This is a genomic window from Paractinoplanes toevensis (assembly GCF_018332695.1).
Lineage (GTDB): Bacteria > Actinomycetota > Actinomycetes > Mycobacteriales > Micromonosporaceae > Actinoplanes > Actinoplanes toevensis.
Genome location: NZ_BOQN01000032.1, coordinates 1 through 43,200, shown reverse-complemented (window position 1 = coordinate 43,200; position 43,200 = coordinate 1). Strand labels below are relative to the sequence as shown.

Genomic DNA, 43,200 nt, shown 5'->3' with positions numbered 1-43,200 from the left:
TCAGATGCGCGCTCATCGGCATGAGCGCGCGTCGGGCCTCCCCGGCATGCATCACGCCGCGTGACGGCTTACCGCTGGCCGCCGCGCGTGGTCAGCGGCAGATCCAGATGCCAGGATCCGTGGTGCTGGCATTACTGCCGTAAGCCCTGTGGGCAGCAGCGTCATGGGCCAGCTATGACGGCCAGCGTCAGGACGATCGGGAACTCCTTGTCCATTTGCCCCAGGAGCAGCGCCACCAGCCGGTCGTGGCGTCGCCAGGACGGAAACGGGTCTTCGCCGGTGAACAGGGCCAAGTCGTACTCAAACGGTGAAAGGCTTTCGTGGTCGGCCCAGAACCGTTCGAGCTCCGCCGCGAACGAGTACGGCCGCGGCGGGCCCCAGATCGCCGCAAGCGCGTCGGCGGCCTGCCGGCGCCGAATCTTGAAGTCGGTGTACACCCGCTCGTAGATGTCGCCGATCGTGCCGTCGTCGTCGGCCGGCGTCTCGTACAGACTAGGGCTCGAAGCGATTGGCGCGAAGTGGCCGCCTGGCACAGACTCGGTCTCGCCGACGAGCCACGACCCGCGGCTGGGACCATCATCGGGGAACGGCCGCATGACTAGGTCTCGGGCCGCGGCCACGAGGCTGTCATCGTCCACGCGGCGATGATATCCACCTGCAGCGCCATCACGCGCGGACGACGGGGCCAGCGGATGCACGCACATCGGCAGATGAGTGAGTCGATCATGCTTCCGATCAGTTTCGACATTACGCACCGTAGTCGTAATCGCATCGGTTGATCCAGGCCTAACCCGGGTTAAGGGGCCGACCGCAGCGCGTTTAGGGCTCCCGGTCGGCGGTTTTGCCGTCTTGTTCGGCGACGCCGACCGGATGTTCATATGGTGCCCTCGCTTTGCACGGGTGGCTGATCGCAGCCGGGAGCACACCCCGGTCAGGGAGGATCAGCGCGGCGGACCGCGTCGGTGAACGGGCGCTGGGCGCGACCGAGAACTCGGCCGGAGGCGCCGGGCACAGCTGGAAGGATCTGGGTGTCACCGGCGAACCGGCGCCATTCGGCCGGGCTGATCAGGGAACCGTTGCCCAGGACACCAAGACCGTGGTCATGAGGCACCGGACCGCTGCCCGGGCTGCGTATCCAGCGGTGCACCGGGACCGCAGCGTGCTGAGCGCGAGAATCCTGCCGTTCGAACCGGGACGCCAGGCCGGTCGGCACCGGCTCCGGAAGCATCCCGGTCTCCGGACCGCGCGGGTGTCTAGACTTCCGGCACCATGCCTGAGTTGCCGGAAGTTGAGTCTGCCCGGTCGGTCATCGAGCGGGGCGCCCTCGATCGGGTCATCGCCGATGTCGACGACACCGACTCGTGGGTCTGCCGGCCGCACCGGGCCGGCGACATTCGCGCCGCGCTGGTCGGACGCCGGCTCACGGTGGCTCACCGGCGCGGCAAGAGCATGTGGTGCGACACCTCGGGCGGCGGGCCGGTGCTCGGCATCCACCTCGGCATGTCCGGCAAGATCGTGATCGCCGGAGTGGACGGCGGCGAGATCGACGGGGGCGACTACTGGGAGGGCCGGCGCGTGCCCGGCGACTACCGGTGGGCGCGCTTCACGATCACGTTCGACGATGGTGGGCGGCTGATGCTGGTCGATCCGCGACGGCTGGGGCGCGTACGGCTGGATCCGCCGGTTGAGGCTCTCGGGCCGGATGCGGCCGGCATCGGCCAGGCGGCGTTCGTCCGGGCCGTCACCGGCGGGATCACGCCGGTCAAGGGGCGCCTGCTGGATCAGCATCTGGTGGCCGGCATCGGCAATCTGCTCGCCGATCAGATCCTCTGGCAGGCGAAGATCAACCCCGCGGTACCGGGTGACGAGATCACGTCGGCGGAGGCCCGGCGGCTCTTCCGGGCTACCCGGGACGCCGTGGGGGCCGCGCTGCGCGACGGTGGCGTGCACACTCTGCCGATCATCGCGCACCGGCGGGCGGACGGGCGGTGCCCGCGGGACGGCGCCCCGATGGTGCACGGCACGGTCGGCGGCCGGACCACCTGGTGGTGTTCGCGGGAGCAGGTCACCCGGTCGAGGGACGCCGCCTGACGGAAAGCCGACCGGCACGGTCCGCTACCGCTCGAACACTGTCGATAATCGCGGCATGTCACGACGGACCGTCATCATCACGGGAGCATCGAGCGGGATCGGGGCGGCGGTCGCGCGGCGGCTGGGCGCGATGGGCTTCACGGTGTACGCGGCTGCCCGCCGGGTCGGGGAGGTTCCGCCCGACGACGGGATCGTCGCGGTGAAGGCCGACCTCAGCGACCACGCGTCGCTGGACGATCTGGTGGGCCGGGCCGTCGACGAGACCGGCCGGGTCGACGTGCTGGTCAACAACGCGGGGTACGGCTCGATGGGCTCGGTCGAGGAGGTGCCCACCGAGGAAGCGCGGCGTCAGTTCGAGGTCAACGTGTTCGGGCCGGCCCGGCTCACCCAGCTGGTCGTGCCGCACATGCGCGAGCGTGGCCGCGGCCGGATCGTCAACGTCACCTCGGTCGGCGGCCGGATCTACGAGCCGCTCGGCGGCTGGTACCACGCGTCGAAGTTCGCGGTCGAAGGGCTGAGCGACTGCCTGCGGATGGAGCTCGCGCCGTTCGGCATCGACGTGGTGGTGGTCGAGCCGGGTGCCACCCGCACCGGCTGGGGGCCGGTGGCCGTCGCCGGGCTGACCGCCACGTCCGGTTCGGGGCCGTACGCGGAGCAGGCGAAGGCCCTCGCTGCGTCGCACGAGGCGGCCGCCGACAAACCGCGGATCACCTCGTCCCCGGAGTCCGTCGCGCAGGTGGTGATCCAGGCGATCCGGGCGCGCCGGCCGCTGACCCGTTACGCCGCCGGGACCGGGGCGAAACCGCTGCTGCTGGCCCGCCGGCTGCTGCCGGACCGCGCGTTCGACGCCCTGATGGCCCAGGCGTTCGGGGTGCGGCACAAGCGCGGTGATCACCGGACGGCCTGAGTGGTTACGCTGGCGGTATGACCATCTACGACCTCCCGATCGCCGACCTCCAGGGCAAACCGCTGGATCTCGGCCTGTTCCGGGGCACGGCGACCCTGGTTGTCAACGTCGCCTCCAAGTGCGGCCTCACGCCGCAGTACGCGGTGCTCGAGGAGCTGCACGAGCGCTACGCGGGCCGCGGCTTCAGCGTGGTGGGCGTGCCGTGCAACCAGTTCGGCGGGCAGGAGCCGGGCAGCGCCGAGGAGATCGCCGAGTTCTGCAGCGCCACCTACGGCGTCACCTTCCCGATGACCGAGAAGGTGGAGGTCAACGGGGACGGCCGGCACCCGCTCTACCAGCAGCTGGTCGACGAACCGGACGCCGAGGGCTACACCGGCGACATCCGGTGGAACTTCGAGAAGTTCCTGATCGGGCCGGACGGCACGGTGCGCGCCCGGTTCGGTCCGCGGACCAGCCCGGACGCGCCCGAGGTGATCTCCGCTATCGAGTCGACTCTGCCCTGACGTCGACCAGCACCTTGCCGACCGTGCCGTCCTCGACCGCGCGGTGCGCGTCGGCGGTGCGGTCGAGCGGGAAACGGACCAGCGGCAGGCCGTGCTCCTCCCCCACCGGCAGGGCGCCGTCGCGCACCGCGGCGGCGACATCCTCGGCGGCCGCGGCGAGCGCCCGGTCGCCGACGGTGTAGAGCACCAGGAACTGGAAGCGCGTGTTGAGCGTCATGTTTTGCCGCACGTCCAGCTGGACCGGCTTGCCGCCGTCGTTGGCGTAGGTCGCGATGGTGCCGCGGGTGCGCAGCACGGCCAGGTCGAGCGCGAGGTTCGCGCCGAGCGCCACCTCGGCGACGATGTCGACACCCTCCGGTGCGATCTCGCGGATCGCGGCGACCGGGTCGCCCTCGCGGTAGTTGATCACGTGGTGGGCGCCGGCCGCGGTGGCCAGCGCGGCCTTCGCCGGGCCGCTGATCGTGCTGATCACGGTGGCGCCGGCCCAGCGGGCGAGCTGGATGACCGCGTGCCCGACCGCTCCCGCTCCCCCGGCGGCCAGCACCACTTTGCCGTCGAGCGCGCCCGGGTGCAGGCGGGCCGGGCCGTCCTCGGCGACGGTGAGGGCGCGGTGGGCGGTGAGCGCGGGCACACCGAGCGAGGCGCCCAGGTCGAAGCCGGCCTCGGCGGCCAACGCCACGGCGCGTGCGGCCGGCACGACGGTGTACTCGGCGGCCGTACCGGTCGGCCGCCCGGCGGCGGCCATGAACAGCCAGACCCGCTCGCCGACCCGGCCCTGATCGACCCCCGCGCCGACCGCGGAGATCACGCCGGCGCCGTCCAGGTGCGGGGTGACCTCGGGAAACTGCTTGGGGTTGGTGGCACCGGAGCGCGTCTTCCAGTCGGTCGGGTTGACCCCGGAGACGACGACCCGCACCTGCACCTCGCCCGGACCGGGCGCCGGCAGGTCACGGTCGACCAGCTCGAGAACGTCGGAGTCGCCGTTGTCGCGGTAGATGATCGCCTTCATGCCTTCACCTTCGCAGACCGCCGGGAAACCGCCACCCCCGCCAGGCAGAGCACCCCACCGGCCAGGGTGAACCACCCCGGAACCTCGGAAAGAAAAAGCCAGGACATCAAAACCACCAGGGCCGGTACGACGTACGTCGTAGCGCCCAATTTGCCCGCGGTGGTCCGCGCCAGGGCGTACGCCCAGGTGGTGAACGCGATCGCGGTCGGCCCCACGCCCAGGTAGATCATGTTCAGCGTCGCGGACAGCGGCGCGTCGGCCGCCTCCCGGGCGAGCACGCCGGCGAACGGCAGCAGGGCGACCGCGGCGACCAGCGCGGACCAGAAGGTGATCTGCAGGGCGCTGCCGTGCCGCAGTGCGGGTTTCTGCGCGACCACGCCGATCGCATAAGTGATCGCGGCCAGCAGGCAGAGCACGACGCCGAGCAGCGACGACTTCCCACCACCGGACATCGACAGCCCGACGATCACCGTGCCGGCGAAGGACACCGCGATGCCGAGCCGCAGTGCCGGGGGCACCGCCTCGTGCAGCAGGGCGGCGCTGAGCAACGCGATCAGGATCGGGCCGACGTTGACGATCAGCGCGGCGGTGCCCGCATCGACGAGCCGTTCACCCCAGTTCAGGAAGACCATGTAGCCGCCGAACCAGAGCAGCCCGGAGATCAGGATGCCCGGCCAGGCCGCGCGGGCGGGCCACCCGACCCGGCGGATCAGGGCGAACACGCCCAGCAGCACCGCGGCGGTGGCCAGCCGGCCGAGGGCGAGGGCGCCGGGTGAATAGGCCGAGCCGGCACTGCGGATGGAGACGAACGCCGATGCCCAGAAGAGCACGGTCACGCCCGCGGCGATGACGGCGCCGTGCCGGCTACCAGGGATGATCGACATGCGCGGAAGCTAACACCGACGGCCCGGGCGGCCCAACCGGGATACGGGCACGCGAGCGTGTGGAAGATGGTCGGTGTCACGCCGATGCTCGGGCAGAACGACGACGGCCGGATCTACGACCAGGCCGACGCCCGCCAGCTGGTGACGTTCGCGCAGGGTAGGCACCTCGGCATGCTGAGCTTCTGGGAGCTGGGCCGGGACAAGAACGCCTGCACCGGCGCGTTCTACATGTGCACGAACATCGCCCAGCAGCCGTACGAGTTCAGCAAGATCTTCGCTACCTACTCAGGGTGACCGTCGCCTCGGCCCGGCCGGGGTGAATCGAGAAGGGCTCTCCGCCGGCGGTGTAGTCACCGAAGAAACCGGACACGGTGACCACGCCGTCGGCGGACGTGCGCATCTCGGTCGGCGGCAGCCACCACTCGCCCTTGACCAGACCGGCCAGAGCGTCGTACGACGGTTTGCGGCTGCCGTCGGCCCGCAGCAGCCCGACCGGCGCGCCCAGCCAGGCCCCGTCGTCGGTGATCCCCCAGTAGTTGATCGACTGGACCGCCGGGTGGCCGACCAGCGACCGGTAGTGCCGGACGATCTCCGCCGCCTGCCGCTCCTCGCCCTCGGGCGTGCTCGGCCAGGACGGGATCTGGTAGTCGTTCAGGTCCTGGATCTCCGGCGGCATCAGGTGGCCGGAGAGCAGGGTCGTCTCGGTCATGTGCAGCGGAAGGCCGAAGCGGGCGAACCGGTCGAGCGTGCGCCGCATGTACTCCTCGCCGCGATAACCCTGGTGCATGTGCGTCTGCAGGCCGATCGCATCGATCCGGATGCCGGCTTCCAGAACCCCTTCGATCAGGATTTCGTACGCCGAGCTCAGGTCGAAGTCGTTCAGGACGAGGGTGGCGGCCGGGTTCGCGGCCCGCGCCTCCTCGAACGCCATCCGCACCATCGCGATCCGGCCGCGGTCCCAGGCGAGCGGGGTGATCGCGTTGTCGCCGTTGGCGAAGACCGGCATGATCACGGTCTCGTTGATGGCGTCCCACACGTCGATCAGCCCGGCGTACCCGGTGACCAGCTCGCGGATCCGGGCCCGGACGAGTCTCTCCACCTCGTCCAGGTCGAGGCCGAGCAGCCAGTCCGGCTGCACGGTGTGCCAGAGCAGCGGATGCCCCTTGACCGTCACGCCGCGCTCGGCCAGCCAGCGGGCGGTCTCGGTCAGCCGCCGCACGTCGGTGGAACCGCGCCGGGGTTCGTAGCCGCCCCAGTAGAACGGCAGGGTCGCGGTGTTGAACAGGCCGAGCCAGGCGTCGGCGAGGGTCTCCAGGTCGATGTGCTCGCCGCCGCCGAAGTAGCCGGGCCGGCCGGGGCCACCGACCGGCCGGATGAAGTCGAAGCCGATGTTGCCGAAGGCGAAGTCGTGCCGCTGCTGGGCGACGGTGACGACCCGGTCGGCGAGCGGCCGGCCGTCCGGCCCGAGCACGGTGAGCGTGACCGCGCCGATGCGGTGCTTCATCTGGCGTCTCCGATCGAGAAAAGTTTCGCGCTGGATTGCGAAATTGTCGTAGAGAACGGCAGCATAGGTCAACACTCGCCGTCCAGATAAGGTGATCCGCATGCCTCGAGCGACCTCCCGCGCGACCCTGTTCGAGGTCGCCGCCCAGGCCGACGTCTCGGTGTCGACCGTCTCCAAGGTGCTCAACGGCCGGGCCGGCGTCTCCGACGAGACCCGCGCCCGCATCGAGGCCCTCCTCCAGGACCACCGCTACCAGCAGCGCAGCGGCAAACGCCAGGCCGCGCCGCTGCTCGACGTGCTCTGCTACGAGGTGGACAGCCCGTTCGGCAGCGAGGTCCTGGCCAGCATCGAGCAGTCGGCCCGGCTGCAGCGGATCGGCATGGTGCTCAGCGGCGCGACCGAGCAGGCCACGCCGTACGCCCATTGGGTCGATGATGTTCTCCGGCGCCAGCCGGTCGGGGTCGTGCTGATCGCCTGCAAGCTCTCGGCCGACGACCGGCAACGGCTGCGCTCGCGCAACATCCCGCTGGTCATGGTCGATCCGGCCGGCACCCCGGCGCCCGACGTGCCGTCCATCGGCTCGGCCGACTGGAACGGCGGCTACCAGGCCACCCGGCACCTGATCGACCTCGGGCACACCCGGATCGGCATCATCACCGGCCCGGCCGACATGATGGCGTCGACCGCCCGGCTCTCCGGTTACCGCGCCGCGCTCGACTCGGCCGGCCTGACCGGCGAGCCCGAGCTGGTCCGGCCCGGCCGGTTCCACCACGCCGACGGCCTGGAGCAGGGCCGGGCCCTGCTCTCCCTGCCGGACCCGCCGACCGCGATCTTCGCCTCCTCCGACCTGTACGCGCTGGGCGTCTACGAGGCCGCCCGCACGCTCGGCCTGAGCATCCCGGCCGACCTGTCCGTGGTCGGCTACGACGACCTGAGCATCGCCCGGTGGGCCGGCCCACCGCTGACCACCGTGCACGTGCCGCTGGTCGCGATGGCCGAGCAGGCCGTGCACCTGGTGATGCGGCTGAACGACGAGCCCGAGATGGCCTTCAGCCGGATCGACATCGACACCACCCTGGTTGTCCGCGGAAGCACCGCCGCGCGAAACATTTCCAAATGATCTGGAAACCTTGACGCAAACGTTTCGCGCGTCCTAGCCTCAAGCGCACAACACGAAACACCGCCGTAACGGTTTCCGTCGGCTCCTTCTCATTCCTCCGGCCCACTCCGGGCCTCAGCTCACTGCGCCCAAATTTCCTTCGGCTCCATCGAAGAGTGGAGAGGGTTCCATGCGCCTTCTGCCCGTCCTCGCCGCCGCCACCCTGGCCCTTTCCGGCCTGGCCGCCTGCGGCAGCAACGACAGCACCGAGACCGACGCGTCGACCGCGACCTCCGGCACCGTCAACTGGTGGGGCTGGACGCCGACCGACACGGCGACGGCCAACGCCTACATCGCGGCGTTCAACCAGAAGTTCCCGGACATCAAGGTCAACTACAAGCTGGTCAACATCTCCGACTGGGTGGCCGCGCTGCGCCCCGCGCTCGCCTCCGGCAACGGCCCGGACGTCTTCGACATGCAGCCCGGCGCGTACGTCGCGCAGTTCAAGTCGTTCGCCGAGGACCAGACGAAGCTGGCCGAGGACGCGCTCGGCGCCGGCTGGAAGGACAAGGTCGCCCCGATCGGGATCAGCGGCCTGTCCGCCGACGGCAAGCTCACCGCCATGTCGGTCGGCTCGGTCTACGCCGGCATGCTCTGGCTCAACGGCGACATCTTCAAGAAGTACAACCTGACGGCGCCGACCACCCTGGCCGAGTGGAAGCACGTCTGCTCGGTGCTCAAGCAGAACAAGGTCGGCTGCTTCGTGCAGGGCGCCGCCCAGGAAGGCTTCGACCAGGACACCCTCCAGTCGATCGCCAACTCGGTGCAGCCCGGCCTGTGGAGCAAGGCGTCCACCGGCGACGCCAAGTGGACCGACCCCGGCATCGTCAAGACCCTGGCGATCTGGAAGGACCTGTTCGACAGCGGGATCATGCAGGAGGGCGCGGTCGGCTACCAGCAGTACCCGGACGCCAACAACGACTTCCTGACCGGCAAGTACGGCATGATCATGATGGGTACCTGGTACACCCAGTACGCCACCACCAAGGCGATGACCGCGGCCCTCTCGGCCGCCGGGGTCAGCGGCGCCAAGCCGTTCCCGATCCTCCCGGCCGCCTTCCCCGACGTGGCCGGCGCCGGCAACACCAGTGAGATGTACGGCGACGCCGACTTCGGCCTGGCCATCTCGACCAAGAGCAAGAACAAGGCGGCCGCCGAGACCTTCGTCAAGTGGATGGCCACCTCGTCCGAGGGCCAGCAGGCGATCGCCGACCAGCTCAACGACATCCCCTCGCTCAAGGGCGTCGAGCCCGACTTCAACAAGATCGAACTGGTCGACCCGGCCACCCAGAAGGGCCCGGTCGAGGACCTGATCACCAAGTCCGGTGCGATCACCGAGCCGCGCGAGTCGCTGCTCAGCGCGGACGTGCAGACCGGGATCCTGGCCGCGGCCACCTCGGTGGCGACCGGCAAGTCCAGCCCGGAGGACGCCGCCAAGGCCCTGCAGCAGGCCGCCGAGGCCGCGGGCGTGACCTTCAAATGACCGGGACCTCGACCCCGACCCTGCATCGGGCGGCGAGTGTCCCGGACTCCGCGGACGGCGGTGGCCGTCGCGGTCCCCGCCGTCCGCCGGGTCTCCCCTGGATCCTGCCGGCCCTCGTGCTCAGCGTCGGGCTCATCTACTACGGCATCGGTTACACCGGCTACATCTCGACGCTCGACTGGGACGGCATCAGCCCGGGTCCGGAGCACGTGGGAGCCCACAACTACACGCGGATGCTGCACGACCCGGTGTTCTGGGCGGCCGTACGGCACACGGCTTTGTTCTTCGTCCTAACGTTCGTCGTCCAAACGTTAGTCGGACTAACGTTCGCCGTCCTTATGCACAGCCGGATCCGGCTCGCGGCTATCTACAAGGTCATCGTGTTCGTGCCCGTGGTTCTCGCACCGGCGATCATGGCGCCCGTATTCCGGCACATGTTCGCGCCGGACGGGGAGCTCAACGCCGTACTACGGCACATCGGGCTCGGTGACCTGGCTCAACCCTGGATCGGGCAGACCAGCACCGCCCTGCCGGTGATCATGTTCATCACCATCTGGGAGTGGACCGGTGTCACGTTCGTTCTCTACTACGCGGCGATGACCCAGATCGATCCGTCCGTGCTGGAGGCGGCCCGGATCGACGGCGCGAGCAACCTGCGCACCCTGCACAGCATCATCTGGCCGGAGCTGCGCGGCACCACGGTCGCGCTGGCCATGCTCGGCGCGATCGGGGCACTGAAGACGTTCGACGTGCCCTACCTGGTGACGATCGGCGGCCCGAACTACGCCACCGAGTTCCTCGGCACCTACATCTACCGGCAGACCATCCCGCTCAGTCACGTCGGCTACGGCGCGGCGCTCTCCATCGTGCTGCTGGTGGTGGCCCTGCTGATGGCGCTGGCGCTGCAGTTCGCCGGCCGGGAGCGGGAGGGCCGCTGATGTTCGAGATACGTAGCCGTACCGGAAAGATCTTTCTTCAGGTCTTCGCCACCCTGCTGCTCATCCCGTTCGCGTTCCCGCTGGTCGTGATGGTCAAGGGGGCGTTCGCCGGGGAGGGCGTACGCAACTTCCAGGCCGTACTCGAAGTGCCGGGTTTCGGGCGTTTCTTCGTCAACAGCATCATCATCGCGGCGGTCGTGATCGTGCTGGTCTACGTGGTCACCATGATGGCCGCGTTCGGCTTCGCCAAGCTGCACATCCGGTTCCGCGAGGTCTACTTCTGGATGCTGTTGGCCTGCCTCACCCTGCCCGAGGTGGTGCTGCTGGCGCCGCTGTTCGCCACCGACACCAAGCTCGGGTTGTACGACACGTACTGGGCGGTGATCCTGCCGCTGGCCGCCCTGCAGGTGCCGTTCGCGGTGCTTTTAAGTCGCAACTTCATCGACAGCCTGCCGGACGAACTGTTCGAGGCGGCGCGGGTGGACGGCGCCAACTCGTACCGCGGCTTCATCTATCTCGTCATCCCGCTGACCCGGCCGATCGCCGCCGCCGTACTCATCTTCACCCTGGTGGCGGCCTGGAACGACTACCTGTTCCCGCTGGTCTTCCTGCAGTCGCCGGACCTGCAGACGATCACCCTCGTCCCGCAGTTCTTCGTCGGCGAGTTCAGCAACGACCAGACCAAGATCCTGGCGTCGGCGGTGATCACGGCGATCCCCGAGGTCGTCGCGTACCTCAGCCTCCAGCGCCTCTTCGAGCGCGGCCTCAGCGCCGGCGCTATCAAGTAGAAAGGCCGGCAACCGTGCCGCTCATTCAGATTCACCTTGCCCGGGACACGTTCGACAAGCACCACGAGAAGATCGGCGACGCCATCCACGAGGCGCAGATCGCGGCGCTGGGCATCCCGGCCGACGACCGGTTCCAGATCTTCTCGCCGCACGAGGTGGGCGAGCTCAAGTTCGACCCCGGCTACAACGGCGTCGACCGGCAGAACCTGGTGGTCATCCGGGTCATCGCGGTGCACATGTACGACGTGGCGACCAAGCAGCGGTTCTTCCGGGCGGTGGTCGACCGGCTCGGGCCGCTGGGCATCCGGCCCGAGGACGTGCTGATCAGCCTGACCGAGAACGGCTTCGAAGACTGGTACGCCGGAAAGCTCTGAGAGGAAACTCGATGCTCCACTCCGACTCCGCGCCGCTGCGCGTGCTCTACCTCGGCGGCACCGGAACCATCAGCGCGTCCTGCGTGCGGCTCTCGGTCGAATCCGGCATGCGGGTGGCCGTACTCAATCGGGGCCGCGGCGAAAATCCGGCCGGGACCGAGGCACTCGTCGCCGATGTCACCGACGAGGCGGCCCTGGTCGCCGCGCTCGGCGACCGGACGTTCGACGCAGTGATCAATTTCCTTTCCTACGACGCCGGCGACGTGCGCCGCATGGTCGCTCTGTTCGGCGGCCGCACCCGGCAATACGTGCACATCAGCTCGGGCTCGATCTACACCAAGCCGGTACGGCAGGTGCCGATCTCCGAGTCCACGCCGGTCGGGCCCAACCCGCACCTGGACTACGCGACCGCCAAATGGCAGGCCGAACGGGCGCTGCTCGACGCCCACGTCCAGACGGGTTTTCCGGTCACCGTGGTGCGGCCGTCGCACACCTACGACGACGCCAATCCACCGCTGCCCGGCGGCTGGGCGATGGTCGAGCGGATCGCCCGCGGCGAGGAGATCCCGGTGCACGGCGACGGCACGTCGCTCTGGACGCTCACGCACGCCGAGGACTTCGCCCAGGGCCTGGTCGGGTTGCTCGGCAATCCGCGGGCGATCGGGGAGACGTTCAACATCACCGGCTCCGACGTCTACACCTGGGACCAGATCTACACGATCGTCGCGGAGGCGCTCGGGGTCGAGGCGCGGCTCGTGCACGTGGCCTCGGACATGTTCCCGCTGGTCGCGCCGGAGTGGTTCTGGTCCGGTGAGATGGTCGGCGACCTCGGGCACAGCGCGGTCTTCGACACCACCAAGATCCGCACGTTCGTGCCCGGCTTCGCCCCCCGGCTCACCTTCCACCGCGCCGCCGCCCGGATGATCGCCTGGCGGGCGGCACACCCGCCGGTCGCCGACGGCGACGACGAGACCGACGCGGTGCTCGACCGGATCGTCGCGGCCTACCACCGGGCCCGGGCCGTCTTCGCGGGAGCGCAATGAACATTCTGGGCAGCACCGGTCTACCGGTGTCGGCGCTCTGCGTCGGCACCAGCCCGCTCGCCAGCATGCCCGGCCTCTACGGCTACGCGGTGAGCGAGGAACGGGCGGTCGCGACGGTCACCGCGGTGCTGGCCAACCAAAAGATCAACTTCATCGACACCTCCAACGGGTACGGCGAGGAAGGCTCGGCCGAGAAGCGGATCGGGCTCGCCCTCGACGGGAAAGGCCTGCCGCCCGGGGTCGTGCTGGCCACCAAGGTCGACCCGGACCCACGAACCGGCGACTTCTCCGGCCGCCGGGTGCGGGCCTCGCTCGAGGAGAGCCTGTCCCGCCTCGGGCTCGACCGCGTCCAGCTGCTGCACCTGCACGATCCCGAACGGATCAGCTTCGCGGCCGCCACCGCGCCGGGTGGCCCGGTCGAGGCGCTGGCCGAGCTCAAGCAGGAAGGGCTCGCCGAGCACCTCGGGGTGGCCGGCGGCCCGGTCGGACTCATGCGGCAGTACCTCGACACCGGCGTCTTCGAGGTGGTGCTCACCCACAACCGCTACACCCTGCTCGACCGCTCCGCGGCCGATCTCTTCCGGGACGCGCACGAACGCGGGATCGGGGTGCTCAACGCCGCGCCGTACGGCGGCGGCATGCTGGCAAACGAAAAACAGCAGAGGTACGCCTACGGCGCGCGCGACGACCGGATCGCGGCCGCCGCCCGGGCGATGCGGACGGCGGCCGCGCGGACCGGCGTGCCGCTGGCCGCGGCCGCACTACAGTTCTCCCTGCGTGCACCGTTCATCGACTCGACCGTCGTCGGCGTCTCCTCGCCGGCCCGGGTGGCCGAGACGGTCGCGCTGGCCGAAACGCCGATCCCGGACTCGCTCTGGGCGGAACTGGACTCCCTGGTCCCGCCCTCCTCACTCTGGTTGGACCCGCGATGACCACGACAATCGGACTCCTCGGCGCGGCCGGCATCGCCGGCGCGGCCGTCCTCCTGCCGGTCCGCCGCCGCGACGACGTCGTGGTCGCGGCGGTCGCCTCCCGATCCGATCCCAAGGCGTACGCGGCGGAGCACGGCATCGAACACGCCTACGACTCCTACGAGGAACTCCTCGACGACCCGGACATCGACCTGGTCTACAACGCGCTGCCGCCGTCGATGCACGCCGACTGGACGATCGCCGCGCTGCGGGCCGGCAAGGACGTGCTCTGCGAGAAACCGTTCACGATGAACGCGCGGCAGGCCCGCCGGGTGATCGCGGCGTCCACCGAGACCGGCCGGCGGGTGATCGAGGCCTTCCACGACCACTACCACCCGCTCAGCGCGTACCTCCGGAATGCGGTCGCGGACGGCATTCTCGGCCGCATCGAACGGGTCGAGGCCGTGTTCGACGGCTCCAACCCGTACGCCCCGGGAACCTTGCGGCACGAACCGCAACTGGGCGGCGGCGCCCTGATGGACCTGGGTTGTTATCCCGTGCACTGGGTGCGGTCACTGTTTCCCGGCCCGCCGGTCGTGCACGCCGCCACGGCCACCAAGAATCCGTCCGGGGCGGACATCTCGATGCGGGCCGAGCTGACCTTCCCCGGCGAGGTGGCGGCGACCATCGCCTGCAGCATGGTGGAGGGCGTGACGCTGAGGTCGGCGCTCACCCTGACCGGCGAGCGCGGCACCCTGCTGGTCGACAACATCGTCTTCCCGTCGGCCGGGCACAGCATCCGCCTCGAGGTCGACGGGGTGCCCCGGCTGTCCACGGTCGCCGGCCGCACCACCTACGACCACCAGCTGGAGGCGGTCCTCGACGGGCTGCGCACCGGGACACCGCTGCCGACCGAGGGCGACGACCCGATCGCCAACATGGCCGTCATCGACGCGATCTACGAGGCGGCCGGATTCGACCGGTCCCGCTGGGAGTAATCTCGGCCTCCACTGTGGCGGCACGGCCGAGGGGGCAATCGTGTACGACGTGATCGTGGTGGGGGCACGGTGTGCCGGCTCGCCGCTGGCCATGCTGCTCGCCCGCCAGGGATACCGGACGCTGCTGGTGGACCGGTCGACGTTCCCCAGCGATACGGTGTCGACCCACGTGATCCACCCGCCGGGCGCGGCCGCGCTGCAGCGCTGGGGCCTGCTCGACCAGGTCACGGCGACCGGGTGCCCGCCGGTGGGGCGCTACTCGTTCGACTTCGGGCCGCTCACCCTGGCCGGTGCGCCGGGCACGCCCGAGTCGCCGTACGCGTACGCACCCCGCCGCACCCTGCTCGACAAGATCCTGCTGGACGCCGCGGTGGCGGCCGGCGTCGAGGTGCGCGAGGGGTTCAGCGTCGAGGACCTCCTGTTCACCGACGGCCGGGTCACCGGCATCCGCGGCGGCAACGGCGTGACCGAGCAGGCCCGGGTCGTGGTCGGCGCGGACGGCCGCAACTCGGTGGTCGCCAAGGACGTGCGGGCGGTGGCCTACGAGGACCATCCCCCGCTCACGGTGGGCTACTACTCGTACTGGAGCAACCTGCCGACCGACACATTCGAGGCGTACAGCCGGCCCGGCCGCGGCTGGGCGGTGTGCCCCACCAACGACGGCCTCACCATGGTCGTCGGCGGCTGGCCGCACGCCGAGCTGGCCGAGCACCGCGACGACGTCGAGGCCACCCTGATGGCGACGTTCGCGACGTCGCCCGAGTTCACCGAGCGCATCCGGGACGCCAAGCGGGAGGAGCGGATCGCCGGCGCCTCGGTGCCGAACTATTTCCGCGTCCCGTTCGGCGACGGCTGGGCGCTGGTCGGCGACGCCGGCTACAGCCGCGACTTCATCACCGCGCAGGGCATCACCGACGCGTTCCTCGACGCCGAGGAGCTGGCGCGGTCCTTGGACGAGGCGCTCAGCGGCAAGGCGGAGTTCGGCGAGGCCCTCGGCCGCTACCAGTCCCGCCGGGACACCCGAGCGATGCCGCACTACCAGATGACGCTGGGCATCGCGTCGCTGCAGCCGCCCGACGAGCAGATGATCCAGCTGGTCTCCGCGATCGCCGGCAAGCAGCCGGCCATGGACGCGTTCGCCCGGCTCAACTCGGGCGTGACCTCACCGGCCGAGTTCTTCGCCCCGGAGAACGTGGGCCGGCTGCTCGCCTCCTGACGGGGCCGACGCCTCGCTTCCGCCCACCGCGGCCGACGCCTCGTCAGCGGGCGGATTCGGCGCCTCGCTCGCGGGCGGATTCGGCGCCTCGTTCGCGGGCGGATTCGGCGCCGAGGGGCGGCCCGCCACCAGGTCGGCGATGGTCAGTCCCCAGCGGCCGAAGCGCGCGTCGAGGCCGTCGGCGCGCGCTCTCGCCCGGGCCTCCTCGGCCGCGTCGTAACGGTTCCGGGACCACTTCGATCCGGGGCGGGCCAGCCGGACCGCCCCGATCCAGGCCACCGGCGGGAGGAAGACGCCGAGCACAGCCGTCGAGTACTTACCCTTGCGCACGCAGATCAGCAGCGTCGCCACGTGCACCAGCGCGGAGGCGGCGACCACGACGTGGCCCGCGCCGAACCCGGTCGCCGAGGTCAGCGGGTCGAGGCCGAGCAACACCAGCCCCATGGCACTGCCGGTCAGCGCGACCAGCGACGTTGTTGCGGAACGGCCCGACGCCGGCCCGGATCATCCGGGTGATGGCGCGCGTCGCCACGAACGTGCTCAGGAACGACAGGAAAGCAGCAGGAACGGCACCTGCCCAGCACTCATGCAGCGCACCGTACCCGACGTCGATGAGTCGGCCTTGTAGATCATCTACATGATTATTGAGGAAATTGTTGACAATCGAGAAACGCCCATGAAACCTTGCCTCGAAGCGGTCCATCCGAGGGGAGACCTCCATGCAGCGGTTCCGAAAGCGCTTGGCCACAGCGATATCCCTGGCTCTGGTGGCGGTGACACTGCCGGCGTCCTCAGCGGCGGCTTCACGGCACGGTGGCGATCCCGAGGACGCCGCGCTGGCGTTCGACCCGGCCGGCTACACCACGATCACCGTCACGGTCGACGGTCAACCGACGACGGTGCGGTGGTACCGGGAGATCTGCGATGTCGCGCGGCCGGTCGCGGCGGCCGCCCAGCAACCCGGGCTCGGCGGCGGAACCACCACCATCACCAACACCCGCTGCGGCTACCAGAGCATCAACGTGTTCGTTCCGCAGGCCACCGTCGGTGACCAGCGGGCGCCGATCTACTTCGCGGTCAACAACTCCGGCTGGGCGGCCAGCTACATCCGGGCCAGTGTGACCGCCGGCGCCGCCTACGCCAGCGCCACGTCCAACGTGGGCGCCGCGCTCAAGGCGGGGTACGTCTTCGTCGACGTCGCCGGCCGCAGCCGCAACCTGGTCGGCGCGGACGGCTCGTGGCCGGGCAAGTCGCCGGCCGCGATCGTCGACGCCAAGGCCGCCGTCCGCTACCTGCGGCTCAACGATCACGTCATGCCGGGCAGCGCCGAGCGCATCGTCGTCAACGGCACCAGCGGCGGCGGTGCGCTGGCGTCGATCCTCGGCGCCGCCGGCAACAGCCCCGAGTACTACCGCTACCTGGCCCAGATCGGCGCGGCCGGCATCACGGCCGACGGGCGCAGCACCATCCGCGACGACGTGTTCGCGGTCAACGCCTACTGCCCGATCACCGACCTCGGCAACGCCGACCGGTCGTACGAGTGGCTCTTCAACGTGCTGAACACCCGCACCGACCTCGGCCAGAACCCCGCTCCGGCGGACGCCGCCGCGATTGCCGCGCAGTTCCCGGCGTACGAGAAAAGCCTTGGTCTGGGGTTGAGTGCCTCGACCATGCTGAACACCATCAAGCGCGAGGTGATCCGGTCGGCCGAGACCTACCTGCGGGCCGACCCGGCCAACACCATCCCGGCGCTCGGCGAGTCGTTCGTCATCCAGGCCGGCGGCCCGCCCGGCACTCCCCCGGCGACGAAGTCCTACCTCAACGACTGGATCGACGCCGACAACGCCACGAACCGGGTGCGCTCGGTGGACATGAAGAACTACCTCGACTTCGTCGCCACCCAGGCCACCCTGAAGACGACACCGGCGTTCGACCCGCTCGGGGTCAACGGCAACGTCACCAGCGGTGCCGAGACCAATCTGTTCGGGCCGGCCGACCAGCGCTACCTGAACTACACCGAGTACAGCTGGGACCACAACAACGTCGCCGGGGACGGCAGCGGCCTCGACGACACCGGCCTGACCTGGGCGCAGTACATCCGCAAGCCCGGCACCCAGGTCGACGACCAGGTGCACCTGATCAACCCGATGGACTTCATCGGCACGAAGGCCGACACCGCGCCCTACTGGTACGTCCGCACCGGCACCCGCGACCGCGACACCTCGTTCATCGTCTCGATCAACCTGGACCGGGCACTCGACGCCGACAAGCAGGTCAAGGACGTCAACTACCGGCTCGCCTGGAACCAGCCGCACGCCGGCAACTACGACGTGCCGGAGGCGATGGCCTGGATCGCCGCGGTCGCCCGCCAGGCTCGCCGGTAAATCGGTATCCGGGCCGGGCAGCCGCCGGTAGACAGGACGGATGAGCGAGACGACGCTGCCCGGCGGCCGGACCACCGGTGCCGTATTGATCGACGGGATCGTCCACAAACCGGCCGCGCCGTCCACACCCACGGTGCACGCGCTGCTGCGGCACCTGGAGGCGGCCGGTTTCGACGCCGCTCCCCGCGCGCTCGGCTTCGACGAGCAGGGCCGGCAGATGCTCACCTACCTGCCGGGCGAGATGATCGGCGACCGTTTTCCCTGGCCCGCCTGGGCCACCTCGGACGCGATGCTGGCCCAGGTGGGCCGGTGGCTGCGCCGCCTGCACGACCTGACCGCCGGCTTCGTGCCGCCGGCCGGCGAGCAGTGGTTCATCGGCGGCACGATGGGCCCCGGCCTGGTCGTCGGCCATCAGGACGCCGCGCCCTACAACGCGGTGGTCGACGGCGACCGGCTGGTCGGCTTCTACGACTGGGACACCGCCGGTCCCTCCACCCGGGAGTCCGACCTGGCGTTCTCGGCACTGCCCTGGGTGCCGCTGGCCGCGCCGGACGGCTTCACCGACCCGGCCGGACGCTCCCGCCGCCTGCATCTTCTCCTCGACGCGTACGGCTACGACGGCGACCGCCAGGTCTTCGCCGAGGCCGTCCCGAAGCGGGCCCGGCGCCAGGCCACCGTCATCCGGCAGATGGCCGGCGGCGGCGACCCGGCCGCGACCGCGCTGCTGCCGATCGCGGCCCTCCTGGAGAAGGCCGCGACCGACGTCGAGGGTCTGCCGGGCGACTTCTGGTCACCCCCGGTGGTGTGACTCGGCGAGGCGGTAAACCGGGGTCGGCAGTCCTTCGTAACGTGCCTTGAGCTGCAGGGCCAGATAGAGCGAGTAATGCCGGGACTGGTGCAGGTTGCCGCCGTGGAACCACAGGTTCTCCTGCTGGGTCGGCTTCCACATGTTGCGCTGCTCGCCCTCCCACGGCCCGGGGTCCTTCGCGGTGTCCGAGCCCAGTCCCCAGACCTTGCCGATCCGGTCCGCGGTCGGCTGGTCGACGATGTCGGCGACCCAGCCGTTCATCGAGCCGTACCCCGTGGCGTAGACGACCAGGTCGGCCGGCAGCGTGGTGCCGTCCTCGAGGACCACCGCGTCCGCGGTCAGGTGCGAGACCTGACCCTGGGCGAGCTTGACCCGGCCGTCGGCGACCAGCTCGGCCGCGCCCACGTCGATGTAGTAGCCGGAGCCGCGGCGCAGGTACTTCATGAACAGGCCGGACCCGTCGGCGCCCCAGTCGTGCCGGAAGCCGGCCTTCTCCAGGCGCGCGTAGAAGTCGGCGTCCCGGGACGCCATCTCCTCGTACAGCGGGATCTGGAATTCATGCATGATCCGGTACGGGATGGACGCGAAGATCATGTCGGCCTTGTCGGTGGTCACGCCGGCCGCGACCGCCCGCTCCGAGTAGAGGTCGCCCAGCCCGACGTCCATCAGCGACGACGACTTGACGATGTGCGTCGACGAGCGCTGCACCATGGTGACGTCGGCGTCGTGCTCCCAGAGCGCACCGCAGATGTCGAACGCCGAGTTGTTCGAGCCGATCACCACCACCCGCTTGCCGCGGTAGGCCTCCGGCCCGGGGTGCCGGCTGGAATGGTGCTGCTCACCCCGGAAGACGTCCTGGCCGCGGAAGACCGGATAGTTCGGCTTGCCGGACATGCCGGTCGCGAAGACCAGCTGGGTGGGCCGCAACTCCACGGTGTCGCCGTCCCGATCGACGGTCACCGTCCACTTCCCGGCGGCCGGATCGAAGGTCGCCGACCGTACGGTTGAGGACGACCAGTACGGCACCTCCATGACCCGGGTGTACATCTCCAGCCAGTCGCCGATCTTGTCCTTCGGCGAGAAGACCGGCCAGTTCGCCGGGAACGGCAGATAGGGCAGGTGGTCGTACCAGACCGGGTCGTGCAGGCAGAGACTCTTGTACCGGTTGCGCCACTGGTCGCCGGGCCGCTCGTTCTTGTCGATCACCACGGACGGTACGCCGAGCTGCCGCAGCCGGGCACCGAGCGCGATGCCGCCCTGCCCGCCGCCGATCACCACGACGTACGGCTGGTCGTGCCGCTCCGCCGCGCGCCGCTCCTGCCACGACAGCCGTCCCTTGCTCAGGGTGTGCTCGACACCCTGCGGCCGCCGCTCACCCTGGCTCTCCTCGAAGCCCTTGAGCTCGCGCAACGTCGTCAGCAGCGTCCACGCGCCCTCGGGTTTGAGCCGCAGGTGGCCGGTCCCACGCCCGGTCGACGTCTCGAACCGGATCCACGCCTCGACCACGTCACCGGCCGCGGCCGGTTCCTGGGTAACTTCGAAGCCGCTCGGGTCGGCCTCCTCCAGCGTGGCGGAAAGGAGGTCCGCGACGCCGTCGCGGCCCTCGACGGTGGTGATGTTCCAGGTGAAGGCGACCAGGTCCCGCCAGAAACCGTCCGGGGCGAACAGGCCGGCCGCGGCTTGCACGTCCCGGGCCCGCAACGCGGACTCGAAGGACGCCAGCCAGTCATCGACGCGCTGCTTGGGGGAAGTCATGCCCTCCACGAAACCGGCACGCATACGGGCCGCAACAGGGTTGCAACACATTGCACATCCCGGCCTATGCTCACGCAAAGGCCAGGAGGGGGCCGGCGTGGGCGACTACAGCGCGGTGCGTCCGGGCACCGACCTGTCGCGGCACGCCCGCGACCTGCGCATCGTGCACGACGCGGTGCTGGCCGGCGACCGCCCGCCGCACCGCCCTCGCGCGCTGGTCGAGCGCTCCTGGTCGAGGGTCCTGAGCCTCGGCCTGGATCCCGCCCTCGCCAACGCCCGCGACCCGCTGCCGCCTGCCGAGCTCGAGCAGAGGCGCCGCACGTCCGGCCTCGCTCCCGTCGCCGCCGACCTGCTGCGGATCGCCGAGGACGCCGCGTTCCTGCTGGTCGTCACGAACGCCGACGGCACCATCCTGTGGCGGGCCGGCCCGGTCGCGCTGCGCCGCCGGGCCGACGTGCTCGGCTTCGGCGAGGGCGCACTCTGGACCGAGGCCGCGGTCGGCACCAACGCGATCGGCACCGCGCTGGTCGAGGCCGCACCCGTGCAACTCTTCTCGGCCGAGCACTTCGAACAGGCCCAGCACGCCTGGTACTGCTCGGCCCACCCCGTGCACGACCCGCGCACCGGCGACCTGCTCGGCATCGTCGACGTCAGCGGCCCGGCGCTCACCCTGCACCCCGCGATCGAGGCGCTGGTCGCGACCGGGGTGCGGCTCGCCGAGGCGCAACTCTGGCGGCACCACGCCGACCGGCTCGAACGGCTGCGACGCTCGGCCGCCCACGTGGCCGGCACCGCAAGCGGCCCACTGCTGATCGTCGACGACCACGGCTGGGTGGCGCACGCGAGCGGGGTGGCCGTCCGCGATCGGATCGGCGCCCCGCGCTCCGGCACCGCGCTCGGCGTACCCGGCCTGGGCCTCTGTCTGGCCGAACGCCTGCCGGAAGGCTGGCTGGTGCGGCCCGCCGGGCCGCACACCGCGATCACCGCGACCCTCGATCTGACCGGCACACCCTTCATCGAGTTGCGCGGCGCCGGCGAGCCGTGGCGCACCACGCTGACCCGGCGGCACGCCGACATCCTGACCCTGCTGCACGATTGCGGCCCGGCCGGCCTGACGGCCGGACAGATAAGCCATTTCCTGTACGGCGACGCAGCTCACGTAGTGACCGTCCGCGCCGAGATCAGCCGGCTCCGCCGAGCGATCGGCGCCCTGGTGGCGACCAACCCCTACCGCCTGGAGGCAGGGGTAACCGTCGATGTCCGGCGGGTTGATTCCGGCCGGTAGCGAATCAAACGTCTGGTAAACAGGGTGAATGGCGCTTGATCTCGGATACCGGCAGGCCGGTGACCCGGCCGGCGTGCCGGTGGTGCTGCTGCACGGCAGCGGCAGCAACGCGCGCACCTGGGACCGCTTCACCCCGAGGCTGACCGAGGCCGGCTACCGAACGATCGCCGTAGACCTGCGCGGCCACGGCACCAGCGCCCGCCCCGGCGATTACGCGCTGACCAGCATCCGCGACGACCTGCTCGCCCTGCTGGACACCCTGGACCTGCGCGACACCATCCTGATCGGCCACTCGGTCGGCGCCCACGCCGCGCTGGCCGCCGCGCTGGCGGCTCCCGACCGGATCGCCCGCCTGGTTTTGGAGGATCTGGCCGCACCGCCGCGGCAGCCCGGCCCGGTGTCGCTGCGCGGCTTCAAACCGCTGCAGGTGCTGGCCGCGGTCACCGGCATCCTCCGGGTCAGCCGCGACTACGACCTGCGCGCCGTGGCCTCGATCCTCCGCCAGCTGACCCGCCCCGACCTTCCCTGGTGGGAACGCCTGAGCGAGGTGAGCCACCCCACCCTGATCCTGTCCGGCGGCCCGACCAGCTGCATCCCCCCGAACCGCCTGGCCGACGCGACGGCCGCGATCCCCGGCGCCCGCATGACGACGATCCCGGTCGGCCACCGGGTGCACAGCCTCGCCCCGGACCGCTTCGCCACCGAGGTCCTAGCCTTCCTGACCGAGCTGGCCGTGCACGGTTGATGGGGCCTTGTCATGTCTCCGACGGCCCTGTCGTCTGTTCGGGCATAGCCGAGGAAACTCGGCTACTCGCCGGAGCAGTGCCATCGGCAGACTAGAGTATGCGCATCTGGAAGACTAGTAGACGTGCGATTAGACGGGCAGGAGGCGCGCTTCGGGTAGAGTGGCGTTGTGGTCGAGTACCGGCGGCGTGTCCTGGATGACGCACTGGATGAGCTTCAGCCCCATCTGCGTGCCCTGTCGATCCACGGGCCGAAGGGTGTGGGAAAAACGGCGACGGCGACGCAGCGCGCGGTGTCGGTCGTCGATCTGAGCCTTCCTGCTCAACGAGAGATCCTCGGTGCGGATCCTTCCATCTTGTCTCGTCTGCCAGGGCCGGTGCTGGTGGATGAGTGGCAGCGGTTCCCCGAGGTCTGGGACCAGGTGCGTCGCGCGGTCGATTCCGGCTCTCCGCCTGGGCACTTCATCATCGCCGGCAGTTCGGCACCTCGGGGCGCGGTGATCCACTCGGGCGCCGGACGGATCGTCCCGATGCGGATGCGCCCGCTCAGCGTGGCGGAACGGGATATCGAGACCCCGACCGTCAGCCTGTCCGCGCTGCTGGCCGGCGACCGCGACGTCGATGGGAGCACCAGGCTCCGGCTGATCGACTACGTCGAGGAGATCACCGCGTCCGGGTTCCCCGCCATCCGGGGACTTCCGTCCCGTGTCCGCCGGGCCGAGTTGGACGCGTATCTGGACAACGTCGTCGAGCGGGAGTTTCCTGAGCAGGGCTATCCGGTCCGCCGTCCGGCTGTGCTACGTGCTTGGCTTGCCGCATATGCCGCCGCGACATCGACGACGGCGACCTACTCGAAGATTCTCGACGCGGCCACCGCCGGGTTGGCGAACAAGCCGGCCAAGGAGACCACACTCGCATACCGCGACGCCCTGTCCGCGCTGTGGTTGCTCGACGACCTGCCACCGTGGATTCCCGGCCACAACCATCTTGATCGGCTCGGCCAGTCCGCCAGACATCACCTGGCCGACCCGGCGCTTGCCGCTCGACTGCTGGGGCTCGATACCGCTGCGCTGCTACGAGCCGAACAAGGCAGTACCAACCTGTCCGAAGGCACGATCCTCGGCGCTCTCTTCGAACACCTCGCGGCGCTCAGCATCCACACCTACGCTGAGGCAGCCGAGGGCCGGGTAAGCCACCTACGGACGCGCAACAACATCCACGAAGTGGATCTCATAGTCCAGCACGCCGATGGAAGGGTGCTGGGTATCGAGGTCAAGCTGGCCGACCGCGTCGAGGATGCCGACACCAAACACCTGCATTGGCTGCGTGACCGAATTGGCGAAGACCTGATCGACACCGTCGTCATCTATGCAGGCGAGCACGCGTACCGCCGCCGCGACGACGTAGCCGTCGTCCCTTTGGCATTGCTCGGCCCCTGATGACAGGTTCCTGGCCGGCCAACGTCATCTCTACTCCGGCGTGTCCAAAGGCGTAAGGCCGTAGTCAGGCTTCCGATCTCACGCGGCCCGCGGTTCAGTCCGGCGTCGGCCTCCCCCGGCTCCGGGTCCTCGTCTATCGGTCCGCGCCGTGCCCATCGGTGATCTACGATCCAGGGCGGCCCGCAGAGGGCGTCAACGGGGAGGAATCTATTGCGTAAGGTCCGTTTCATCCTCGCCGCACTGAGCGCCGGCATCATGGCTGCGGCCGTCTCTCCGGTTGCCGCGCAGGCCGCTGAATCGCCGACCGTCGTCTCGGCACACAGTGACTACGACAACGACGCCTACGACACGCTCGTCGTGTCCGCGCGGTCCGGCAGCGACATAACTGCGATCACCGCGCACATCGTCGACTCGACTTCCCATGAGGAGATCGCCAGCATCAGCGCCTTCACGCTGCGGTCCGGGACCGCCACCGACGGCGTCTGGGTCAGCGTGCCGCTCTTGTTGGACAAGCTGGGTCTCTATGCGGTGGATGTCGAGGTGACCGACACCGCTGGGCACCACGTGCGTCAGGACAGCATCGGTTCTCTGAACTACGCCGTAGCGACGTACTTCGACTATGTGGCCGTGAACCGGGCGGCCGCCACCTATGAAAACCGCTCGGTGAAGGTCAAGGGCAAGCTTCTCGGGCGATATCCCGGCACCCGCGAGATCGTTCCCGTTGGCGGCGCCTATCTGGTCGTCTACGGCTTCGCGAACTACGGCGAGGCGACCACCAAGGCCGATGGCACGTTCACGGCCGAGGTCCCGATCGCGTACGAGAGCGAGTCCCTGCAGGCGATTTTCAACTCGGCGAGCGGCGACCTGATCTCCTCGACATCAGGCATGTACCCGGTGACCATCAAGGCCCGACCGGTTCGCGTGGCTGTCGCGGTCGACCGGAAGAGGGTCGACCACGACCAGACCGTGACGGCAGCGGGCCGAGTCACATGGCGGGTCGACGGCGCTTGGGTGCCGATGCCGAACGTCACCGCGTTCGTCCTCCAATGCAGCCAGCCTGACCTAGACCGTTGCGCCTACCTCGCCTCGGTCGTAACCGGCGAGGACGGGCGATTCACTTACAGCTACGCGCCGGGCGAAAGTACCTACATCGGCGTGTCGTATGTCGAATACAGCGCGGACGGCGGCGTCGATCCGTATGTCCAGCCCGGATTCGGAGCGTCCAAGCTTGTCGTCGTCGACCAGGCCGCAGCCTTCTTCGAGTTCACCGCCGGCCGCGACAGCGCAGGGCTGATCTCGGTGCACGGCCGGTTCGACTTCACGAATCACCAGGCACCCGCACATTTCGACATCAAGCTCCAGTGTTCGGCCAACGGCGTCGACGGCTGGCGCACCTATCAGACATTCACCGACCAGCGGGAGTTCGACGTCACCGGCGTGAACTTGCCGCACACCGTCCATTGGCGGGCCGTCTACCCGGGTGAGGTCGGCTGGCAGCGAACGGTCAGCGAAGTCGTCAGCGTTCCCGCCCTCTGAACGGTCAGAGCACAGTGCGGGCCGTGGGGTTGATCCCACGGCCCACGAGCTACGCGATCAGGCTGCGGAGCGTTGTTCGGCAGCCGCCGGGCGGTAGGTGGCTATCTCGTCGGCCGGTAGCGGGCGGGCGTAGTGGTAGCCCTGCGCGAAGCGGTACCCGAGCCGATACAGCTCGGCCGCCTGGTCGGCGGTTTCCACGCCCTCGGCGACCGCCCGCAGATTCATGCCGTCGCAGATGCGGATCAGGGCGGCCGCCACCACCGCCTCGTGGCCGCCGGTGACGATGTCGTCGACGAACGACTTGTCGACCTTCAGGATGTCGGCGGGGCAGGTGCGCAGCAGGCCCAGCGATGAGTGGCCGGTGCCGAAGTCGTCCAGGGCGATTTTCACGCCCAGCGCCGCGATGGCGCGCAGCTCCGCCAGGGCCGTGCCGCCGTCGAAGACGGCCGTCTCGGTGACCTCCACCGTGAGCACGTGCGGGGGCAGGCCGGTGCGTTGCAGCACCGCGTTCACGTCGGCGGCGAAGCCGGCCTCGCGTAGCTGGCGGGCCGACACGTTGACGGTGACCGTGCGCGGGGCCGCGTCGCCGAGTTCGTGCCGCCAGCGCACCGCCTGCCGGCACGCCTCCTCGAGGATCCACGCGCCGAGCGGCACGATCAGGCCGGTGCGCTCGGCCGCGGGGATGAAGACCGCCGGGCCGACCGCGCCGCGTTCCGGGTGGGTCCAGCGCACCAGCGCCTCCACGCCGAACAGCTCGCCGCCCGGCATCGACACGATCGGCTGGTAGAGCAGGTACAGCTGGTCGGTGTCGAGGGCGATGCGCAGGTCGGCGGCGAGCCTGGCCAGCGCGGCGGTGCGCTGGTCCATCGCCGGGTCGTAGCCGACCTGGCGGCCCTTGCCCTGGCCCTTCGCCTCGTACATCGCCACGTCGGCGCGGCGCAGCAACTCCTGCGCGGTGTCACCGGGGTGGGCGGTGGCCAGGCCGGTGCTGGCCTCGACCACCAGCTCGTAGCCGGCCGCGTGGAGCGGGCGGCGTAGTTGCGCGGTCACCTCGGCCAGGGTCGCGGTGGGGTCGCCGCGCAGCAGCAGCGCGTACTCGTCGCCGCCGAGCCGGGCCACGATGCCGTCGGCCGGCACCGTCGCCGCGATCCGGTCGGCGACCGCGGTGAGCAGGGCGTCGCCGACGGCGTGCCCGAGGTCGTCGTTGATCGCCTTGAAGTCGTCCAGGTCGATCAGGGCCACGCCGACGTCGGCGGGCGTGGCAGCCAGCGCGGCGGTGATCTCGCGGACCAGCACGGTCCGGTTCGCCAGGCCGGTGAGCGCGTCGTGGTCGGCCTGGTAGGCCAGTTCCCGCTGGCGGGCGTCGAGGGCGTCGAGCAGCCGCGCGTTGTCCCGCAGCGCGATCAGTTGCCGGGCCGCCACGAGCACGGTGACGATCACCGACCCGGCCGCGATCGCCTCCAGGTCGGTGGCGCCGGTGCGGGCCACGGTCAGCAGCAGGCCGCCGGTGGCGGCCACCGCGGCGTACGGCATGAGGCTCAGCCGGCGCGGCACCGGCCGGGGCATCGGCCGGCCGGCCCGGGTGGCGCGGGTCTGCCGGTCGGCCGCCAGGCTGGTCAGCATGCAGGTGGCCGGCAGGATGACCCACGCCGAGTTCAGGTGTGGCCGGGTGGCGAGCAGGGGTGCGAGCGCCCCGCCGCCCGCGCCGACCGCGCCGGTCAGGGCGAGGATGTGCAGCGCCCGCCGGTCGATCGGCCCGGTGCCGGTGAAGGCCACCTTGACGAACGCGAAGGCGCAGATGAAGCCGGCCGCGAGCACCACGATGAACGAGACCGCGGCGGTCGTGCTGTCGCCCAGCCAGCTGTGCCAGCGCGGGTAGAAAACGTGCCAGGAGAACGTGACCACGGTGACGATCACGGTGGCGATGTCCAGTCCGAACCGGGTCCATTCGATGCGGGTCCGCCGGGCCCCGCGGATGCGCATCAGGCCCAGCAGCATCGCGATCAGCCCGGAGACGTACACGACCGCGGTGAACACGCTGATCGGCTGGGACTGGCCGGCATCGCGGAAGTAGTCGTGGGCGGCGGAGGCGGCGCCCAGCCCGACCAGCACGAGGCCGACCGACATGTACCGCCAGAACGTCCGGCCGTGCCGGCCGGCCCGCCACGAGGTCATCGCGGCCAGGGGCACCGCCACGAGCAGGGTCAGCCAGCCGGGCTCGGGCGGGGTGCGGCGGATCAGGCCGATCCAGAACCAGACCACCGCGATGACGACGAGGCCGATGGAGGTGGCGAGTGTGCGCGTCAGCCGCCATGGCGGCACTGTCGTCGCGGCCTGCACGAAGATCTGATCGGCAGGTCACGCCACCGGGTGAGTCTTAACGGCGTCGAGGGCCGGGCTCAGTGGGGCCAGCGCGGCCCGGATCAACTCCGGCAGGGTGCCGGAGACCATCATCAGGCCGGGTACGCCGGTCGGCTGCAACCATCGCCGCAGGGCGACCCGGGCCGCGGCGGCGACCGCGGCGGCCAGCACCTCGGCCGTCCGGGGGTCGGCGCCCCGGGCGGCGATCGCGGCGGCGACGGGTTCCTCGATGCCGGTGACGGCGTCGGCGTAGCAGGTCCGCAGCGCCGGGTTGGTGGTGATGATCAGCATGGCCTCGCCGGGGTCGGTGTAGAAGCGCACGACCGCGTCGATGATGCCGTCGGCCAGCGGCACACCGGCCGGGATGTCAGGCGCGCGGGCCGCGGTCAGCGCCGCGACGATCGCGTGTTCCCGGCTCGGGAAGTAGTTGTTGTAGGTGCGCGGGGAGACGCCGACGGCCTCGGCGATCTCCTCCACCCGTACGTTCTCCGGGCCCTTGCGCAGGGCCAGGCGCAAGGCGGCCTCCTGGAGGGCCACCCGGGTGGCCTGCTTCTTCCGTTCGCGCAGCGAATCCACGACCGAATCCTACGCGCACGCAAACTTGCGTGCACGCAATTTTTCACCTACGGTCGCAACCATGAGAGCCAAGGGCATGACGTACGACGTGGGATTCGTGCGCGACGGCGCGAACTCGATCCCGCACCTCGACCTCGACCTGGTCCGCCGCGAGCTGGAGATCATCCGCGACGACCTGCACTGCACAGCCGTCCAGATCGTCGGGGGCGACCCGGAACGCCTCGAGACGGCGGCCCGCATCGCCACCGGACTGGGGCTGGAAGTGTGGTTCACGCCGTACCCTCTGGATCTTGCTCCGGACCGGATCGAGTCGCTGTTCCGGGAATGTGCCCGGCGGGCCGCGCGGGTCGACGGCCACGTCGTCTTCGTGGCCGGGGCGGAGCTGACCATCATGAACCGCGGGTTCATCGACGGGGATCGGCTCGAGCAGCGGCTCGAGCACCTGTTCGGCGACGCGCAACGCATCGCCGAGGCCCAGGACCGGCTCGGCCGATTCTTCCGCCGCGCGGTGCCCGCGATCCGTGAGGTGTTCGGCGGCAAGGTCACCTATTCGGCCATCCAGTTCGAGGGCGTCGACTGGAGCCTGTTCGACTTCGTGACGTTCGAGCTGATCCGCTCGGCCGAGGTGGCCCACCTCTTCCGGGGCGCGGTGCGCACGCTCGTCGCCCAGCCCAAGCCGGTCGCCATCACCGGCTTCGGCACGGCGACCTGGCGGGGTGCCGGCGACGTCGCACCGCGCAGCATGGCGATCCTGGAGAGCGGCCCTCCGCTACGACTGGACGGGGTCTACGAGCGGGACGAGGCCGGCCAGGCCGCGTACCTCGACGAGCTTCTGGAGATCTTCGACAGTGAAGGGGTGGACAGCGCCTTCGTGCACCTGTTCGCCCTGCACAACCTGCCGCACCGGCCGGGCGGCGACCCGCGCGACGACCTCGACCTGGCCAGCCTGGGCATCGTCAAGGTCCTCGAGGACGGCACCGGCGTCACCTACCCGGGCCTGCCGTGGGAGCCGAAGGCGGCGTTCGCGGCGGTGGCGGCCCGCTATGCCTAATCGCTCGCCGGCTGGAAGCTGTCGAAAACCAGGTTCAGGTCCTTCTGGGCGGCCTTCCATCCGGCATCCGTCGTCTGCCAATAGAAGCCGTACGCCTGGTGCTTCGAGGTCACCACGCCGCGGTTGTTCACGTGCTGGCGTACGCCCGAGCGGTTGAAGGTGAATTCCCAGTCCGCCGCCTTGAGGAAGTACTTCACCTCGCGGATGTGCATCTCGCGGTAGCCGGGGAAGTCGCCGTGCGACACCCGGTAGTCGGCCTTGCCGCGCCAGTCGGCGACCGGGTCCCACTGCGGGTCGTCGGTCTGATCGATGCCGAGCACCCGGCCGGACGCGCGGAAGTAGACGATGCCGCCCTCCTTGGACCGGGTCCAGCCCTTCGGCACGTAGACGGAGAAGCCGGTGGGGTCGCGGTAGTCGGTCCAGCCCGCGGGCAGGGGCGGCCGGGTGCTGCCGGCGGCGGACGGGGCGACGGACGCCGGGGCGGTGGAGGATGCGGTCGACGGTGCGGCAGCGGATGAGACGGCCGCCGACGGTGTGGCGGCGGCGGGCGGCGCCGGGGCGGAGACGGAGGGCGCCGGGCTTACGGTCGATGCGTCGGCATCGGGCCGCGTCGCCACCCACGCGATGCCGGCGCCGGCCAGCAGCACGACCGCCACGACCGCCGCCGCGATCAGGGGACGCCTGCTCCGAGGCGTTTGCTCCGGGGAAGGTTCCAGGGCCGCGTACAACAGCCGCTGGGTTTCGTCCGCATCTATGCGGTCCCCGGGCGACTTGCGCAGCAGCCCGTCCAGCACCGGTCGTAGTTCGAAGGCCTGGGTCGACGCCGCCGGTTCCTCGGTCGCGATCGCGGTGATCGTCTCCATGACCGACGGCCGCTGGTACGGCGCGTGCCCCTCCACCGCGGCGTAGAGCGTCGCGCCCAGCGACCAGAGATCACCGGCCGAGGTGGTGTCCCCGTCCCGCACCCGTTCCGGCGCCATGTACTGCGGCGAGCCGAACACCAGTCCGGCGCTGGTGTTCAGGCTCTCGCCGTCGACGGCGGCCACGCCGAAGTCGGTGAGCACGACCCGCCCGTCGGTGGCGAGCAGGACATTGGCCGGCTTGACGTCGCGATGCCGTACGCCCGCCGCATGGGCCTCCCGCAGCGCCTCGAGCACCGCCAGCCCGATCTCGGCGACCCGGTGTGGCGGCAGTGGGCCGTCGGTGTCGAGGACCTCCTGCAGCGAGCGGGACGGCACGTACTCCATGACGATCCACGCCCGGCCCTCGGCTTCGAAGGTGTCGTAGATCCGGGCCACCCCCGGATGCGCCAGCCGGGCCGCGGCCCGGCCCTCACGCAGCATGTGCTTGCGCAGCGCCTCGCCGTCGGCACCGACGATCTCGTCCGGCAGCAGGATCTCCTTGAGCGCCACATCGCGGTCGAGGATCTCGTCGCGGGCCAGCCAGACCCGGCCCATGCCACCGGCCCCGAGTGTCCGGCCCAGCCGGTACCGCTCGCGCACATAGACCGAGGCCGCAGTCATGCCCGGCGATGTACCCGGCCGGGCCCGAATTCACGCGTCAGCGTCGTTGCCGCGCCATCCACTGCCAGAAATTCCGGTCGTTGCGGGCCACGTAGATCCACGACCAGTGGCCGGGGAACCGGTAGCCGTTCCAGGTGACGTCGTCGTAGAGGGTCATCCGGGAACGCGGGATCAGATCGTGGGCGTGCACGGTGTTCGCGACCGGGTCAACGGTGTCGTCGTCCCGGGAGGCGACCAGCCAGCTCGGGGTCCGGATCCCGGCCAGCTCGGCGTCGGAGATCAGCCCGGTCACCACCCCGCAGATCGGCACCGAGGCGGCGAACAGCCCGGGGTAGGCGGTGGTCATCTTCATGCTCATGTAGCCGCCGTTGCTGCACCCGGCCACGTAGATCCGGTCGCGGTCGACATCGTGCCGGCGGGCGACGTCCTGGACGATCTCGCGGATCTGCGGCGCGAAGCGGGGGCCGTCCAGCATCCAGGCCGAGGTGCTCTGCGGGGCGACGACGTGGGCGCCGCCGAAGATCCGCTGCGCCTCGCGCGTGGCGAATCCGAGGGCCCCGCGGTTGGCGCGCAGCGTGGTCTCGTTGTCGTAGTAGTTGTCCGGCAGGGAGGCACCCTCTCCCCCACCGTGCAGCCAGACGACCAGCGGCCTTCGGTGCGACCGCGGGGGCGAGTACAGCCGGTACTTCATGCCCGAGCCCGAGGTGTGGTAACTGAACGCGTCGACCTCGGGGTTGACCAGCCGGCCCTGCACGAAGCGCACCGGCGATCCGGTCTGGGTGACGGTGTAGACGAGGTCGAGCCGGACGTTGCGGCCCTTGCTCGCGATGTAGCCGAGCGTGCCGCCGCCGAGCTGCCCCTCGGCGTAGCTGAGTTCGAGCACGACGTTGCCGCGGTGGTCGAGCCGGGCGGCGGTGACCGTGCGGTCGAGGTCGTACTCGCTGAAGATCTGGTCGCCGGCCGCGATCGGGATCGGGCTGGTGGCCTTGGCGTGGACGCGGAAGCTCGCGGGATCGATCGGCCCGAGCCGTCTGGTGTGCAGGGTGAGCGAGGTGACCTGCTCACCACCGTCCAGGGTCTCGGCGTTGAGGGTGAACCCCACGGTGGGGCGGGTGTGCCCGGCCACACGGGGCAGGGGCAGGGCCAGACCGGCGGCGGCGGCGAGAACGGTACGACGACTGATGGGCATGGCCGGGTCAACTCCCGTGCGGTAGCGATGTTCGTCGATCTCCGAACGTATCGTCGCCGTAATCTTCCCGCAACATTGGAGAGTGTTCATGACCACACTTACGGGCGGTTTAGTGAGGCAACATGCCGCGTAACCTCGGCCGCTGCACCCCCGTGATCACCCAGGGTCACCGGAGTGCCGCTTTCCGCGAAGATCGATTTGATCACTCCGATTAGCCTGACCGCCGTGCCCTTCGCCATTCGTCGCCGTGACCGCCATCCGCTGACAAATGTGAGCTCCCTGGCCCTTGTCGGGTTGCTCGCCGGGGTGGTGGTCGCGGCCGCCGCCTTTCCTGCCGCCGCCCTCTCCGGGCTGGCGGCCAAGGCCGGCTCCAAGGGCTTCGCCGACCTGCCCAGCTCGATCAAGCAGCAGACCTCGCCGCAGATGAGCCGCATCTACGCGTCCGACGGCAAGACCCAGATCGCCGTCATGTACGACGAGTACCGCAGCGACGTGGCGCTCAAGGACATCTCGGTCAACATGCAGAAGGCGCTCGTCGCGGCCGAGGACCACAAGTTCTACGAGCACCACGGCGTCGACTTCAAGGGCCTGGCCCGGGCGTTCGCGAACAACAAGGCCGGCGGCGACCAGCAGGGCGCCTCCACCCTGACCATGCAGGTCGTGCGCATGTCCCAGTCGTACTCGGCGACCACCGCGTCGGAGGTGCTGGCCGCGACGGCCAAGACACCCGAACGCAAGGTGTCCGAGATGAAGTTCGCGCTCGAGCTCGAGAAGCAGATGACCAAGGAACAGATCCTCGAGCGCTACCTGAACATCGCGCCGTTCGGCAACGGCGCCTACGGCATCTACGCGGCCAGCCAGATCTACTTCGGCAAGAAGCCCAAGGACCTCGACATCGCCGAGTCGGCGCTGCTGGCCGGCATGGTCAAGGGCACCTCGTACTACGACCCGACCACCACCGAGGGCTACCCCCGGGCCGAGCAGCGCCGCAACTACGTCGTCAACGACATGCTGTCGCTGAACTACATCACCGCCGACCAGGCGGCCAAGGCCAAGGCCGAGAAGGTCCCGCACACGACGAAGAACGTCGGCAACGGATGCACCGCCGTCAACAAGAACGAGTGGGGCTTCTTCTGCGACTACTTCCAGCGCTGGTGGCTGAGCCAGCCGGCGTTCGGCGAGAACTCGTACGACCGGGAGCGGCGGCTCAAGAGCGGCGGCTACAAGATCGTCACCACGCTCGACCTCAAGGCGCAGAAGTCGGCCCGCAAGCGCATCCTCGAACAGCGCAGCGACAACTCGGTGAACGCACTGCTGCTCGCGGCCGTGCAGCCCGGCACCGGCAAGGTGCGGGCGCTCGCCGCCAACCGCAAGTTCAAGCTGCCCACCGCCGCGAAACCGAACCCGCTGTCGTCCGACCCGAAGAAGCGGAAGGCCGGCGTACGCGCCACCTACCCCAACACCACCAACCCGATCATCACCGGCGGCGGCGACATCAACGGTTACCAGGCCGGCTCGGTGTTCAAGATGTTCACCATGGTGGCGGCCCTGGAAAACGGCTTCAACCTGGACTACAACATCAACACCACCAACCGGTACGTCTCGCCGCTCTACCGCGACTCGGCCGCCCCCGCCGCCTGCAACGGCCACTACTGCCCGAGCAACTCCAGCGCCAAGGAGGCCGGCCCGTTCAACATGTGGACCGGCTTCGGCGCGTCCGTGAACACCTACTTCGTGCCCCTGCAGGAACAGGTCGGCGCGGAGAAGGTGGTCGATGTCGCCCAGCGCTTCGGCGTCCAGTTCCGCGAGAAGCAGGACAACGACCTGGCCACCCAGTCCGCCCACGACTGGGGCGCGTTCACCCTGGGTGTCTCGGCGTCGACCCCGTTGGACATCGCCAACGCGTACGCCACCCTGGCCGGTGACGGCATGTACTGCGCGCCCACCCCGATCGAGCAGATCACCACCCACACCGGTGAGAAGCTGGACGTCGGCAAGCCCAGCTGCAAGCGAGTGACCAGCACGGACGTGGCCCGCAAGACGCTGGACGCGACCCGCTGCCCGGTCGGCGACTCGGCCCAGCTGGGCAGCTGCGGCGGCACCGGCACGGCGAAGGCGGTCCGCGGCATCGTCGGCCACCCGGTCTTCGGCAAGACCGGCACCACCGACGCCGAGAAAACGGCGTCCCTGGTGGTGGGCACGACGTCGATCGTGGTGGCCGGCTACATGGTCAACCCCGACTGGCAGGCCCACAACGACCAGATGAAGCACGACGTGATCAACCCCGCCGTCTGGAACACGGTCGCCGACTACATGGACGGAAAGCCGTCAGAACAGTTCAAAACCCCCTGACGGGCCGCTTTCCACCACAGCCTCGCCGCTCGCGGCGGGGCTGTTCCTCTTCCGTACGCGGTGGAATGGGCCCCGTGGCACTCAGTTCTCGCTACGCGAAACTGGAAGCGGCCGCCGGAACGAGGGCTCCGGGGTCGGGTGCGGGGTGGGCGGGATCGCTAAGGTCTTCGCCATGGCGAAGCTGGACGAACTCGTTGCTCGCTATCTGACGCCCGCGGTGGGGCCGCACTGGGAGAACTCGTCGGTCGAGTTCGTCGTCGACGGGCGCGGGTGGATGCGGCGGATGCGGGAGCTGCTGATGTCGCTCGGGGCGGGCGACGCGGCGTACATCTGCGGGCTTCAGCTCGAACCGGAGATGGACCTGACCGGGAAGCGGGCCGGCGAAGCCGGCTATGAGCCGCTCGCCGATCTGCTGGCCGGGCTGGCCGTGCGTGGGGTGGACGTCCGGATCATCCTGGCCGGGGCCGTGGTGAGCAGCAGCCTGGTGCGGCCGACGATCGGGCCGTTCCATCAGAATGTCAGCTCGGCGCACGTGCTGCGGCGCTGGCGCCGCGACGCCGACCGGCGCGGCGATCCGGCGCCGCTGGCCGATCGGGTGCTGCTCGACTGGTCCGGGTCGGGGGTCGGGTCGAACCATCAGAAGATCACCCTGGTGCGACGGGGCAACGAGCTCATCGCGTGTGTGGGTGGCATCGACTACGCGGCCAACCGGGTCGACGAGACGCCGCACCGGCGCCAGTCGGTGCGCGGTGGGCGCTGGGGGTGGCACGACGCCGGGGCGATCATCGAGGGACCGGCCGCCGCCGATGTCTGGCGGGTGTTCCGGATGCGCTGGCTCGGTGCGGTCAGCCTGCCCCGGCGGCGCTACGTCTGGCCGGCGATGAAGGGCCTGCAGGTGCTCAACCCGGGCGGGACGCTGCGCGGGATCGGGCCGGCCCCGGCTCAGGCCGCCCGGTCGGCGCCCGGCTCGGCCTGCCAGATCCTGCGGTCGGTCGGGCCGTGGTACATCGACTCGCTGCTGCCGTGGGAGCGCCGGCACTACAGCGATGTGGCGCCGGACGGGGTGCACGAGGTGTTCCTGACGCTGGTGCAGGCGATCGGGGCGGCCCGGCACTACGTCTACATCGAGGACCAGTACTTCCGGGAGTACCCGGGCGGTGACCACCGCTTCGAGCTCTACCCGTACCTGCGGGCGGCGGCGGCCCGCGGGGTGAAGGTGATCCTGGTCGGCTCGGGCACCCGGGACCCGGCCGAGTCGTCGCCGCTGATCAACGGAACGGTCAATGCCGATCTGCAGAAGAAGGTCATCGAGCCGCTGCCGTACGGGCTGCGCCGCAACATCGGGCTCTGGCGGGTCGAGCACCTCACCGTGCACGCCAAGGTCGTGATCGTCGACGACCGGTTCGCCGCGGTCGGCTCGGCCAACCTGTTCAGCCGCTCGATGGTCGGGGTCGACACCGAGCTGACCGCCGCCCTGGTCACCACCGGCGACGAGGTGCGCGACCTGCGGGTGCGGCTGTGGGCCGAGCATCTGCGCACGCCGGTGACCGATGAGCTACGCCCGTACCTGGAAGATCTGGATCTGGCTCTTGGGGTTTTCCGCCCGGAATGGCTGCCGGCGACGGCCCCGGCCGGCTCCTGGCGTACGCCCGGGATGCCGGCCGGATTCGACCCGCTCGAATCGGTGCTGAGCCTGGTCGGGCCGCCGTAGAGCGGTCAGCCGGCCCGGTTGCGCAGGTCGGCCATCAGGCGCAGGTGGCTGTCGATGCCGTCCGGCGCGACGTTGTAGAACAGCACGTGGTCGACGCCGGCCTCGCCGAGCCGCTTGAGGTCGTCGGCGATCTCGGCCGGCGAGCCGCCCAGGAACGGCCGGCCGTCGCCGATGGCGTCGGCGACGATCGGCACATTCGCGCGGACGGTCACGGTGAGAGAGGCCGCGTCGCGGCCGTTCTCCGCCGCCGAGGTACGGAAGACGCGCGCCGACTCGACCACCTGCTCGTACGAGAAAGCAATGGGGTTGATGCCGTCGGCGATGCGCGCCGCCCGTTTCTGGCCGGCTTCGGTGTTAAACCGCCGGGCCAGCACCACCGGCACGTGGAACAGCGCGTCGATGATGCTGGTGCCCAGTTTGATCCGCTCGGTCAGTATTCGAGGCGCTCGGCCTCCTGCGCGACCCGCGCGATGTTGTGCACGGACGCCAGTGACCCGGACGTCGGCAGTGCCATCCCCAGTTCCATAACGCTCCTCGAAGCTCAGCCGGCAAGTGTCCAGACTGCACTGGCGATGGCGTTCGAGGCCAGCACCATGCTGTCACTGGACACATCGGTGAGATCGTCGCAGGCCTTGTGGTAACAGGCGCCCAGCTCGTTGAGGCTGCGCACCGAGCTGACCCCGGTCACCTTGACGCCGGCGTTCTTGAAGGCGGCGTGGTCGGAGCGGTCGTCGGTGTCCAGCGACGGGTTGACCGTGATGCCCTTCGACGTGAAGTAGGTCTTGAACGGGGTGTTCAGGCCGTTGGACTGGCCATCGGCGTACAGGCTCCAGCCGACCGCCTTGCCGTTCTCCACCTTGTTGCCGACCATGTCGAAGTTCAGGTACGCGTCGATCTTCGCCGTCTCACCACCGGCCAGGTGCGACACGTAGTAGCTGGAGCCGATGTCGCCCTGCTCCTCGGCACCCCAGAAGCCGAACCGGATGCGCTTGGCGGGCCGCAGGCCGGACTGCGTGATCGCGCTCGCGTTGGCGAGCAGCGCGGCCACGCCGGAGCCGTCGTCGTTGATGCCGGGGCCGGCCTTGACCGAGTCGGAGTGCGCGCCCGCCATGATGACGTGGGCGGCGTCGCCGTACGGCCACTCCGCGATCACGTTGGCCGCCTTCTTGCCGCCGGTGGTGAAGTTCTGCACGGTGGTCGTCCAGCCGAGCCCGGTGAGCTGCGACTGGAGGTAACTCACCGTGGACGTGAAGCCGGTGCTGCCGATGACCCGGGTGTTGCTGCTGGCCTTGGCGAAGTTCATCAGCTGGGTCAGGTGGGCCATCGGGGCGGCCGCGGTGATCACCGGCGGGGTAGCGGCGGCGACCGGGGCAACCGGGGTGACCGTGGCCGCACCGGCGTAGGTCGAGCCCGCGACCGCGAGGGTGGCGGTCACGGCGGCGGCGACGCCGGCGAGGGCGAACTTACGAACCCGCATCGTTCCTCCATGGGGGCTGGGGGTATCGATGCCGAACACTACGGACGCGCCCGACGCATCGGGACATATCAATATGACCCTCACGTTCGGCGGCCGGGACTAACCTCGGACCGATGCTGCAGACGTACGACGAGCGCAACGCCGGCCTCCGGTACTGGGTCAACGGCCAATTGTTCCACCGTGACCAGCCCGGACTCTCCCCGTTCGACTCGGTGGTGCAGGGCGGCGACGCCGTCTGGGAGGGGCTGCGGCTCTACCGCGGGGCGATCTTCGGGCTGCGCGAGCATCTCGCCCGGCTGCGCCGGTCGGCGACCGCGCTGAACTTCGCGCACATCCCCGGCGACGACGAGGTCATCGCGGCGGTCACGGCCACGCTGCGGGCCAATCAGATGTACGACGAGGTGCACGTACGCCTGACGCTGACCCGCGGGGTGAAGGTGACCAGCGGGATGGACCCCCGGCTCAACACCGCCGGGTCGACGCTGATCGTGCTGGCCGAGTACAAACCGCCGGTCTACGACACCGGCGGGCTGCGCCTGGCCACCGCGAGCGTGCGGCGGCCCGGGCCGGACGTGCTCGACCCGAAGATCCACCACGCGAACCTGCTCAACTCGATCCTCGCCAAGATCGAGGCGACCGCGGCCGGCGCCGACGACGCGCTCATGCTCGACCAGCGCGGGTTCGTCGCCGAGACCAACGCCACCCACCTGTTCGCGGTGACCGGCGGCGGCCTGGTCACACCGACGACCGCCGCCTGCCCCGAGGGCATCACCCGGCAGACGATCCTGGACCTGGCGGCCACCAACGGCATCCCGGCGGTGGTGCGGGACGTCTCCCTGACCGAGATGTACAACGCCGGCGAGGTCTTCTGCACCGGCACGATGGGCGAGGTCGCCGGGGTCACGGTGATCGACGGCCGCACCATCGGGGCCGGCGAGGCCGGGCCGATGACGATCCGGATCGCCGCGCTCTACCAGGAGCACGCCGCCGCCCACGGCGTCCGCCTGTTGCCGGCCGGCTAGCGCTCGGCAAAGGCGCGTCAGGTCGCGCGGGCGAGTTCGTCGTAGTAGGGCTGGGCCGCCTCGACCAGGGGGCGCAGCCGGTCCGGCACGGCGGGCGGGGTCGGGTCGTACTTCGCGAAGCCGGTGGATGCCTCGACCGCGGAATACCAGTGCGGGGCCCACACGCCGTCGGTCGGGCGCGGGCCCGGCTCCCAGGCGAGCATGGCCGGGTCGAAGCCGATGCCGAGCGCGTCGCAGAGGCGGCTCAGCGTGCCGGCCGGGTCGCGGAGCACGTCGGCCGCGTCGATCACCGGTCCGCCGTACGCCCGGAAGATCTCTGCCTGTTGGGGGTAACCCAGATCATCCAGCGTCGGCTCGCCCCGCACCCGGGCGTAGGACGCGACCACGTGCGCGGGGTCGCGGATCAGGAAGGCGTGGGTGAGCTCGCCCAGCCAGGCCCGGCCGATCACCGGCAGCAGGTGGTGGGTCATGTGTTTCTGGTAGTGGACGGCCGGGTCGCCGGGCAGCGGGCCGGTCAGCCGGGCGGCCACGTCCTCCCAGCGGCGTGGCTGGCTGCGCAGGATCTCGGCGCGGCCGGGGTGGTCGATGCCGGTGACGTCCAGGTAGTGGGCGTAGAGCGGCTCGTCGACCACGACCGTGTCGGCCCGCGCGCCGAAGCTGCGCATCATCGCGGTCGAGATGTTGCGCGGACCGGACCACATCGCTACCCGCACTGTCATGGCCCGATAATGGCATTGCGCCGATACTCAGATCATCTCTATATTCAACCCGTGCCACCTATGCGCGAGCCAACATTCTGGATCCTCACCGCCCTGGCCTCGGCCACCCAGCACGGCTACGGCCTGATGCGGGAGGTCGAGCGGCTCTCCGGCGGCCGGGTGAAACTGCAGGCCGGCACGCTATATGCGGCGCTCGACCGGCTCGACGCCGAGGGCCTGATCGAGCTCGACCGGGAGGAGATCGTCGGCGGCCGCGCCCGGCGCTACTACCGGCTCACCGACGACGGCGCCGCCGCGCTCGACGCCGAGGCGGCCCAGTTGCGGGCCAGCGCCGACGCGGCCACCGCCCAGCTGTCCGTGCGGCGGCGGCCGGGGTTCGGCACGGTGACGCCGTGAGCTTCCGGTTGCCCCTGCTCGCTTATCCTCCAGGCCCGCGCCGCGCCGAGTTGCTCGACACCCTGCTCGAGGCGGCTGAGGAGCGCGGTCGACGCCACCCCACCCCGCGACAGGTCTTCAACCTGCTGCACTGCGGCCTGCGAGCCCGGCTCGGCCATCCGCGCAGCCGGGGCATCGTCGTGCTCGCCACCCTCATCGCCGTGCTGGCCGGGGTCTTCGGTGCCGCGGCCGTCGCCCCCCTGGGCTGGCGGCTCGCGCCCTCGCTGCCCGAGGGGGTCGCCGCCGAGCAGCTGAAACGCGACGTCTTCCCGGGCCTGGTCGCCTGGGGCGGCGGCGACGCGGCGCTCTGGGTGCGCACCGCCGACGGTGAGGGCGAGCAGTACGGTTTCGCCGACTACTGGGTGCACCACACCGCGCAGACCCGCGAGGTCGCGGCCTACACGGCCGAGGTGCGCGACCGGCTCGCCGGGCAGGGCTGGACGATCCGGGGCGCCATCGCGCTGGGCGAGCCGACCGCCGATGAGCTCCCGCCCGCCTGGCACTCGGCCTCGTTCTGGGCCACCCGGGACGGTCTGGCCCTGCGCTTCACCGACACCGCGACCGACAAGCTCGCCCCGTGGGACTCCGACGGCAGCGCCGGCTTCACACTGGCCCGCACGGCACCGGCCGGGCTCTGGGCCCTCGAGATCGCCGGGGCGCTGGTCGCCGCGCTGCTGGCCTGGCTGCTGACCGGGTGGGTGGCGCGCCGGGTCGAGGGCCGCCGCTTCCTGCAGGCCGGCACGCTGCTGACCGCCGTCGCCGGGCTGGTGGTGCTGCTGCCGACGGTGGCCTTCACGATGCTGTGGGCGGCCGGCAACAGCGATCTCCAGCCGCCCGAGCAGGTCTGGTTCGTGGGCCAGCGCGGCGTGCTCGCCGTCTTCTGGCAGCCGGCGCTGGTGTTCGCGTGCGCCATGATCCTGCTGGCCGTGCTGCCCCGGCGGCGGGTCACCGCGATCGGGGCGGCCGCGGCGGCGCTGGCCCTGGCCGTCTTCGCCGGGCGGCTGCCCGCGCTCGTCGAACACCTGCCGCAGCCGGCCACCGCCGCGGCGAAGGCCTGCGTGCCCGCGATGCCGGCCGGGGGCGGGGCGCGGCTCAGCTACCTGACCTACGTCTTCATCCGGCCGGCGACCACCCCGGAGCAGCGCAACTACATCCAGGCGGCGATCTCGCGCATACCCGGGGCGGCGGCCTTCAACTTCTACTACGACCCGACGTCGGAGGCCTACCGGGAGGCGTATTGCCATGGCGGTGCGCTGCCGGCCGGCGCGGGCGCGACCCTGCCCTATTTCTGGGCCATCGACCTCACCAGCCCGGGCGTTTACGAGGGCCTGGCCGCCGAGGTCGGCGCAATGCCCGGCGTCGTAGCGGTCCGGCCCGGCTGAGCGGCCCGGCCCAGCTGAGCGGCCCGGCCCAGCTGAGCGGCCCGGCCCGGCTGAGCGGCCCGGCCCGGCTGAGCGGCCCGGCCCGGCTGAGCGGCCCGGCCCGGCTGAGCGGATGGCCGGCGGCCGAGATCACAGGTTCTGTGGCCGCTGCGCGGGTACTTTCGGCACGTATCACGGAGAAGGGACATTTACCGTGGCCAGGACCTGGTTCATCACCGGAACATCGCGCGGCTTCGGACGGGAGTGGGCCGAGGCGGCCCTCGACCGGGGGGATCGCGTCGCGGCGACCGCGCGCGACGTCTCCACGCTCGACGACCTCGTCGCCAAGTACGGCGACAACGTGCTGCCACTCGCTCTCGACGTCACCGATCGGCCGGCCGCGCTGGCCGCCCTCAAGCAGGCGTTCGAGCACTTCGGCCGACTGGACGTGATCGTCAACAACGCCGGCTACGGCCAGTTCGGCATGATCGAGGAGATCAGCGAGGCCGAGGCCCGGGCGCAGATCGAGACCAACCTCTTCGGCGCGCTGTGGATCACCCAGGGTGCCCTGCCCTACCTGCGGGAGAGCGGCGGCGGCAACATCATCCAGGTGTCGTCGATCGGCGGCATCTCCGCGTTCGCCAACATCGGCATCTACAACGCCTCCAAGTGGGCCCTCGAGGGCTTCAGCCAGGCGCTGGCCCAGGAGGTGGCGCTGTTCGGCATCAAGGTGACGCTGGTCGAGCCGGGCGGGTTCAGCACCGACTGGGGTGGCGCGTCGGCCAAGCACGCGACCAAGCTCGACACCTACGACAAGGTGCGCGAGGCGGCCGCCGAGACGCGCAAGAGCCGGGTGGCGAACCCGGGCAACCCGACGGCGACCCGATCGGCCATCCTCAAGATCGTCGACGCCGAGAACCCGCCGCTGCGCATCTTCTTCGGCACGGCCCCGATCGGCATCGCCACGGCCGACTACGAGTCCCGCCTGGCCGAGTGGAAGGAATGGCAGCCCGTCTCGGCCGAGGCGCAGGGCTAGAGATCCTCTCGGGTCGGGGTCCCGCCAATCCAGAAGGAACGGGACCCCAACCCAAGCTTCCTGGAAACGGAGGGCGGGAGGCTTCCGCGCGGAAATCTTTCGGTACGCGCCGGCTCAGTCCCGTGGCACGCGGTCCCGGCAGGTGCAGCTCACCCTCCGCGCGCCCGCTGCGGGCGGGCCCGGCCCAAGCTCGCAACCCCACCCCGCCCTCAGCCGGCTGGGCCGAGCAGTCCCGGGCGACGGCCATCGACCTCCCGTAGGGTGGTCGATGCGCTCGGATACCGAGTCGCCGTCCCGCATTCCGCGCATGGTCCCGCGTGATGACAGCGCTTCCACAGCCTGAACCACCCCAGCGGTCAGAAGAACATGACACCGCCTATATCCGACGCCGACAGCTCGACCAGACGCGATCTTGTGGGCTTGCCGTGCGGACAGAGCGGCAACTCCACAAGATCTGCGATGCCGGGCGCCGCGGCGGGGCATCGACCGCGTCACCGCGGGCCGGATACCCGCAGAACCCCTCCGGGCAGGCGACGCGTAGGGGTGTGTCGTTGCGCGAGGGTCGCGGCACGTGCCGGTGTTGCAGGCTGGTCGCGGGGTGGCGGCGGTCGGGGGTGGTTGCGGTTGTT

The 43,200-nt window shown here is 70.3% G+C and carries 40 protein-coding genes; 26 read left to right on the top strand and 14 right to left on the bottom strand.

Annotated elements, in window-relative coordinates; translation table 11 throughout:
* Window positions 1-161 precede the first annotated feature (161 nt).
* Entirely contained in the window at window positions 162-638 is a 477-nt protein-coding gene (locus tag Ato02nite_RS11835) for a hypothetical protein (protein WP_213006508.1), read from the bottom strand.
* Window positions 639-931: 293 nt separating this feature from the next.
* Window positions 932-1,228 (bottom strand): hypothetical protein, encoded by a 297-nt coding sequence (locus Ato02nite_RS11830; protein WP_213006507.1) that lies wholly within the window; start codon window positions 1,226-1,228, stop codon window positions 932-934.
* 50 nt (window positions 1,229-1,278) lie between these two features.
* Between Ato02nite_RS11830 and Ato02nite_RS11825 the strand changes: the two genes are divergently transcribed.
* Genes Ato02nite_RS11825 through Ato02nite_RS11815 form a run of 3 tightly spaced genes read left to right on the top strand, consistent with a single transcriptional unit; the run spans window position 1,279 to window position 3,501 of the window.
* A complete protein-coding gene (locus Ato02nite_RS11825) occupies window positions 1,279-2,091 on the top strand; it encodes a DNA-formamidopyrimidine glycosylase family protein (protein ID WP_213006506.1) in 813 nt (270 codons plus the stop codon).
* Between the two features lie 55 nt (window positions 2,092-2,146).
* A complete protein-coding gene (locus Ato02nite_RS11820) occupies window positions 2,147-2,998 on the top strand; it encodes an oxidoreductase (protein WP_213006505.1) in 852 nt (283 codons plus the stop codon).
* A gap of 17 nt (window positions 2,999-3,015) precedes the next feature.
* Window positions 3,016-3,501: a glutathione peroxidase gene (locus Ato02nite_RS11815; protein WP_213006504.1), complete on the top strand. Its 486-nt coding sequence runs from the start codon at window positions 3,016-3,018 to the stop codon at window positions 3,499-3,501.
* Here the strand turns inward: Ato02nite_RS11815 and Ato02nite_RS11810 are convergent.
* Both Ato02nite_RS11810 and Ato02nite_RS11805 read right to left on the bottom strand, forming a co-directional pair.
* The gene (locus Ato02nite_RS11810; protein ID WP_213006503.1) at window positions 3,479-4,510 is read right to left on the bottom strand and encodes an NADPH:quinone reductase; all 1,032 of its coding nucleotides are present in this window, start codon (window positions 4,508-4,510) and stop codon (window positions 3,479-3,481) included. The genes Ato02nite_RS11815 and Ato02nite_RS11810 overlap by 23 nt on opposite strands.
* Window positions 4,507-5,394, bottom strand: a complete 888-nt coding sequence (locus tag Ato02nite_RS11805) for a DMT family transporter (protein ID WP_213006502.1) — start codon at window positions 5,392-5,394, stop codon at window positions 4,507-4,509. Before Ato02nite_RS11805 ends, Ato02nite_RS11810 begins: the two co-directional genes overlap by 4 nt.
* A 66-nt stretch (window positions 5,395-5,460) precedes the next feature.
* Here Ato02nite_RS11805 and Ato02nite_RS11800 point away from each other — a divergent pair, with 66 nt between their 5' ends.
* A complete protein-coding gene (locus tag Ato02nite_RS11800; protein ID WP_213006501.1) occupies window positions 5,461-5,688 on the top strand; it encodes a glycoside hydrolase family 18 protein in 228 nt (75 codons plus the stop codon).
* On the opposite strand, the gene Ato02nite_RS11795 is transcribed toward Ato02nite_RS11800, so the two are convergent.
* A complete protein-coding gene (locus tag Ato02nite_RS11795) occupies window positions 5,672-6,898 on the bottom strand; it encodes an endo-1,4-beta-xylanase (protein WP_213006500.1) in 1,227 nt (408 codons plus the stop codon). The two genes, Ato02nite_RS11800 and Ato02nite_RS11795, sit on opposite strands and share 17 nt — an antisense overlap.
* 100 nt (window positions 6,899-6,998) lie before the next feature.
* Between Ato02nite_RS11795 and Ato02nite_RS11790 the strand changes: the two genes are divergently transcribed.
* The 9 genes from Ato02nite_RS11790 (at window position 6,999) to Ato02nite_RS11750 (ending at window position 15,808) form a co-directional block, all read left to right on the top strand.
* Complete coding sequence (locus Ato02nite_RS11790; RefSeq protein ID WP_246606627.1) at window positions 6,999-8,018, top strand: LacI family DNA-binding transcriptional regulator; 1,020 nt, start codon at window positions 6,999-7,001, stop codon at window positions 8,016-8,018.
* Window positions 8,019-8,187: 169 nt separating this feature from the next.
* Window positions 8,188-9,540 (top strand): ABC transporter substrate-binding protein, encoded by a 1,353-nt coding sequence (locus Ato02nite_RS11785; RefSeq protein WP_213006499.1) that lies wholly within the window; start codon window positions 8,188-8,190, stop codon window positions 9,538-9,540.
* Window positions 9,537-10,478, top strand: coding sequence for a carbohydrate ABC transporter permease (locus tag Ato02nite_RS11780; RefSeq protein WP_213006498.1), 942 nt, complete (start codon window positions 9,537-9,539; stop codon window positions 10,476-10,478). The genes Ato02nite_RS11785 and Ato02nite_RS11780 overlap by 4 nt, the downstream gene beginning before the upstream one ends.
* On the top strand, window positions 10,478-11,266 hold the full coding sequence (locus tag Ato02nite_RS11775) for a carbohydrate ABC transporter permease (RefSeq protein WP_213006497.1): 789 nt from the start codon (window positions 10,478-10,480) through the stop codon (window positions 11,264-11,266). Before Ato02nite_RS11780 ends, Ato02nite_RS11775 begins: the two co-directional genes overlap by 1 nt.
* A gap of 14 nt (window positions 11,267-11,280) precedes the next feature.
* Entirely contained in the window at window positions 11,281-11,640 is a 360-nt protein-coding gene (locus Ato02nite_RS11770) for a tautomerase family protein (RefSeq protein WP_213006496.1), read from the top strand.
* Between the two features lie 11 nt (window positions 11,641-11,651).
* Window positions 11,652-12,683: an NAD-dependent epimerase/dehydratase family protein gene (locus Ato02nite_RS11765; protein WP_213006495.1), complete on the top strand. Its 1,032-nt coding sequence runs from the start codon at window positions 11,652-11,654 to the stop codon at window positions 12,681-12,683.
* Window positions 12,680-13,615 carry an aldo/keto reductase gene (locus Ato02nite_RS11760; RefSeq protein WP_246606625.1) on the top strand — a complete coding sequence of 312 codons (936 nt, stop codon included), beginning with the start codon at window positions 12,680-12,682 and terminating at the stop codon, window positions 13,613-13,615. The genes Ato02nite_RS11765 and Ato02nite_RS11760 overlap by 4 nt, the downstream gene beginning before the upstream one ends.
* On the top strand, window positions 13,612-14,592 hold the full coding sequence (locus tag Ato02nite_RS11755; RefSeq protein WP_213006494.1) for a Gfo/Idh/MocA family protein: 981 nt from the start codon (window positions 13,612-13,614) through the stop codon (window positions 14,590-14,592). Before Ato02nite_RS11760 ends, Ato02nite_RS11755 begins: the two co-directional genes overlap by 4 nt.
* 40 nt (window positions 14,593-14,632) lie before the next feature.
* Window positions 14,633-15,808: an NAD(P)/FAD-dependent oxidoreductase gene (locus tag Ato02nite_RS11750; RefSeq protein WP_246606623.1), complete on the top strand. Its 1,176-nt coding sequence runs from the start codon at window positions 14,633-14,635 to the stop codon at window positions 15,806-15,808.
* Here Ato02nite_RS11750 and Ato02nite_RS11745 read toward each other — a convergent pair.
* A complete protein-coding gene (locus tag Ato02nite_RS11745; protein ID WP_213006493.1) occupies window positions 15,755-16,252 on the bottom strand; it encodes a hypothetical protein in 498 nt (165 codons plus the stop codon). The two genes, Ato02nite_RS11750 and Ato02nite_RS11745, sit on opposite strands and share 54 nt — an antisense overlap.
* 275 nt (window positions 16,253-16,527) lie before the next feature.
* Here Ato02nite_RS11745 and Ato02nite_RS11740 point away from each other — a divergent pair, with 275 nt between their 5' ends.
* Both Ato02nite_RS11740 and Ato02nite_RS11735 read left to right on the top strand, forming a co-directional pair.
* Window positions 16,528-18,192, top strand: a complete 1,665-nt coding sequence (locus Ato02nite_RS11740) for a subtype B tannase (protein WP_213006492.1) — start codon at window positions 16,528-16,530, stop codon at window positions 18,190-18,192.
* Window positions 18,193-18,232: 40 nt separating this feature from the next.
* Entirely contained in the window at window positions 18,233-19,000 is a 768-nt protein-coding gene (locus Ato02nite_RS11735; RefSeq protein WP_213006491.1) for a phosphotransferase, read from the top strand.
* Here the strand turns inward: Ato02nite_RS11735 and Ato02nite_RS11730 are convergent.
* Window positions 18,983-20,755 carry an NAD(P)/FAD-dependent oxidoreductase gene (locus tag Ato02nite_RS11730; protein ID WP_213006490.1) on the bottom strand — a complete coding sequence of 591 codons (1,773 nt, stop codon included), beginning with the start codon at window positions 20,753-20,755 and terminating at the stop codon, window positions 18,983-18,985. The genes Ato02nite_RS11735 and Ato02nite_RS11730 overlap by 18 nt on opposite strands.
* A 97-nt stretch (window positions 20,756-20,852) precedes the next feature.
* Between Ato02nite_RS11730 and Ato02nite_RS11725 the strand changes: the two genes are divergently transcribed.
* The 4 genes from Ato02nite_RS11725 to Ato02nite_RS11710 all read left to right on the top strand — a co-directional run bounded on the left by Ato02nite_RS11725 (window position 20,853) and on the right by Ato02nite_RS11710 (window position 25,758).
* The gene (locus Ato02nite_RS11725; protein ID WP_213006489.1) at window positions 20,853-22,040 is read left to right on the top strand and encodes a sigma-54-dependent transcriptional regulator family protein; all 1,188 of its coding nucleotides are present in this window, start codon (window positions 20,853-20,855) and stop codon (window positions 22,038-22,040) included.
* Between the two features lie 28 nt (window positions 22,041-22,068).
* Window positions 22,069-22,785: an alpha/beta fold hydrolase gene (locus Ato02nite_RS11720; protein ID WP_213006488.1), complete on the top strand. Its 717-nt coding sequence runs from the start codon at window positions 22,069-22,071 to the stop codon at window positions 22,783-22,785.
* Window positions 22,786-22,953: 168 nt separating this feature from the next.
* Window positions 22,954-24,222, top strand: a complete 1,269-nt coding sequence (locus tag Ato02nite_RS11715) for an ATP-binding protein (protein WP_213006487.1) — start codon at window positions 22,954-22,956, stop codon at window positions 24,220-24,222.
* A 255-nt stretch (window positions 24,223-24,477) separates the two neighbouring features.
* Window positions 24,478-25,758, top strand: coding sequence for a hypothetical protein (locus Ato02nite_RS11710; protein ID WP_213006486.1), 1,281 nt, complete (start codon window positions 24,478-24,480; stop codon window positions 25,756-25,758).
* Window positions 25,759-25,815: 57 nt separating this feature from the next.
* Here Ato02nite_RS11710 and Ato02nite_RS11705 read toward each other — a convergent pair whose 3' ends face one another.
* Both Ato02nite_RS11705 and Ato02nite_RS11700 read right to left on the bottom strand, forming a co-directional pair.
* Entirely contained in the window at window positions 25,816-28,098 is a 2,283-nt protein-coding gene (locus Ato02nite_RS11705; RefSeq protein ID WP_213006485.1) for a putative bifunctional diguanylate cyclase/phosphodiesterase, read from the bottom strand.
* An 18-nt stretch (window positions 28,099-28,116) separates the two neighbouring features.
* Complete coding sequence (locus Ato02nite_RS11700; protein WP_246606614.1) at window positions 28,117-28,695, bottom strand: TetR/AcrR family transcriptional regulator; 579 nt, start codon at window positions 28,693-28,695, stop codon at window positions 28,117-28,119.
* Window positions 28,696-28,756: 61 nt separating this feature from the next.
* On the opposite strand from Ato02nite_RS11700, the gene Ato02nite_RS11695 reads away from it, so the two are divergent.
* Window positions 28,757-29,746: a glycoside hydrolase family 113 protein gene (locus tag Ato02nite_RS11695; RefSeq protein WP_213006484.1), complete on the top strand. Its 990-nt coding sequence runs from the start codon at window positions 28,757-28,759 to the stop codon at window positions 29,744-29,746.
* On the opposite strand, the gene Ato02nite_RS11690 is transcribed toward Ato02nite_RS11695, so the two are convergent.
* Complete coding sequence (locus Ato02nite_RS11690; RefSeq protein WP_213006483.1) at window positions 29,743-31,269, bottom strand: serine/threonine-protein kinase; 1,527 nt, start codon at window positions 31,267-31,269, stop codon at window positions 29,743-29,745. The two genes, Ato02nite_RS11695 and Ato02nite_RS11690, sit on opposite strands and share 4 nt — an antisense overlap.
* 37 nt (window positions 31,270-31,306) lie before the next feature.
* On the bottom strand, window positions 31,307-32,458 hold the full coding sequence (locus tag Ato02nite_RS11685; RefSeq protein ID WP_213006482.1) for a prolyl oligopeptidase family serine peptidase: 1,152 nt from the start codon (window positions 32,456-32,458) through the stop codon (window positions 31,307-31,309).
* 225 nt (window positions 32,459-32,683) lie between these two features.
* On the opposite strand from Ato02nite_RS11685, the gene Ato02nite_RS11680 reads away from it, so the two are divergent.
* Together Ato02nite_RS11680 and Ato02nite_RS11675 are read left to right on the top strand one after the other, a co-directional pair.
* On the top strand, window positions 32,684-34,810 hold the full coding sequence (locus Ato02nite_RS11680; protein WP_213006481.1) for a transglycosylase domain-containing protein: 2,127 nt from the start codon (window positions 32,684-32,686) through the stop codon (window positions 34,808-34,810).
* A 172-nt stretch (window positions 34,811-34,982) separates the two neighbouring features.
* Window positions 34,983-36,521 (top strand): phospholipase D-like domain-containing protein, encoded by a 1,539-nt coding sequence (locus tag Ato02nite_RS11675; RefSeq protein ID WP_213006480.1) that lies wholly within the window; start codon window positions 34,983-34,985, stop codon window positions 36,519-36,521.
* Window positions 36,522-36,526: 5 nt separating this feature from the next.
* Here Ato02nite_RS11675 and Ato02nite_RS11670 read toward each other — a convergent pair whose 3' ends face one another.
* Together Ato02nite_RS11670 and Ato02nite_RS11665 are read right to left on the bottom strand one after the other, a co-directional pair.
* Window positions 36,527-36,904: an LLM class oxidoreductase gene (locus Ato02nite_RS11670; RefSeq protein WP_213006479.1), complete on the bottom strand. Its 378-nt coding sequence runs from the start codon at window positions 36,902-36,904 to the stop codon at window positions 36,527-36,529.
* A 158-nt stretch (window positions 36,905-37,062) separates the two neighbouring features.
* Window positions 37,063-37,998, bottom strand: a complete 936-nt coding sequence (locus Ato02nite_RS11665; protein WP_213006478.1) for a M20/M25/M40 family metallo-hydrolase — start codon at window positions 37,996-37,998, stop codon at window positions 37,063-37,065.
* A 113-nt stretch (window positions 37,999-38,111) separates the two neighbouring features.
* On the opposite strand from Ato02nite_RS11665, the gene Ato02nite_RS11660 reads away from it, so the two are divergent.
* Complete coding sequence (locus Ato02nite_RS11660) at window positions 38,112-39,020, top strand: aminotransferase class IV (RefSeq protein WP_213006477.1); 909 nt, start codon at window positions 38,112-38,114, stop codon at window positions 39,018-39,020.
* 17 nt (window positions 39,021-39,037) lie between these two features.
* Here Ato02nite_RS11660 and Ato02nite_RS11655 read toward each other — a convergent pair whose 3' ends face one another.
* Window positions 39,038-39,739, bottom strand: a complete 702-nt coding sequence (locus Ato02nite_RS11655) for a sulfotransferase-like domain-containing protein (RefSeq protein ID WP_213006476.1) — start codon at window positions 39,737-39,739, stop codon at window positions 39,038-39,040.
* Between the two features lie 60 nt (window positions 39,740-39,799).
* Between Ato02nite_RS11655 and Ato02nite_RS11650 the strand changes: the two genes are divergently transcribed.
* The 3 genes from Ato02nite_RS11650 to Ato02nite_RS11640 all read left to right on the top strand — a co-directional run bounded on the left by Ato02nite_RS11650 (window position 39,800) and on the right by Ato02nite_RS11640 (window position 42,571).
* Entirely contained in the window at window positions 39,800-40,135 is a 336-nt protein-coding gene (locus Ato02nite_RS11650) for a PadR family transcriptional regulator (protein WP_213006475.1), read from the top strand.
* Complete coding sequence (locus Ato02nite_RS11645) at window positions 40,132-41,556, top strand: hypothetical protein (RefSeq protein ID WP_213006474.1); 1,425 nt, start codon at window positions 40,132-40,134, stop codon at window positions 41,554-41,556. The genes Ato02nite_RS11650 and Ato02nite_RS11645 overlap by 4 nt, the downstream gene beginning before the upstream one ends.
* 193 nt (window positions 41,557-41,749) lie before the next feature.
* Window positions 41,750-42,571 (top strand): SDR family oxidoreductase, encoded by an 822-nt coding sequence (locus Ato02nite_RS11640; protein ID WP_213006473.1) that lies wholly within the window; start codon window positions 41,750-41,752, stop codon window positions 42,569-42,571.
* The last annotated feature ends 629 nt before the right edge of the window (window positions 42,572-43,200 follow it).

Excerpts from the sequence above, each read along its gene's own strand:
- Ato02nite_RS11690 (WP_213006483.1), bottom strand. The coding sequence starts at position 31,269 with ATGACTGCGGCCTCGGTCTATGTGCGCGAGCGGTACCGGCTGGGCCGG.
- Ato02nite_RS11810 (WP_213006503.1), bottom strand. The coding sequence starts at position 4,510 with ATGAAGGCGATCATCTACCGCGACAACGGCGACTCCGACGTTCTCGAG.
- Ato02nite_RS11790 (WP_246606627.1), top strand. The coding sequence starts at position 6,999 with ATGCCTCGAGCGACCTCCCGCGCGACCCTGTTCGAGGTCGCCGCCCAG.
- Ato02nite_RS11740 (WP_213006492.1), top strand. The coding sequence starts at position 16,528 with ATGCAGCGGTTCCGAAAGCGCTTGGCCACAGCGATATCCCTGGCTCTG.
- Ato02nite_RS11710 (WP_213006486.1), top strand. The coding sequence starts at position 24,478 with ATGGCTGCGGCCGTCTCTCCGGTTGCCGCGCAGGCCGCTGAATCGCCG.
- Ato02nite_RS11660 (WP_213006477.1), top strand. The coding sequence starts at position 38,112 with ATGCTGCAGACGTACGACGAGCGCAACGCCGGCCTCCGGTACTGGGTC.
- Ato02nite_RS11730 (WP_213006490.1), bottom strand. The coding sequence starts at position 20,755 with ATGACTTCCCCCAAGCAGCGCGTCGATGACTGGCTGGCGTCCTTCGAG.
- Ato02nite_RS11650 (WP_213006475.1), top strand. The coding sequence starts at position 39,800 with ATGCGCGAGCCAACATTCTGGATCCTCACCGCCCTGGCCTCGGCCACC.
- Ato02nite_RS11720 (WP_213006488.1), top strand. The coding sequence starts at position 22,069 with ATGGCGCTTGATCTCGGATACCGGCAGGCCGGTGACCCGGCCGGCGTG.
- Ato02nite_RS11735 (WP_213006491.1), top strand. The coding sequence starts at position 18,233 with ATGAGCGAGACGACGCTGCCCGGCGGCCGGACCACCGGTGCCGTATTG.
- Ato02nite_RS11820 (WP_213006505.1), top strand. The coding sequence starts at position 2,147 with ATGTCACGACGGACCGTCATCATCACGGGAGCATCGAGCGGGATCGGG.
- Ato02nite_RS11800 (WP_213006501.1), top strand. The coding sequence starts at position 5,461 with ATGGTCGGTGTCACGCCGATGCTCGGGCAGAACGACGACGGCCGGATC.
- Ato02nite_RS11805 (WP_213006502.1), bottom strand. The coding sequence starts at position 5,394 with ATGTCGATCATCCCTGGTAGCCGGCACGGCGCCGTCATCGCCGCGGGC.
- Ato02nite_RS11755 (WP_213006494.1), top strand. The coding sequence starts at position 13,612 with ATGACCACGACAATCGGACTCCTCGGCGCGGCCGGCATCGCCGGCGCG.
- Ato02nite_RS11795 (WP_213006500.1), bottom strand. The coding sequence starts at position 6,898 with ATGAAGCACCGCATCGGCGCGGTCACGCTCACCGTGCTCGGGCCGGAC.
- Ato02nite_RS11775 (WP_213006497.1), top strand. The coding sequence starts at position 10,478 with ATGTTCGAGATACGTAGCCGTACCGGAAAGATCTTTCTTCAGGTCTTC.
- Ato02nite_RS11745 (WP_213006493.1), bottom strand. The coding sequence starts at position 16,252 with ATGGGGCTGGTGTTGCTCGGCCTCGACCCGCTGACCTCGGCGACCGGG.
- Ato02nite_RS11765 (WP_213006495.1), top strand. The coding sequence starts at position 11,652 with ATGCTCCACTCCGACTCCGCGCCGCTGCGCGTGCTCTACCTCGGCGGC.
- Ato02nite_RS11760 (WP_246606625.1), top strand. The coding sequence starts at position 12,680 with ATGAACATTCTGGGCAGCACCGGTCTACCGGTGTCGGCGCTCTGCGTC.
- Ato02nite_RS11685 (WP_213006482.1), bottom strand. The coding sequence starts at position 32,458 with ATGCCCATCAGTCGTCGTACCGTTCTCGCCGCCGCCGCCGGTCTGGCC.
- Ato02nite_RS11655 (WP_213006476.1), bottom strand. The coding sequence starts at position 39,739 with ATGACAGTGCGGGTAGCGATGTGGTCCGGTCCGCGCAACATCTCGACC.
- Ato02nite_RS11665 (WP_213006478.1), bottom strand. The coding sequence starts at position 37,998 with ATGCGGGTTCGTAAGTTCGCCCTCGCCGGCGTCGCCGCCGCCGTGACC.
- Ato02nite_RS11785 (WP_213006499.1), top strand. The coding sequence starts at position 8,188 with ATGCGCCTTCTGCCCGTCCTCGCCGCCGCCACCCTGGCCCTTTCCGGC.
- Ato02nite_RS11780 (WP_213006498.1), top strand. The coding sequence starts at position 9,537 with ATGACCGGGACCTCGACCCCGACCCTGCATCGGGCGGCGAGTGTCCCG.
- Ato02nite_RS11675 (WP_213006480.1), top strand. The coding sequence starts at position 34,983 with ATGGCGAAGCTGGACGAACTCGTTGCTCGCTATCTGACGCCCGCGGTG.
- Ato02nite_RS11695 (WP_213006484.1), top strand. The coding sequence starts at position 28,757 with ATGAGAGCCAAGGGCATGACGTACGACGTGGGATTCGTGCGCGACGGC.
- Ato02nite_RS11815 (WP_213006504.1), top strand. The coding sequence starts at position 3,016 with ATGACCATCTACGACCTCCCGATCGCCGACCTCCAGGGCAAACCGCTG.
- Ato02nite_RS11830 (WP_213006507.1), bottom strand. The coding sequence starts at position 1,228 with ATGCTTCCGGAGCCGGTGCCGACCGGCCTGGCGTCCCGGTTCGAACGG.